General features: G+C 58.8%; 56 protein-coding genes (2 of these 56 cut by a window edge). 15 read left to right on the top strand and 41 right to left on the bottom strand.

Features of this window, described 5'->3' with window-relative positions; genetic code table 11:
• The 22 genes from ybeY to sppA all read right to left on the bottom strand — a co-directional run.
• Nucleotides 1–395, bottom strand: partial view of an rRNA maturation RNase YbeY gene (gene ybeY / locus AC1DCP_RS01410; RefSeq protein ID WP_025592266.1) — the 5' portion only. It extends 112 nt beyond the left edge of the window; 395 of the gene's 507 nt are visible here — the first part of the coding sequence; its start codon is at nt 393–395; the stop codon falls past the left edge of the window.
• Between the two features lie 9 nt (nt 396–404).
• Nucleotides 405–1460, bottom strand: coding sequence for a PhoH family protein (locus tag AC1DCP_RS01405; RefSeq protein WP_003514799.1), 1056 nt, complete (start codon nt 1458–1460; stop codon nt 405–407).
• Nucleotides 1461–1500: 40 nt separating this feature from the next.
• Nucleotides 1501–2904, bottom strand: coding sequence for a tRNA (N6-isopentenyl adenosine(37)-C2)-methylthiotransferase MiaB (gene miaB / locus AC1DCP_RS01400; protein ID WP_019564423.1), 1404 nt, complete (start codon nt 2902–2904; stop codon nt 1501–1503).
• Nucleotides 2905–2968: 64 nt separating this feature from the next.
• Entirely contained in the window at nt 2969–3763 is a 795-nt protein-coding gene (gene olsA / locus AC1DCP_RS01395) for a lyso-ornithine lipid O-acyltransferase (RefSeq protein WP_065688375.1), read from the bottom strand.
• A gap of 30 nt (nt 3764–3793) precedes the next feature.
• Nucleotides 3794–4222 (bottom strand): Fur family transcriptional regulator, encoded by a 429-nt coding sequence (locus tag AC1DCP_RS01390; protein ID WP_003514787.1) that lies wholly within the window; start codon nt 4220–4222, stop codon nt 3794–3796.
• Between the two features lie 69 nt (nt 4223–4291).
• Nucleotides 4292–4786, bottom strand: a complete 495-nt coding sequence (locus AC1DCP_RS01385; RefSeq protein WP_065659826.1) for a GNAT family N-acetyltransferase — start codon at nt 4784–4786, stop codon at nt 4292–4294.
• Nucleotides 4787–4825: 39 nt separating this feature from the next.
• Entirely contained in the window at nt 4826–5494 is a 669-nt protein-coding gene (gene tsaB / locus AC1DCP_RS01380; RefSeq protein ID WP_065688376.1) for a tRNA (adenosine(37)-N6)-threonylcarbamoyltransferase complex dimerization subunit type 1 TsaB, read from the bottom strand.
• A 21-nt stretch (nt 5495–5515) separates the two neighbouring features.
• Nucleotides 5516–6079, bottom strand: a complete 564-nt coding sequence (locus tag AC1DCP_RS01375) for a NifU family protein (RefSeq protein ID WP_111799272.1) — start codon at nt 6077–6079, stop codon at nt 5516–5518.
• Nucleotides 6080–6248: 169 nt separating this feature from the next.
• Nucleotides 6249–6740: a universal stress protein gene (locus AC1DCP_RS01370; protein ID WP_003514782.1), complete on the bottom strand. Its 492-nt coding sequence runs from the start codon at nt 6738–6740 to the stop codon at nt 6249–6251.
• A gap of 115 nt (nt 6741–6855) precedes the next feature.
• Nucleotides 6856–7920 carry a tryptophan--tRNA ligase gene (gene trpS, locus AC1DCP_RS01365; protein WP_003514781.1) on the bottom strand — a complete coding sequence of 355 codons (1065 nt, stop codon included), beginning with the start codon at nt 7918–7920 and terminating at the stop codon, nt 6856–6858.
• Nucleotides 7921–8023: 103 nt separating this feature from the next.
• Nucleotides 8024–8428, bottom strand: coding sequence for a VOC family protein (locus AC1DCP_RS01360; protein WP_065688378.1), 405 nt, complete (start codon nt 8426–8428; stop codon nt 8024–8026).
• On the bottom strand, nt 8428–10017 hold the full coding sequence (gene murJ / locus AC1DCP_RS01355; RefSeq protein ID WP_003514779.1) for a murein biosynthesis integral membrane protein MurJ: 1590 nt from the start codon (nt 10015–10017) through the stop codon (nt 8428–8430). The genes AC1DCP_RS01360 and murJ overlap by 1 nt, the downstream gene beginning before the upstream one ends.
• A gap of 7 nt (nt 10018–10024) precedes the next feature.
• Entirely contained in the window at nt 10025–12853 is a 2829-nt protein-coding gene (locus AC1DCP_RS01350; protein ID WP_003514778.1) for a [protein-PII] uridylyltransferase, read from the bottom strand.
• A gap of 95 nt (nt 12854–12948) precedes the next feature.
• The gene (mutS, locus tag AC1DCP_RS01345) at nt 12949–15600 is read right to left on the bottom strand and encodes a DNA mismatch repair protein MutS (protein WP_080799660.1); all 2652 of its coding nucleotides are present in this window, start codon (nt 15598–15600) and stop codon (nt 12949–12951) included.
• A gap of 190 nt (nt 15601–15790) precedes the next feature.
• On the bottom strand, nt 15791–16672 hold the full coding sequence (gene olsB / locus AC1DCP_RS01340) for a l-ornithine N(alpha)-acyltransferase (protein ID WP_065688379.1): 882 nt from the start codon (nt 16670–16672) through the stop codon (nt 15791–15793).
• 95 nt (nt 16673–16767) lie between these two features.
• Nucleotides 16768–18999, bottom strand: coding sequence for a hybrid sensor histidine kinase/response regulator (locus AC1DCP_RS01335; RefSeq protein ID WP_065688380.1), 2232 nt, complete (start codon nt 18997–18999; stop codon nt 16768–16770).
• 55 nt (nt 19000–19054) lie between these two features.
• Nucleotides 19055–19543: a signal peptidase II gene (gene lspA, locus AC1DCP_RS01330; protein WP_003514769.1), complete on the bottom strand. Its 489-nt coding sequence runs from the start codon at nt 19541–19543 to the stop codon at nt 19055–19057.
• Nucleotides 19543–20403 (bottom strand): TrmH family RNA methyltransferase, encoded by an 861-nt coding sequence (locus AC1DCP_RS01325; protein ID WP_003514768.1) that lies wholly within the window; start codon nt 20401–20403, stop codon nt 19543–19545. Before AC1DCP_RS01325 ends, lspA begins: the two co-directional genes overlap by 1 nt.
• Nucleotides 20400–21533 carry a class I SAM-dependent methyltransferase gene (locus AC1DCP_RS01320; protein ID WP_476774113.1) on the bottom strand — a complete coding sequence of 378 codons (1134 nt, stop codon included), beginning with the start codon at nt 21531–21533 and terminating at the stop codon, nt 20400–20402. The genes AC1DCP_RS01325 and AC1DCP_RS01320 overlap by 4 nt, the downstream gene beginning before the upstream one ends.
• A 93-nt stretch (nt 21534–21626) precedes the next feature.
• Nucleotides 21627–21968, bottom strand: coding sequence for a LapA family protein (locus AC1DCP_RS01315; protein ID WP_003514766.1), 342 nt, complete (start codon nt 21966–21968; stop codon nt 21627–21629).
• 65 nt (nt 21969–22033) lie between these two features.
• Nucleotides 22034–22360, bottom strand: coding sequence for an integration host factor subunit beta (locus AC1DCP_RS01310; protein ID WP_219256707.1), 327 nt, complete (start codon nt 22358–22360; stop codon nt 22034–22036).
• A gap of 2 nt (nt 22361–22362) precedes the next feature.
• Nucleotides 22363–23316: a signal peptide peptidase SppA gene (gene sppA, locus AC1DCP_RS01305; RefSeq protein ID WP_065688382.1), complete on the bottom strand. Its 954-nt coding sequence runs from the start codon at nt 23314–23316 to the stop codon at nt 22363–22365.
• A 249-nt stretch (nt 23317–23565) separates the two neighbouring features.
• Here sppA and lptC point away from each other — a divergent pair, with 249 nt between their 5' ends.
• From lptC to ptsN, 6 genes are all read left to right on the top strand, one after another.
• Nucleotides 23566–24231 (top strand): LPS export ABC transporter periplasmic protein LptC, encoded by a 666-nt coding sequence (lptC, locus tag AC1DCP_RS01300; RefSeq protein WP_003514764.1) that lies wholly within the window; start codon nt 23566–23568, stop codon nt 24229–24231.
• A 13-nt stretch (nt 24232–24244) separates the two neighbouring features.
• The gene (locus AC1DCP_RS01295) at nt 24245–24811 is read left to right on the top strand and encodes an LptA/OstA family protein (RefSeq protein ID WP_003514763.1); all 567 of its coding nucleotides are present in this window, start codon (nt 24245–24247) and stop codon (nt 24809–24811) included.
• A 9-nt stretch (nt 24812–24820) separates the two neighbouring features.
• Nucleotides 24821–25630 (top strand): LPS export ABC transporter ATP-binding protein, encoded by an 810-nt coding sequence (gene lptB / locus AC1DCP_RS01290; RefSeq protein ID WP_003514762.1) that lies wholly within the window; start codon nt 24821–24823, stop codon nt 25628–25630.
• 153 nt (nt 25631–25783) lie between these two features.
• The gene (rpoN, locus tag AC1DCP_RS01285; RefSeq protein WP_026330653.1) at nt 25784–27334 is read left to right on the top strand and encodes an RNA polymerase factor sigma-54; all 1551 of its coding nucleotides are present in this window, start codon (nt 25784–25786) and stop codon (nt 27332–27334) included.
• 234 nt (nt 27335–27568) lie between these two features.
• The gene (hpf, locus tag AC1DCP_RS01280) at nt 27569–28150 is read left to right on the top strand and encodes a ribosome hibernation-promoting factor, HPF/YfiA family (RefSeq protein ID WP_003514759.1); all 582 of its coding nucleotides are present in this window, start codon (nt 27569–27571) and stop codon (nt 28148–28150) included.
• An 82-nt stretch (nt 28151–28232) separates the two neighbouring features.
• Nucleotides 28233–28694, top strand: a complete 462-nt coding sequence (ptsN, locus tag AC1DCP_RS01275) for a PTS IIA-like nitrogen regulatory protein PtsN (RefSeq protein ID WP_003493488.1) — start codon at nt 28233–28235, stop codon at nt 28692–28694.
• Between the two features lie 128 nt (nt 28695–28822).
• On the opposite strand, the gene grpE is transcribed toward ptsN, so the two are convergent.
• Nucleotides 28823–29458 carry a nucleotide exchange factor GrpE gene (gene grpE, locus AC1DCP_RS01270; protein ID WP_003514756.1) on the bottom strand — a complete coding sequence of 212 codons (636 nt, stop codon included), beginning with the start codon at nt 29456–29458 and terminating at the stop codon, nt 28823–28825.
• Nucleotides 29459–29571: 113 nt separating this feature from the next.
• Complete coding sequence (hrcA, locus tag AC1DCP_RS01265) at nt 29572–30663, bottom strand: heat-inducible transcriptional repressor HrcA (protein WP_003514754.1); 1092 nt, start codon at nt 30661–30663, stop codon at nt 29572–29574.
• A gap of 136 nt (nt 30664–30799) precedes the next feature.
• Between hrcA and rph the strand changes: the two genes are divergently transcribed.
• The 3 genes from rph to hemW are packed head-to-tail and all read left to right on the top strand — an operon-like array spanning nt 30800 to nt 33383.
• Nucleotides 30800–31516, top strand: coding sequence for a ribonuclease PH (gene rph / locus AC1DCP_RS01260; RefSeq protein ID WP_003514752.1), 717 nt, complete (start codon nt 30800–30802; stop codon nt 31514–31516).
• Nucleotides 31517–31533: 17 nt separating this feature from the next.
• On the top strand, nt 31534–32178 hold the full coding sequence (gene rdgB / locus AC1DCP_RS01255) for an RdgB/HAM1 family non-canonical purine NTP pyrophosphatase (RefSeq protein ID WP_003514751.1): 645 nt from the start codon (nt 31534–31536) through the stop codon (nt 32176–32178).
• A gap of 5 nt (nt 32179–32183) precedes the next feature.
• Entirely contained in the window at nt 32184–33383 is a 1200-nt protein-coding gene (gene hemW, locus AC1DCP_RS01250; protein ID WP_003514749.1) for a radical SAM family heme chaperone HemW, read from the top strand.
• 75 nt (nt 33384–33458) lie between these two features.
• Here hemW and dnaA read toward each other — a convergent pair whose 3' ends face one another.
• From dnaA to mutM, 4 genes are all read right to left on the bottom strand, one after another.
• Complete coding sequence (dnaA, locus tag AC1DCP_RS01245) at nt 33459–34922, bottom strand: chromosomal replication initiator protein DnaA (protein ID WP_003514748.1); 1464 nt, start codon at nt 34920–34922, stop codon at nt 33459–33461.
• Between the two features lie 872 nt (nt 34923–35794).
• Entirely contained in the window at nt 35795–36061 is a 267-nt protein-coding gene (rpsT, locus tag AC1DCP_RS01240) for a 30S ribosomal protein S20 (RefSeq protein WP_003493474.1), read from the bottom strand.
• Nucleotides 36062–36255: 194 nt separating this feature from the next.
• Nucleotides 36256–37029, bottom strand: coding sequence for an enoyl-CoA hydratase (locus AC1DCP_RS01235; protein ID WP_003514743.1), 774 nt, complete (start codon nt 37027–37029; stop codon nt 36256–36258).
• A gap of 31 nt (nt 37030–37060) precedes the next feature.
• Nucleotides 37061–37963: a bifunctional DNA-formamidopyrimidine glycosylase/DNA-(apurinic or apyrimidinic site) lyase gene (gene mutM, locus AC1DCP_RS01230; protein WP_025592251.1), complete on the bottom strand. Its 903-nt coding sequence runs from the start codon at nt 37961–37963 to the stop codon at nt 37061–37063.
• Nucleotides 37964–38106: 143 nt separating this feature from the next.
• On the opposite strand from mutM, the gene ubiE reads away from it, so the two are divergent.
• From ubiE to olsE, 3 genes are all read left to right on the top strand, one after another.
• The gene (gene ubiE / locus AC1DCP_RS01225) at nt 38107–38883 is read left to right on the top strand and encodes a bifunctional demethylmenaquinone methyltransferase/2-methoxy-6-polyprenyl-1,4-benzoquinol methylase UbiE (protein ID WP_003514739.1); all 777 of its coding nucleotides are present in this window, start codon (nt 38107–38109) and stop codon (nt 38881–38883) included.
• A gap of 36 nt (nt 38884–38919) precedes the next feature.
• The gene (gene ubiB, locus AC1DCP_RS01220) at nt 38920–40494 is read left to right on the top strand and encodes a 2-polyprenylphenol 6-hydroxylase (protein ID WP_019564439.1); all 1575 of its coding nucleotides are present in this window, start codon (nt 38920–38922) and stop codon (nt 40492–40494) included.
• A 163-nt stretch (nt 40495–40657) separates the two neighbouring features.
• Nucleotides 40658–41572, top strand: a complete 915-nt coding sequence (gene olsE, locus AC1DCP_RS01215; RefSeq protein ID WP_065688467.1) for an ornithine lipid hydroxylase OlsE — start codon at nt 40658–40660, stop codon at nt 41570–41572.
• A 23-nt stretch (nt 41573–41595) separates the two neighbouring features.
• Here the strand turns inward: olsE and AC1DCP_RS01210 are convergent, their stop codons facing one another.
• The 3 genes from AC1DCP_RS01210 to AC1DCP_RS01200 form a co-directional block, all read right to left on the bottom strand.
• Nucleotides 41596–41955 (bottom strand): MmcQ/YjbR family DNA-binding protein, encoded by a 360-nt coding sequence (locus AC1DCP_RS01210; RefSeq protein WP_019564441.1) that lies wholly within the window; start codon nt 41953–41955, stop codon nt 41596–41598.
• On the bottom strand, nt 41952–43157 hold the full coding sequence (gene coaBC / locus AC1DCP_RS01205; RefSeq protein ID WP_065688383.1) for a bifunctional phosphopantothenoylcysteine decarboxylase/phosphopantothenate--cysteine ligase CoaBC: 1206 nt from the start codon (nt 43155–43157) through the stop codon (nt 41952–41954). The genes AC1DCP_RS01210 and coaBC overlap by 4 nt, the downstream gene beginning before the upstream one ends.
• Before the next feature lie 70 nt (nt 43158–43227).
• On the bottom strand, nt 43228–44811 hold the full coding sequence (locus tag AC1DCP_RS01200; RefSeq protein WP_065688384.1) for a peptide chain release factor 3: 1584 nt from the start codon (nt 44809–44811) through the stop codon (nt 43228–43230).
• A 90-nt stretch (nt 44812–44901) separates the two neighbouring features.
• On the opposite strand from AC1DCP_RS01200, the gene dut reads away from it, so the two are divergent.
• The 3 genes from dut (at nt 44902) to cysK (ending at nt 47191) form a co-directional block, all read left to right on the top strand.
• Nucleotides 44902–45372 (top strand): dUTP diphosphatase, encoded by a 471-nt coding sequence (gene dut, locus AC1DCP_RS01195; protein WP_065688385.1) that lies wholly within the window; start codon nt 44902–44904, stop codon nt 45370–45372.
• A gap of 76 nt (nt 45373–45448) precedes the next feature.
• Nucleotides 45449–46066 carry a LysE family translocator gene (locus AC1DCP_RS01190; protein WP_019564444.1) on the top strand — a complete coding sequence of 206 codons (618 nt, stop codon included), beginning with the start codon at nt 45449–45451 and terminating at the stop codon, nt 46064–46066.
• Between the two features lie 156 nt (nt 46067–46222).
• A complete protein-coding gene (gene cysK, locus AC1DCP_RS01185) occupies nt 46223–47191 on the top strand; it encodes a cysteine synthase A (protein WP_003514725.1) in 969 nt (322 codons plus the stop codon).
• Between the two features lie 116 nt (nt 47192–47307).
• Here cysK and AC1DCP_RS01180 read toward each other — a convergent pair whose 3' ends face one another.
• From AC1DCP_RS01180 to rsmI, 10 genes are all read right to left on the bottom strand, one after another.
• Nucleotides 47308–48840, bottom strand: coding sequence for a YifB family Mg chelatase-like AAA ATPase (locus AC1DCP_RS01180; protein WP_065688468.1), 1533 nt, complete (start codon nt 48838–48840; stop codon nt 47308–47310).
• 185 nt (nt 48841–49025) lie between these two features.
• Entirely contained in the window at nt 49026–49985 is a 960-nt protein-coding gene (gene gshB / locus AC1DCP_RS01175; protein WP_003514721.1) for a glutathione synthase, read from the bottom strand.
• A 244-nt stretch (nt 49986–50229) separates the two neighbouring features.
• The gene (locus tag AC1DCP_RS01170) at nt 50230–50742 is read right to left on the bottom strand and encodes a cupin domain-containing protein (RefSeq protein WP_038489622.1); all 513 of its coding nucleotides are present in this window, start codon (nt 50740–50742) and stop codon (nt 50230–50232) included.
• Nucleotides 50743–50852: 110 nt separating this feature from the next.
• Nucleotides 50853–51953 carry a sn-glycerol-3-phosphate import ATP-binding protein UgpC gene (locus AC1DCP_RS01165; protein ID WP_065688386.1) on the bottom strand — a complete coding sequence of 367 codons (1101 nt, stop codon included), beginning with the start codon at nt 51951–51953 and terminating at the stop codon, nt 50853–50855.
• Nucleotides 51954–51964: 11 nt separating this feature from the next.
• Complete coding sequence (gene ugpE, locus AC1DCP_RS01160; RefSeq protein ID WP_003514715.1) at nt 51965–52807, bottom strand: sn-glycerol-3-phosphate ABC transporter permease UgpE; 843 nt, start codon at nt 52805–52807, stop codon at nt 51965–51967.
• A gap of 11 nt (nt 52808–52818) precedes the next feature.
• The gene (locus tag AC1DCP_RS01155) at nt 52819–53793 is read right to left on the bottom strand and encodes an ABC transporter permease subunit (protein WP_173865416.1); all 975 of its coding nucleotides are present in this window, start codon (nt 53791–53793) and stop codon (nt 52819–52821) included.
• An 84-nt stretch (nt 53794–53877) separates the two neighbouring features.
• Complete coding sequence (locus AC1DCP_RS01150; protein WP_065688388.1) at nt 53878–55176, bottom strand: extracellular solute-binding protein; 1299 nt, start codon at nt 55174–55176, stop codon at nt 53878–53880.
• Between the two features lie 133 nt (nt 55177–55309).
• Nucleotides 55310–55870: a sugar O-acetyltransferase gene (locus tag AC1DCP_RS01145; RefSeq protein WP_025592229.1), complete on the bottom strand. Its 561-nt coding sequence runs from the start codon at nt 55868–55870 to the stop codon at nt 55310–55312.
• 11 nt (nt 55871–55881) lie between these two features.
• Nucleotides 55882–56250 carry a YraN family protein gene (locus AC1DCP_RS01140; RefSeq protein WP_019564450.1) on the bottom strand — a complete coding sequence of 123 codons (369 nt, stop codon included), beginning with the start codon at nt 56248–56250 and terminating at the stop codon, nt 55882–55884.
• Nucleotides 56240–57005 carry the 3' portion of a 16S rRNA (cytidine(1402)-2'-O)-methyltransferase gene (rsmI, locus tag AC1DCP_RS01135; protein WP_065688389.1) on the bottom strand. 176 nt of this gene lie beyond the right edge of the window, so 766 of the gene's 942 nt are visible here — the last part of the coding sequence; its start codon lies off the right edge, out of view — the gene reads right to left on this strand; the stop codon is at nt 56240–56242. The genes AC1DCP_RS01140 and rsmI overlap by 11 nt, the downstream gene beginning before the upstream one ends.

The raw sequence follows: 57005 nt of genomic DNA, 5'->3' as shown, positions 1-57005 counted from the left end.
AACAGGTGCAGGAACCCATGAACAAGAAGATGGGTCAGATGATCCTCGAAACTCTTCTCAAGTTCAAGAGCCTCGCGTTCAACCGTCTCGCGCGCGATGACGATATCGCCCAGCATCGGGCCAGGCATGCCGCCCGGTTCCAGCGGAAAAGCGGGGAAAGACAAGACATTGGTTGCCTTGTCCTTGTCGCGCCATTCAGCATTGATTTCCCGGATATTTTCATCGTCGGTAAAGACCAGCGACAGTTCCACCGGCATTTTCGGGAAGGGTTGGTTCTCTTCCCGCTTCAAAAAATCAACCGCTGCATCCAGCACCTTGGTGGCGAATGCAAGAAGGTCCTCTTCCGAGGACCAGCCTTCGGCCTCGACGCTGATTTGAATATCCAGAGCTGTCATTGTCTTGCGTCAGTTGCCCTTCACGAGGCTTTCATCCGGCACCGCCGTGTGGGATTCGTACGCCCGCACGATGCGCGCCACCATCGGATGGCGCACGACGTCCACATCCTTGAAGCGCACGACGGATACACCTTCCACATCGGTGAGGATTTGCAGGGCCTCGACAAGGCCCGACTTCACGCCGCGCGGAAGGTCCACCTGGCTTGGGTCGCCGGTCACGATCATGCGGCCTTTCTCACCGAGACGGGTGAGGAACATTTTCATCTGCATGGTCGTGGTGTTCTGGGCTTCGTCCAGAATGACGGCGGCGTTGGCAAGCGTGCGTCCGCGCATGAAGGCCAGTGGCGCAATTTCGATGACGCCCGCCTGAATGGCGCGCTCCACCTTGTCACCCGGCATCATGTCGTAAAGCGCGTCGTAAAGCGGGCGCAGATAAGGATCGACCTTCTCCTTCATGTCGCCCGGCAGGAAGCCAAGGCGTTCGCCCGCTTCTACTGCGGGACGCGAGAGGATGATGCGGTCGACCGCACCACGCTCCAGAAGTTGCGCTGCATGCGCCACGGCAAGATAGGTCTTGCCGGTGCCGGCGGGGCCGACGCCGAAAACCAGTTCGGATTGCTCCAGCGCCCGCATGTAGACATCCTGGGTGGGCGTTCGGGCAGCGACGGTCTTCTTGCGCGTGGAAATCTGCGCCATGGAGATCTTCGCCTTGCGCTCCATCGTCGGCAAGGTCAGCTGGTCATCTGCCGCCATGGCCATGCGGATCGCGCCTTCCACGTCGGAAACCTCGGCGGTTCCGCCCTTGAGCAGACGCTCGTAAAGGAAATCCAGCGCCCGGCGAGCCTGATTGGTGGCAACGACATCGCCGGTGATGGCAACGGAATTGCCGCGCGGGCGCGCATCGATGTTGAGGCGTTGTTCCAGCAATTTGAGGTTCTGATCGAACTGACCGAATAGCTCTCCCGCTATCCTGTTATTCTCGAACGTGAGGACGAAGTGATTGGCGTCGGTCGCGGCTTGGCGTGGCTGGCGCGATGAAGGTGATACCAATTCATGTGCGTTCAAGCGGTCAGGCTCCTGTCCCAATCAGTGTCGGCTCCTCACTCTAACTCTCTGCCACCTCGGCAAACAAGCTGTTTGGACCCGTTGCGGTGATTCGTACATTAACAATGTCACCGATTTTCAAAGTCTTTGCATCAAGATTCACAGATTGCAGCCAGGGAGAGCGACCTATCAACTGTTCAGGCATGCGGCCGGGCTTTTCCAGCAACACATCCATCGTCTTTCCGACCAGCGATTCCGCAAATTCCTTCTGCTGCCGCAAGAGCAGCGCCTGCAATCGTTCCAGCCGCTCGGCCTTCACCTCTTCCGCAACCTGATCCGTCAGATCGGCACCCGGCGTTCCTGGGCGTGTGGAATATTTGAATGAAAAGGCCTGCGCATATTTCACCTGTTCGATGATCGCCATCGTGTCTTCGAAATCACGATCCGTCTCGCCGGGGAAGCCAACAATAAAATCCCCGGACATGGCGATATCAGGGCGGGCGGCCCGGATTTTTTCAATGAGCTGGATATATTCCTCACCTGTGTGGCGACGATTCATCGCCTTCAGAATGCGATCCGACCCGGACTGAACAGGCAAATGCAGATAGGGCATCAGAATGCGCAGGTCGCGATGTGCGCCAATCAAGCGGTCATCCATGTCGCGCGGATGGCTGGTGGTATAGCGAAGGCGTGCAAGACCGGGAATTTCCGCCAGCCGGTAAAGAAGCTCGGCAAGTCCCCATTTTTCGCCCTTCGGGCCTTCGCCCTGCCAGGCATTGACGTTCTGGCCGAGAAGCGTGATTTCGCGCACACCGGCATCCACCAGTTTCATCGCCTCATCGACGATCTGGCGCACGGGACGCGAAACTTCCGAACCACGCGTATAGGGCACAACACAAAAGGTGCAGAACTTGTCGCAGCCTTCCTGCACCGTCAAAAATGCCGTGACGCCGCGCGTACGCAGTGTTGCCTTTTCGGCCACCGGCAGATGTTCGAACTTGTCCTCAACGGCATATTCGGTCTCGATGACGCGCTCGCCGCCGCGCACCCGCTTCAGGGCGTCCGGCAGGCGATGATAGGTCTGTGGGCCGATGACGACGTCGACGGCTGGCGCACGGCGAAGGATTTCCTCGCCTTCCGCCTGTGCCACACATCCGGCAACGCCGATCACGAATTCGCGGCCCTGTTCTTCGCGCGATTTTTTCATGTCGCGCAAGCGGCCGAGCGCCGAATAGACCTTTTCAGCGGCCTTTTCGCGGATGTGACAGGTGTTCAGAAGCACCAGATCCGCCTCGCCCATATCCTCCGTCTGAACGTAACCGTCCTTCGCCAGCGCATCGCTCATGCGGACGGAATCGTAGACGTTCATCTGACAGCCATAGGTCTTGATGAAGACCTTCCTGCTGTTAGAGCCCTCGCGGGCAATCATTTCGGGGGCATCGAGGCCGAGCGTTTCCTGGGTCATGGCGGTTATCTAGTGTTTTTCACGCCCGGATTAAACAGAAAAATACCGGAAAAGCTGGAATGCTCTATTTCCGCCAGCCACCACGCAGGCTGAAAGCCAACATGGAACGGATAGAAGCGGCGATATCGGTCGCCAGACGCTTGCGGTTATCCGTGCTGTGAAACGGAACGCTGTCGCCGAATGTAACGTCGACGTCGATAGCACCTGCCCTGATGATACCGAGCAGATGCGGCACCAGAATTATGCTGCCCGGCCAGGCCGCAATGACCCGGTGGTAACGTCCCATGGCCATGCCCTGCACCCGCGTATAGGCGATTGCGACCGGCTGCACATAGACGAGCTTTCCCGGAACCTGCTCGGCAGCCGTGGAGGCTGCGCCAAACAGCGAGGATTTGACGGCAAGCATGCGGTTGCCGTCAGAGGTGGTGCCTTCCGGGAACAACACGACGATCTCGCCATCGGCCATGCGGGCGGCGATCTCGCCGACCTGCGCACCGGTGCTGCGCTTCTGCTCGCGCTGGACGAAGATGCTTTTCTGCAGACGGGCGAGCCAGCCAAAGACGGGCCAGTCACGCACTTCCGTCTTGGCGATGAACACCACGTCGGCAATACTGCCGAGAACGAGAATGTCCTTCCACGAGGCATGGTTGACCGCCAGCATCAGCGGCTTTGCCCGCTCCACATCCCCATGGACATGCACGCGGATGCCGAGGACATGGCAGGCGATGCGGTGCCAGATGCGGGGAATGCGGCGACGAAGCTGCCAGTCGAAGGCAAGGCCCAACAGTTGCAGCGGCAGCAATATAAGCGTGACGATCAGGAGAACGACCGCAATATAGGCTGTCCGAAGCCACATCATGATTGAACCGTGCGCTTGCTCACCAGCGTCTCAATGTTCGCCGGGCTTCAACGGTACACCGTAGAGTTCGAGCCGGTGATCAACGAGCTTGAAGCCGTGTTCCCTGGCGATCTTTTCCTGAAGCGCCTCGATCTCGGGTGAATGAAACTCGATGACCACACTGTTCTTCAGATCGATCAGATGATCGTGATGTTCCTCAGGCACGGTCTCGTAACGCGAGCGGCCATCGCGAAAATCATGACGCTCGATGATGCCGGCGTCCTCGAACAGCTTCACCGTTCTGTAAACGGTTGAAATCGAGATGCGCGGATCCACGGCGGAGGAACGGCGGTAAAGCTCCTCGACATCCGGATGGTCTGCCGATTCCTGCAGCACACGGGCGATGACACGGCGCTGGTCCGTCATCCGCATGCCGCGTTCGGCACAAAGTTCCTCCAGCGTTTTCGAAAGGTCTATCACGTCTTCTGGCCTTTTGAGTATTCCGGTTGAATTTCGGGGCTGTCGCCGAAAAATGCCTGTCGCAGGGAACTAGCGAAGATCGCGGCGCATGACAAGCGCCGTCGACTTCGCGCCATCCTTGGCGGTGTAATAGGCCTTCCGCTCAGCGACCGTTTTGAAGCCGAGCTTTTTATAAAGTCCCAGGGCGGAGGCATTGTTGCTGTCCACTTCCAGGAACATCGTTTCGGCACCGCGCATCATCGCCTCACGGACGGCCGATTGCATCAGGCGCCAGCCGAGGCCGGTGCGCGCGAACTTTTCGGCCACCGCAACGGTCAGGATTTCCGCCTCGCCGGCCACTTCGCGCGCAAGCACGAAACCACCGAGCGGTTTGCTGAAAAATGCGTTCGTCTGCCGCGCGACGGCACCGAAAACCGAGCCTTGCGTCAACAGCCCGGAAAACTCCCCGTCATTCCAGGGGCGCGGAAAGCGCAGCGCATGCAATTCCGCCACTCCGGCGCAATCCTCATGCTGCATCGGCACGATCTCGAAATAGGGCTTCCAGCTTAGATATTCGTCAAACATAACAAGGAATCATCCGCACGCATTTACGGGTGCCACCTATCAGGCAACGCTCTGGCGTGCCAGCGCAAAACCCGTCTGCGGCCGGGCATCCGGGCCGCGAAGGTAAAGCGGTGCGGGTTTCGGCATGCCTTTCGGCTTGCGTCCACCCGCCCGCGCGACAGTGGAAATCGGAAAATGATCGGGACCCGACCCCGTGTCGAAACCCTGAAAAAGGGGTGCGGCGGAACCGATAATGGCGCCATCGAAACCGGAGAGAGCCGTTTTGGCATCCTCCAGAGACCAAAGCGCGGCCTCGAGGAGCGGCAATCCATCCTCTGCAAATGTCTGGAGGTAGGCTTCGCCCCGTTTGGCGTCGAGCCCGACAGCCACTGGCCGGCCGGGATTTTCCAGCAGATGATGCAAGGCGATCGTCTCAAGCGTGGTTACGCCGACTGCCTCTATGCCGAGCGACAGGGCAAAACCACGCGCGGCGGCAACGCCGACGCGAATGCCGGTAAAGGAACCCGGTCCGATCGTTACCGCGATGCGTCCGACTTTCTGAAGCGGCAGCTGCGCCTGCTGCAGGGCACCATCAATCACAGCCATCAGCCGCTCGGCATGACCTTTTCCGATGGTTTCGCATACCTCGCCAAGCACCGTGTCGGAGGCGCTGTCATAGACGCAGGCGGAACAGTCCACACCTGAGGTATCGAGTGCGAGAACAATCATGGCGCGGCCTGGCTTACAACGTCATACAGCTTCGACTTCGCGCACTTCCGGCACGAAATGGCGAAGCAGGTTCTGGACGCCGTGCTTCAGCGTGGCGGTGGAGGACGGGCAACCGGAGCAGGCGCCCTTCATGTTCAGGAACACGGTGCCGTCGCGGAAACCACGGAAAGTGATATCGCCACCATCCTGCGCTACGGCGGGGCGGACGCGGGTATCCAGCAGTTCCTTGATGGTGGCGACGATGGTTTCGTCACCCTCTTCAAAGAACTCGCCTTCCTCATCCGACACTTCAGCCGCAATGGCGGTGCCCATGATGGGGCGGCCAGACATGAAATGCTCCATGATCGAACCGAGAATGGCGGGCTTCAGATGCTGCCATTCGGCGTCATCCTTGGTGACGGTGATGAAATCGAAGCCGAAATAAACGCCGGTGACACCCGGAATGGTGAAGAGGCGCTCTGCCAGCGGCGAGGCCTGCGCCTGCGCAGGGTTGAGAAACTCAGCCGTGCCGCTTTCCAGCACCACCTTGCCCGGCAGGAACTTGAGGGTCGCGGGGTTCGGCGTGGCTTCCGTCTGAATGAACATTATCTGTCTCCTTCGAGGTCGCCGTTCACGCCCCGCAATTTAGAATTCTTCCAAAAAATACGCCTGGCGAAGCCTTACTTCAAGCCCTGACATGATAATTACATTCAAGAAATCGTCAGCCCCAAATTCTTGCCCGAATCCGTTCCTGCCTTTCAGGGTCGAACGAGGGTCAGCAGAGGGCGTCGATTTCCTCATCCGTCAGCGTATCCGGCAGCACGGTGACGGGGATGGGGAAGGCCGCACCGCGTCCTGAGATGGAGGAGACGAGCGGTCCCGGCCCTTCCTTCGTTGATCCTGCCGCCAAAACCAGAATGGCAATATCGCGATCTTCCTCGATGAGCCCGTGGATCTGTTCGGTTGCGCCGCCTTCACGGATCACCGCTTCCGGCTCGATGCCGATGGTCTCACGGACCTTCTGGGCGATCTTGGCAAGCGTTGCTTCCGCCTCCTCGCGCGCCTCGGCCCGCATGATCTGCTCGACGCCCAGCCACTGCTGGAAATCGCCTTCCGGTATCATGTAAAGCAGAACCAGTCCGCCATTGGAGTTCTTGGCGCGACGACCGGCATAATGCACGGCCCTTTCGCATTCCGGTGTGTCATCGATAACAGCGAGAAATTTGCGACGATGCCCTTCCAGACGCGACAGCCGTTTTGAAACCATTCCGCACTCCCTGTGTCCGCCGCGATCCGAAAAACCGCCCGACGGTTCGGGCGGAGATTATATCAAATCACGGCAGGCGCAAACCGCCCGCCGTGATCCACAAGGCGATACGTGGTCAGCGCAGGAACCCGATGATGTCGCGCACCTCGTTCATCGTGTTTTCGGCGATCGCGCGCGCGCGCTCACCACCCTGTTTGAGGATGGCATCGATGTGGGTGGGATCGTCGAGAAGGCGGCGCATCTCGTTGTTGACCGGAGCCAGCACATTGACGGCAAGCTCGACAAGAGCCGGCTTGAAGGCCGAGAACTGCTGTCCGCCGAATTCTAAAAGAACCTCCGCTTTCGTCTTGTCAGACAGTGCCGCATAGATACCAACGAGGTTTTCGGCCTCCGGGCGGCCCTTCAGGCCTTCCACTTCGCTCGGCAGTGCATCCGGGTCCGTCTTCGCCTTCTTGATCTTTCTCGAAATGGCGTCGACATCGTCCATGAGGTTGATGCGCGACAGATCCGACGGATCGGACTTCGACATCTTCTTGGTGCCGTCCTTCAACGACATCACCCGCGGTGCCGGACCGCCGATCAGCGGCTCCACCATCGGGAAATAGGCATGCACCGGCTCATTGCCCACGGTGATGTCGAGCCCGAGACCGGCGTTGCGGATATGGTCACCGAAATCGATGTTGAATTTCTGGGCGATGTCGCGGGCCAGTTCCAGATGCTGCTTCTGGTCGTCGCCGACAGGAACGTGGGTCGCGCGGTAGACGAGAATGTCCGCAGCCATCAGGCTCGGATAGGCAAGCAGCCCAAGCGACACCTGCTCGGCATTTTTGCCGGACTTGTCCTTGAACTGCGTCATGCGCTCCATCCAGCCGATGCGCGCCACGCAATTGAAGATCCAGGCGAGTTCGGCGTGCTGCGGCACAGCCGACTGGTTGAAGACGATATGCTTCACCGGATCGATGCCTGCGGCAATGAAGGCGGCAGCGATCGAGCGGGTTTGCGCCTTCAGGTCCGAATGAACGAGCTGGGCGGTGATGGCATGCATGTCGACGACGCAATAGATGCAGTCGTTATCTTCCTGCAACGCCACGAATTTGCGGATGGCCCCGAGATAATTGCCGAGATGCAGATTGCCGGTCGGCTGGACGCCCGAGAAAACCAGCGGCTTGAATGCGTTCATTGTCGTCCTCGAAAAGGCTTGTGGAGGGCCCCGCCCCGTAGTTGGAATTGCACGCGCGCTTATGCACCTACAGCCCCTCGCAATCAAGCGGTTTCAGGGCGCGTCAGCCGCGCGGCTGAAGAAGATCCCAGTGATTTCCATAAGGGTCCGCAAAGACCGCGACGGAGCCATAAACCTCATGGCGCGGTTCCTCCAGAAAGCGCACGCCGCGCGCAAGCATCGTCTCGTAGTCACGACCGAAATCGTCGGTATGCAGGAAAAACCCGACACGGCCGCCGCTCTGGTTGCCGATGGCAAGACGCTGCGCTTCGCCATCCGCCTCGGCAAGCAAGAGGGCACAGCCATCGGTCCCTTGAGGCTTCACCACCAGCCAGCGTTTGCCGTCATCAAGAGGTTGGTCGGAAAGGCAATCAAACCCCAGAACCTCGCAATAAAACGTCTTTGCCCGGTCATAATCGTCCACCAAGAGTGTGATGAGGGCGATGCGACGGTTTTCTGCAAAGGACATTAGCTTGTCTCCGTCTGGGCATTCTTGTTGCGGCGCTTTTTGATGGCTCTCTTGACCATGCCGAGATCGGCACCACCCGAAACGAAAGCCAGCACGAAATAAACGAGCATGGCGGAGAGCACGAGGCCCATGATGGTTCCGGCCCGGACGAAAATGGAGGAGGCGGAGGACAGCTCGAAGCTGAGATAGGTCAGCGCATAGTGAACGAAGCCCGCCATAAGGGCGGCGGCCAGCAGCAAGCGCGGAATGCGGGTGAGGAGCGGAATGTCCACATGCCAGTGACCCCGCCACAACAGCATGCCGAACAGCAGGGCGGCATTGACCCAGCCGGCGGTGATCTCGGCAATGGCGATGCCCGGACCTCCGAGACGCGGAAACAATGTCAGCGCCAGAGAGACGTTCACAACCACTGAAATCGCCGCGAAGATCATCGGGGTGCGGGTGTCCTCGCGGGCAAAGAAGCCGGGAATGAACGCCTTTATCAGCACGAAAGCCGGCAGGCCGAGGCCATAAATACCGAGGATCTGCGCGACGGTGACGGTGGCCGAAGGCGCGAAATTGCCGCGCTCGTACAGAAAGCGCACGATGGGTTCCGCCATGACGAGAAGGGCAGCGGCGGCGGGCAATGTCAAAAACAGCACGAATTCGACCGAGCGGTTTTGCAGGCTTCCCGCCTCGACCATATGTCCGCCACGCAAAGCCCGCGCCAGCTCCGGCAAAAGCACGGTGGCAACGGCGATGCCGACGACACCGAGCGGCAGCTGGTAAATCCGGTCGGCATAGGCAAGCGAGGAGATCACACCCTCACCGGCAGACGCGATATTGGTGTTGATCAGGAGATTGATCTGGGTGATGCCGCCGGTGATTGCGGCCGGCAAAGCAAGGACCAGCAGGCGCTGGACATTCTTCGTCAGCCGGGGTCTGCGGAAACCGATCCGCATGCCGGCATTGCGCACGGCGATCCAGACGATGCCAAGCTGCACCACACCCGCCGCCATCACACCCCAGGACAGGGCATAACCCACCTGAAGCGGGTCGTAATGCTTCCACCAGGCCAGCATCAGAACACCAATCAGAATGATGTTCAGGAAGACCGGCGCAATCGCGGCAGCGAAATAGCGGTGCAGCGAATTCAGCATGCCGCCCATCATCGCCGCCAGCGACATGCAGGCGAGATAGGGGAACATGATGGTTGCGAGACGGACGGTGTTGTCGAATTTCACCGGGTCTTCCAGAAAGCCCGGCGCAATAACGGTGCGCACGATGAACGGCATCGACAGTTCCATCAGGATCGTCAAAGCCAGAAGCACGGTGAACAGAACGCCGAAAACTTCTTCGGAAAAGCGCCTCGCGCCCTCCATGCCGTTCGCCTCGATTTCCTTGGCGAAAAGGGGCACGAAGGCCGAGTTGAACGCGCCTTCGGCAAAAAGGCGCCGGAAGGTGTTCGGGAACCGAAAGGCAGCATTGAAGGCATCAGCAACCGGTCCGGTACCGACGGCTGCGGCCATCAGCGTCTCGCGGAGGAAACCGAAGATACGGCTTCCGAGCGTGGCCGTGCCGACCGTGGCGAACTTTCCGATCAAGCTCATGGGAATTTCAAGCCTTTGCCGTGCGCGTGGCCGGCAGCGCCGCCACATCGGGATGGGCGATGATGCCGTTTGGCATGCGATCGCGCAATTCGTCTTCCTGCTCGCTCATCACGGCCTTCAAGCGCGTGGCAATGCTGGCCTGCCGGTTGTCATTGGTGACCTTCTGGCCGAAGAGATCAGTCACGTAGAATGTGTCGATGACCTTCTCGCCGAAGGTGGTGATGCGTGCGGAATGAATATCCAGCGACAGATCGGCAATGACAGCCGTCATATCCGCCAGAAGCCCCGGCCGGTCGAGGCACTCGACCTCGATAACGGTGAACTTGTTCGAAAGCCCGTTGGAAATGATGACGGAGGGCGGAATGGTGAAGGCGCTTTTCTTCCTCCGGCTCTTGGTGCGGGTGGCAATCATTTCCGGCAGGCGCTGACGACCGGACAGAACCTCTTCGATCAGCTTGCCGACATTGTTGCCGCGCCGCGTCTCGTCTTCGTCGATCGGAAATTCGCGGTTGATCAGGATCGTATCGAGCGCCCGCCCATCGGATGTGGTGAAGATTTGCGCGTCGGCAATGTTGGCGCCGGCCGCAGCGCAGGCGCCGGTAATGATCGACAGCAGGCGCGGATGGTCGGGCGCCAGCACGGTGATTTCGGTGATGGCGTGGAAGGAATGTGTGCGCACCATGGTCGACAGCGCTTTTTCCTGCTTGTCGGCCTCGCGGATAAAGCGGGTGTGACGCACCTGATCTTCCAGCGCCACCGTCAGCAGATAGGGCTCATAGTGCAGCTTGGTGTATTTGCGCCGTGCCTTCTGGCCCCAGTCTTCCAGCGCGTCGTAAAGCGCCTGACGGGCAATATGCGCCCTTTCCTTGCGTGAGACTTCCGAAAACCCACCGGAGAGAAGCAGCTCGGTCTCGTAATAAAGCGAGCGGAGCAACTGACCCTTCCAGCCGTTCCAGACACCCGGACCGACCGCGCGGATATCGCAGACCGTCAGGATAAGCAGCATCTTCAGCCGCTCCATGGATTGCACCTTGTCGGCGAAATCGGTGATGGTCTTGCGGTCGTGCAGGTCGCGCGTCTGGGCGACCATGGACATCAGAAGATGCTGCTCGATCAGCCAGACGACCATTTCGGTCTGCTTGCCGGTCAGCCGGAAACGCTGGCAAAGCTTGCGGGCCACGCGCGCGCCGGCAATCGAGTGATCCTCCTGCCGGCCCTTGGCCACATCGTGCAGCAGAACGGCCACATAAAGTGCCTCACGCTCCTCGACACCCGGCATCAGCTGGTTGGCAAGCGGATGGGCATCCACAGCCGTCCCCTTGTCCACCTCCGACAGTACGCCGACCGAGCGGATCAGATGTTCGTCCACCGTATAGTGATGATACATGTTGAACTGCATCATCGCGACGATCTTGCCGAATTCGGGAATGAACTTGCCGAGGACGCCAGCCTCGTTCATGCGCCGCAAGGTGAGCGCCGGATCACGCCTCGAGGTGAGGATCGCCAGAAACAGCCGGTTCGCCTCCTCGTTCTCGCGAAGCCCGTCATTGATCAGCGACAGCGACCGGGTAACGACACGCAGCGCATCCGGGTGAAGTTCGAGATTGTTGATATCGGCGATATGAAAGAGCCGGATCAGATTGACCGGATCGTTTTTGAACACGTCCGGCTTGGCCAGCGCGATGCGTCCGCGATCCTCGACGAATTCAACAGAACCGGGAATTTTGCGGACGCGGTGGGCAAAGCGGCTGAGAACACCCGACAGGCCCGGCACGTCCTTTGCCTGCCTGTCCTCCAGTGCGGCGCAGACGATGCGGGTCAGGTCACCCACATCCTTCGCCACCAGGAAATAATGCTTCATGAAACGTTCGACGGCGGAAAGCCCGGGGCGTGGCTGGTAGCCCAGCGCATCGGCGATCTCGCGCTGAATGTCGAAGGACAGGCGCTCTTCCGCCTTGTTGGTGATGAAATGCATCTGGCAACGGACGGCCCAGAGAAAATCATCGGCCTTTTCGAACAGCCTGAGTTCGCGCTTAGACAGGACGCCAAGCTTGACGAGATCGGCTGTATCGCGGACATGGTAATAATATTTGGCGATCCAGAACAGCGTGTGCAGGTCGCGCAGGCCGCCCTTGCCTTCCTTGACGTTCGGCTCCACCAGATAGCGCGTATCGCCCGCCTTGCGGTGACGCTGGTCACGCTCTGCCAGCTTGGCGGCGATGAATTCCGGCCCGGTGCCGGTGACAACTTCCGACTCGAAACGTTTTTCGAGATCATCGGTCAGCGATTTTTTGCCGCAGATTGCCCGCACTTCCAGAATGGCGGTGCGGATGGTCATATCGGATTTCGACAGGCGGACGCACTCATCCACCGTGCGCGTGGCGTGGCCGACCTTGAAGCCGAGATCCCAGAGCAGATAAAGCACGAACTCCACGGCCTTGTGCATATCCGGCGTGTTCTTGGCCGGCAGCAGGAACAGAAGGTCGATATCCGATCCCGGCGCCAGCGTGCCGCGACCGTACCCCCCCACCGCTGCAACGGCGATTTGCGGCGCGTCTTTCGGATAGACATATTGGCAGGCGAGATCATAGAGGATTTCGATCAGCCGGTCCTGGAGCCAGGAGATACGTCGGGCGCAATCGATGCCGCTGCCGTCGGATTTCAGCAGTTCGCGAGCCTTTTCCCGGCCTTCCGTGCTGGCCTTGCGAAAGATCGGCAGCAGGTCTGACCTGACATCGGCGATGCGCTTGCCGTCGTTCTTGAAGATGATGTCGCATTCGCGCTTCAGCGCCGAAACATCGAGAATTTCGGAAAAATCCAGGTCCTTGATGGCCATTTATGCCGTTATCCATGTCCTGTGGGAAAGCCACCGCTTGCGATGGGATTGTCCTATAGCGAGTTTCAAAGGCGATGGACAGGCAGTCTATCCTCTTAAGCCTTGCCAAGTTCTTTCTTTAACGCATAGAGCGCGTCCAATGCCTCACGCGGCGTCATTTCGTCCGGGTTGAACCCCTTCAAAGCTTCTTCCACCTTCGATGGTCCAGCCTTGCGGGTTTCCTCACGGCGAACCGCGATCTGGAATAGTGGCAGATCGTCGATCAGCTGACTGGCCGGGTTCTTTCGATCGGCATCTTCGAGCTTCGTCAGCACCTCACGGGCGCGCTCCACCACCGATGCCGGAAGTCCGGCGAGCCTTGCCACCTGAATACCGTAGGAACGATCTGCAGCACCCGGTCCGACCTCGTGCAGGAAGATGACGTCACCCTCCCATTCCTTCACCCGCATCGTGGCATTGGAAAGGCGACCAAGTTTTTCCGACAGCACCGTCAGTTCGTGGAAATGCGTGGCGAAGAGGCCACGGCAACGATTGACCTCGTGCAGATGCTCGACCGCCGCCCAGGCGATCGAAAGGCCGTCGAAGGTTGCCGTGCCACGGCCGATCTCATCCAGAATGACAAGCGAGCGATCCGTCGCCTGATTGAGGATGGCGGCCGTTTCCACCATTTCCACCATGAAGGTCGAGCGGCCACGCGCCAGATCGTCGGACGCGCCGACGCGGGAAAACAACCGGTCTACGATGCCGATATGGGCGGCTTCTGCCGGAACGAAGGAGCCGATCTGCGCGAGGATGGCGATGAGCGCATTCTGACGCAGGAAAGTCGATTTACCGCCCATGTTCGGGCCGGTGAGCAGCCAGATCGCACCATTTTTGCCGCCCTCAGCAGCCGACAGATCGCAATTATTGGCGATGAACGGCCCGGCGGACTGGCGCCGCAGCGCCTGTTCCACAACCGGGTGGCGCCCGCCTGTGATCGCAAAGGTCATGGAGGCATCGACGATCGGGCGGCAATAAGCCTGTTCGGTAGCGAGATAAGCAAGGCTTGAGGCGACATCGATCACCGCAAGCGCCAGCGCACCCGCCTTGATCGCCTCCGCCTGCCGCACCACGGCCTCGACCATGCGCTCGAAGGCTTCCAGCTCCATGGTCAGGGCTTCTGCCGCGGCATTGGCGATGCGGCTTTCGAGATCGGCAAGTTCGGTGGTGGTGAAGCGCATGGCGCCGGCCATGGTCTGGCGGTGAATGAAGCGCGCCTTCGCCTCATCCGTGGCCATCATGACATCGGCGTTGCCCGCCGTTACCTCGATGAAGTAACCAAGCACGTTGTTATGCTTGATCTTGAGCGACTTGATGCCGGTTTCCTCGGCATATTGCAGCTGCAGCCCGGCGATTACCCGGCGCGACTGGTCACGCAATGCGCGCACGTCGTCGAGTTCTGGATTGGCGCCCTCACGCAGAAAACCGCCATCACGCTTCAAAAGCGGCAGATCGTCGGCGAGCATCGAGCCAAGCATGGCTTCCAGCCCGCCCGGCAAAGCCTTCAGATCCGCAAGTGCAGCAGCAAGCTCCTGCGGCAATAGTCCCTGATCGAGAATGGCGGCAATTCTCTCGGCCGACGCCAGGCCCTGCCTGATCGCCCCGAGATCGCGCGGGCCACCGCGCTCCAGCGCAAGACGGGAGAGCGCGCGCGGCATATCGGCAACCTGTTTCAAGGCATCGCGCAGGCCATCGCAAAGGGAGACGTCATCAATAAGATAGGCGACTGCATCGAGACGGGCATTAACCCTTTCCGGGTCGGTCAAGGGAGACATCAACCGCTCGGCCAAAAGCCGCGCACCGCCGCCCGTGACCGTGCGGTTGAGGGCATGCAGGAGCGATCCGTCCCTTTCGCCTGAGAGCGTCTTCACCAACTCCAGATTGGCGCGGGTCGCGGGATCGATGAACAGCGTGGAGGCAGCGCTTTCGCGTTCCGGCGCACCAAGCGGCGGGCGCTCGGCAATCTGGGTCTTTTCAACATAGGCAACCGCGGCAGCGGCAGCGGCCATTTCCACACGCGAAAATGTGCCGAAACCATCTAGGGTCGAGACGTTGAAGTAACGCGCGATCCGCCCTTCCGCCGTAGCGCTGTCGAACAGAATGGCCGGCTGCGGCACGGCGACACGGCCAAGCATATCGAAAACCGGTCGCAGCTCTTCGTCATGGAACAGACTGTCGGCAACGATCAGCTCACGCGGATCGATGCGCCAGATATCAGCGAGGAGACGCGTCAGCGTGGTTTCCGCCAAGCGGAAGACGCCGGTGGAAATATCAATCCAGGCAAGCGCAAACTGTGCCTCCGCACTGCCGCGAATACGAGCGAGCGCCATAAGATAGTTGGATTCCGTCGGCGACAGCAGCTTTTCTTCCGTGAGCGTGCCAGGCGTGACAAGCCGCACCACATCGCGTTTTACCACGGATTTCGATCCGCGCTTCTTCGCCTCGGCCGGGTCCTCCACCTGCTCGCAGACGGCGACGCGATAACCGCGCAGGATGAGCTTCTGGAGATAATCATCGGCGGCGTGTACGGGAACGCCGCACATGGGAATATCCTGCCCCATATGCTGGCCGCGTTTCGTCAGCGTGATGCCGAGCGACCGAGAGGCTTCCACCGCATCGTCAAAGAACAATTCGTAAAAATCGCCCATGCGGTAAAACAGCAGCGAACCGGGGTTGTTCGCCTTGATCTCGATATATTGCTCCATCATGGGAGTGGCCGTGGCGCGGCTCTCTTCCGAGATCAGGGAAGCGGTGGTCAAAACGTCCGTCAATGGCTTGCCGATGTCATATCGTGTTGCGGAAAGGGAGCGCCGACACTAGCGGCAATGGCCGCACCAAGACAACACACACGGCACCGCTGCCCACAGGAACATCCCGCTTGATCCGAGTTAAAACCGGTCAGCCGTTGATGCGCTCGGTCTCGCCGCCGTAATAGCTGATGTAGCGGCCGGCGATAGAGGAAACCGGCAGGACCACGAGAACATCTGTCGTGTTGAAGGCGTGGTCCACCACGGCGCCGGAGCCGAACATGGCGCCGAGACGCATATAGCCTTTGATCAGCGGCGGCATGGCGTTCAGCGCCTTGCGGGCATTCAGCGCCTCAGCCGGTACCAGGTCCATCTCGTGATAAAGCTCGGGAAGAGCGGAAGCCGCCCACTCGCCCTTTGCAACGCAATTGTGATGCAGGAAGGACAGAGCAAGCGCGTGGGCTTCCGGCTGCACGCCGGGGAACGAAGCGCAACCGATCATGGCATCCATGCGGTGTTTCACGGCATAGGCCCAGTTGCCCTGCCACAAAAGCTCAACCGTGCGCTTGGTGCGATATTCCGGCAGCACGCAGGAGCGGCCAAGCTCCATGAAGCGCTTGCCCGGATGGCGCGCTACCAGCCCGGCGATGTCGAATTCGCTTGCGGAATAAAAACCGTTATTCGCGAGTGCAGTTTCCTGACGTAACAGACGGTAGGTACCGACGATCTGGTCTTCGCTGTCGCCTTCAATCGCCTTGTCGAGCACGAGCAGATGGTCGCAGACACTGTCCCAGGCGTCGATGTCGCGCTTGCGGCGCATGGCGTCTGCGGGAAGGCGCGCCTTCATTTCATCAACGAAAACCCGATAACGCACGGACTGCGCCGCGTCGATCTCCCGCTCGTTTCTTGCGAGCCGTGTTTCCAGCGAGCCGATACGGCCGAAAAGCCCCTCATTGTCCTGAGCGGTGTCTGGACGAGGATGAATAACAACTTTCTTTTCACTAATGTCGTGACTGTAGATTTCGGCAACCATGGGGAATCGCTCCGCCACCAAAAGATTTTTCCTGTCATAAATCACTAATTGACGACAGAATAGTGACAAAATGCAGCCATTGCGAGTCTCTCAAGTCATGATGGCAACAGGCGTTTCGCCTCCAGCAAGCGGCGGATTTCCTCGACCAGTCGTCTCGGGTCGGCAGGCTTGGTCAAAACCTTGGCCGCACCGGCATTCAGCAGGATTTCGGCGGTTTCAACGCTCGCATCGCCGCTGAGCACGATGAGCGGAATATTTCTTCCGCCCTTCAGCGTGCCGAGAAGCTCCGGCAGCACCTCAAGCCCCTCGCCGCCCGGCATATTGAGATCGGATATGATGAGGTGCGGCAGGCGGGTTGTGCCCGGCGCCACGGCTTGCTGCAGGGCCTGAAAATCGTCGACACCGCGCACGATGTAACCGCTTTTTTCCAGAACGGCCCGGATGATGCGCGCATTGACGGCGTCGTCCTCGGCCACGAGGATATCGATACCGCTTACCCCCTCCGTCACCCGTGACGAAAACCCCACATCCGGATGGTTGTCGTTGATGGCATCGCGCCGTTCTATGCCGCGCAGACGACCGCAGAGGACGTCAATCAGGGACTTTTCGCGCAGCGGCCGGATCAACCAGGCGTCGAAGGACGCATGCATGGTCGACGCCCGCTCTTCGGGACTGACCAGCAACGTGCGGCGGACATTCTGTTGCGGCCAATCCCTTAGCGCGTCTCTGAACAGAGGCGAAATACGCCTGTCGACAATGATATCGGTGAGATCGGCAGCTGTACCGTGCAGCCTTTCCAAGTCCTCCGGTTCGTGGATAAGAGCGCATTTACCGCCGAAAGCCTTGATCGCCTCCATCGTCACCGTCGCTGCCACGCCCCTCGGCGCGATCAGCAGGACATTGGTATGCTGCAGGCAATGGTGCCGGTCCGGGTCCGGCGTGCCGGTGGACGAACTGCCCGGACGGAATGCCAACTTGAAGGTGCTGCCCTCACCCTTGCGGCTGAAGACCGTGAGGCTGCCGCCGAATTCCCGGACGATGCGGGCGGAAATCGCGAGCCCAAGCCCTGTTCCCCCACTTTGCTGCGACATCGGGCCTGCCTGTTCGAATTCGCCAAAGATACGGGCTTGGTCCGCTTGGCTCATGCCGGGGCCGGTGTCCTCGACGGTGATATGCAATTCGCCTTCAACCATGCGCGCCCGGATGATGACCCCGCCCACCTGCGTGAATTTGACGGCATTGCCGAGGAGGTTGAACAGAACCTGACGCAGCCTTGCCGGATCGAAATCCAGATAATCAGGCACATCCGGCGTGACGAAGGAGGTGATTTCGATGCCCTTTTCGTGGGCGCGATGCGCCAGCATCTCGACAATGCTCTCGATCAGCCGACGCAGGTTTTCCGCACGCGGATTGAGTTTGAAACGGCCCGCCTCCATGGTCGAATAATCCAGCAGGTCCTCGACCAACTGTACCAGCGACTGACCGGACTGCTTCATGCCGTCGAGATAATTACGTTGCTCTTCATTGAGCTTCGTCTGCGACAGAAGATGGTTCATGCCGAGCATGCCGGAAAGCGGCAGACGGATCTCGTGGCTAACAGTTGCCAGCAGCCTTGCCTTTTCGGCATCGGCCTTTTCCGCGCGTAACCGGGCGTTTTCCCGCTCACCGAGTGCCAGCCGCTCCTCGGTGACATCTCTCGCGATGCTGCTGATGAGAAGACGACTGCTTGCCAGATCGCGGGTGACGACATCGTGCCAGGAGAAAATGCGCTGACCGAACGGGGTCGCGATTTCCACATCATAAGCGTGGGCCTTGTCGCCTGGCCGGAAAGCGATGCCGATTTCCTCACAGCTCAGCCCTTCGGGTGCCGAGCAGCCCGTTACTTCACGAAAAACCGCATTCGCCTCGACGATGCGCCGATCCATATTGCGGATGACGATGATATCGCCCATGGCCTCCTGAATCTCGGCAATCAGCGATCGGTTTTGAGTTTGGCGTAGCCGTACATCCAAATCATCTGCAGGTAGTTTGCCGGGATACTGGAAGGATTGGCCGAACATGGCGTAGTACAGGAGACCGACCAGCACCGCACCGAAGAAGGATGCCAAGGCGACGGTGACCGCATAAGGCACCGCAAGCGCGATCAAGGCCGCGGAGAAGGCACCCACCGACAATGACGCGGCAACGTATAGCGTGATCGATCTGGCATCTATCCCGCGCCCCGCACCGCCATGGTGAGATGTCGTGTCGACGCGATCCGCCGGCTGCGCCGGGGTGGCGGCGAGGCCATCTGAAACTTTTTCCCGCAGTCGTGCCAGTTCGCTCATGCACAACCGCTACCACGGCAGCGGTTTTGATATGTTTGGCTCAAACGCTAAAATTTTACTTTTTAGCCGCCCGGGCGTGCAGAAACTCATCGAGAATGACGCAACCGGCACCGATTGTTATGAAAGTGTCGGCCAGATTGAAGACCGCGAACGACCATGTATCGGTGTGAAACAGGATGTAGTCGATGACGTGACCGTAGAAAAAGCGGTCGAGAAGATTGCCGGCCGCTCCAGCAATGATGAAGGCGAAGCCAAGATGGGCAAAAGTCCGATCCGCCGCCGTCTTGCGCCAGAGCCACAGAACGAAGACCACGATGACGAGCCGCATGCTGACGATGAACCAGCCGTGCATGTCCGCCAGCATCGAAAACGCCACACCGAGATTATAGGTGCGGTAAAGCGCCAGGAACGGAATGACCGGCACCATCTCCTGCAACGGCAGATAGGTCTCGACCAGTTGCTTGACGACCTGGTCCAACACAAGGGCAGCAACGATAAGCGCGAAAGCCGGGCCAAATTTCGAAAACAACGCCGCTTTGGCCATTACTTCACCGGTGCCAGTTCGAGGAGATGTCGCCGCGCCTCGAAAAGCATGACAGCGGTTGCGATGGCGAGATTGAGACTATCGGCACGGCCCTGTTGGGGAATGCGCGCCAGTTGGTCTGCCTTGCCGGCCAGTTCAGGCGGCAGGCCGGATTGTTCGTTACCCATCAAAAGCACAACGGGCTTTCCGGCGTAATCGATTTTTCGATAGTCCACCGACCCGGCAAGATGGGTGGCAACGACACTGACATTGGCTGATTTTTTCCATGAGAGGAATTCCTCAACCGAGGCGCGGGCAACGGGCGTAGCGAAGACCGAACCCATGGTCGCACGCACGGTTTCCAGCGAAAACGGATCGGTGCAATCGCCGACCAGAATGACACCTGAGGCACCCGCCGCATCCGCCGTGCGGATGATGGTGCCGAGATTGCCGGGATCACGCACCCGATCGAGCGCGATATAGGTCTCGCCTTTTTCCGGACGGATATCCTTCAATGGCTTCCATCTCTGGTCAAAGATGCCAACGACCATTTGCGGATTGTCGCGGCGGGTGATCGAGGCGATGACTTTTTCGCTGACTTCGAGCACCAGCCCGCCGGAAGCGACCGTCTTTACGGCCGCCTGCTCCACCAGCGGCTTGCCCTTGGCCGCCTTGGCGTAAACCAGGGTACGGATGGTCCAGCCCAGTTCGAGCGCGTCGATAACCAGCTTCAGGCCTTCCGCCATGAAGGTGCCGGTCTCTTCCCTGCCCTTTTTCTGGGTAAGCGCCTTGATATCCTTGATGATGGGATTGGCAAGGCTGGTGACTTCCTTGACCTGGCCAACCCGGCGCGTCGTGTTTTCGCGCATGTCGTTCGTCATTTCGGCTCCCAGCGGCTGAACAGCGATGTGGAAAGCACCCGGCCCGGCGTCTTGCCATCAAGCCCGGCCTCGCGAATGACGAGCTCGCCGGATCCAACGACGCCACCGGCGCCGCGCATGATTTCGCGCATCAATTCATGCATCGAATAGAAGCTGGCCCTGATAGAATAGGCCGTCAGCACCAGACCGAGCGCTTTGGGCGACAGGATTTCCCGGCAGATATCCAGCATCAACGGAAGATGGTCGAACAATTGCCAGATTTCACCGTGGGTGCCGCGGCCGAATTTCGGCGGGTCGGTGAGAATGATGTCGTAGGTGCTGCCGCGACGCTCCTCGCGCTGGATGAACTTCATCGCGTCTTCGCAAATCCAGCGGATCGGCGCCTGTTCGAGCCCGGCAAGCGCCTGGTTCTCCTTTGCCCAGCCGATCGCTTTCTTGGAGGCGTCGACATGGGTCACTTCAGCGCCTGCAGCAGCGGCGACCAAAGAAGCGACGCCGGTGTAACCAAACAGGTTCAGGACTTTCAGCGGCCGGTCAGCCGTTTCAACGGCATTTTTCAGCCATTCCCAGTGGACGATCTGCTCCGGGAAGACGCCGACATGCCGGAAGGCCGTGAAACGGCCGAGAAACTCGACGCCGAGCAGCGACAGTGGCCAGGTTTCGCCAAGTGCTGCCTTTGGAAAACGCCAACGGCCCATGCCGTCTTCATCCGTGTCGCCGGTAAAAATGGCGTCGGCATTCTGCCATACGCGGTCGGGAACCGACGGTTGCCAGAGAGCCTGCGCCTCGGGACGGACGACGCGATATTCGCCGTATTGTTCAAGCTTCAGGCCATTGCCGCTGTCGATGAGATGAAAATCACCCGCGCCACTCGATTCCAGAATTACCGGAACCTGTTCTGCGGGACGTTCGCCGGTGCGATGCTTGAGGGGCCGCGCAGGCACCTGCTCAACGGCCGCTACTGGGGCTATCTTTTCCCTCGGCGCAGATTTGGGCGCGCTGCGCACCTCGTCCGGCTCGCGCTTTTTCGGTGCCGCGTCCATTCGCCGTGCCGGCTTTGCGGCATGAACCTGTTTTTTCTCGCTCCCGGCACGCACGCGATTGCCCGGCCGGCTGTCTTTTTTCTTCAATGGAAATCTTTCCGCTTCTGCCCGCGTTTTATCGCGCCAGCAAATAGCATTCCAAGCGTCGCTCGACTAGAGCCGCAACGAATGTCGGCACCATCACTTTGCCGGGAGTTGGCCCGCATTCGGAAGCTGCGCGGCTGTTGCCGCTTTGTGCCGGTTCGCCTCGTCGTGCCAGCGAACGGCTTCCTTCGCCTCGATCCGGGCGCGCTTGCGATGCTTGCCCTGCGCAAACCAGGTGGCGGAAGATCCCAGAAGCACACCGAAAATGACGGCCAGAAACAGGAACACGAAAAACGGCGCGGTGAAGGAAAGTACACCATCCTCCGGCCGGAACGGATTGAGCGCGAGCGTCACGGACTGACGATTGGCCACGCACAGGATGACGAGGATAATCGCCAGCGGAAGCAGGATGATGAGGTTGATGATTTTTTTCGACATCCGACATTACTCCATCGCGGCGTGCATTCCCTCGGCTCCGTTTCCGGGGCGGCGGGTGAGAACGATCAATCGTCCTCTTCGTCACCCATACCGGGGTTCAGGCGCTCACGCAGTTCCTTGCCCGTCTTGAAGAAAGGCACCCATTTTTCCTCGACGAAAACCGATTCACCCGTGCGCGGGTTCCGACCGGAACGCGAAGGACGGTTCTTCACCGAAAATGCGCCGAAACCACGAAGCTCAACACGATTTCCCGCTGCCAAGGCATCGGTGATTTCATCCAGCACCGCATTGACGATATTTTCCACGTCACGGTGATAAAGGTGCGGGTTACGCGCAGCAACGATCTGCACCAGTTCAGACTTGATCACGGTTGCCCCCTGAAAGAATTGGATTTTTAATGCGGCTCAACCTGCCAAACGGAAACAAGACCGTCAAGAAACAACTTGTCCGCACCGAGCTGACCGGAGCCCGCAAACGGTATTAAATCGTCATATCCCAGAAGCTTCGCTATTTGCGCAACACTGAAAAGCGAAAAAGGCGAACTGGAAGACGGTGCGCGCCATTCCACGATCGGCAGATCCTTGGCAACACCGCGCGTTTCGAAATAGCCGCGAATTTCCTTTTCGCCGCCAAGCGTGTCGACCAGCTTGTTGGCGAGCGCCTGTCTGCCCGTGAAAATCGATCCGTCCGCCAGTTTCAACACATCCTCGCGCGGCAATTTGCGGCGATCGGCCACAAGATCGACGAACCAGCCGTAGCTGTCCATCACCATGGAACGGATCATCGTCTTCGCCTCTTCGGGCGCCTCGTGGAACGGCGAAGGCTCCGCCTTCATCGGAGAGGACTTTATTTCCTGCAGCGAGACGCCGAGCTTATCCATCAGCTGGCCGATCTGGGGATATTGAAAGATCACGCCGATCGAGCCGGTGATCGAGGTTTCGCCAGCGACGATGACTTCGCCTGCAGATGCGATCATATATCCAGCGGAGGCGGCAAGCGTGCGGACATCGGAGACCACCGGCTTCTTTTCCGCAACGCCGCGAATGGCCTTGAAGATGCGCTCGCCGCCATAGGTGGTGCCACCGGGCGATGAAATCGAAACGATCAGCCCTTTGACATTGTCGCTCTTGGCAATCTTGTCCAGCCGCTCCAGAAGTTCGGTATTGTCCTGGATCAGCCCGGAGATCTGGACACGGGCAATATGGGGTCTCTCGCTTTGCTGCGGGGTGGCCCATAAAAACCGGTAGAGGCCGAAAATGCCGGCGACAAACAGAAAAACAGCGGCAATCCGCCAGAAAGTCAGCTTGCGGCGCAATCGTCTGCGATCCGCTATCGCCATATTATCCATCGAAAACCCCTGCCTTCCGGCATTTGAAGCGTAATGTAAGCGTCATGGCCATATGGTTCTTCTAGCGCGAAGCCGCAAGGAAACAATAAGGAAACCAGAATTACGATTAAATTCGCATTTCCCTTGCACCTTTCCAGACAAAAACCATATTGGCAGGACACAGCACTCATGCCAAAGACATCAAGATAAACATATAAGCTTCAGTTGCGCGCCAAAGTGGCGCCCAGGAAGTTTTCCGGACCCACTCTTATGCTCGAAAGACTCCGCCAACCCGCGCCAGCGTTTCCGCTGCCCAATGACCAGAACGGCGCTTACGAGCGCGCGCTGAGGCATTCCGCGCGCGTGAAGCGGCTGAAAATCATTCTGCCGCTCGGTGCGGCGATCATCTCGTTTGCCTTCGTCGCCGTTTCGCTCATTCGCACCTGGGCGCCCGAAGAGGTTTCGCTTGAAAGCGCAAGGATCGAAGACGGCAAGATCGTGATGGAAAAGCCGGCCGTTGCGGGCCGCAACGAGAAGGGGATCGACTACTCCATGAACGCAGACCGTGCGTTGCAGGATATCGCCAACCCCAACCTCATGACGCTCGAAAGGGTTCTGGCTGCGGTACCTGTGAACGACAGCGTCGCCCAGGTGATAGCCAAGGAAGGCATTTTCGACCGGGCCACCAACACGCTGAAGATGACCGCCCCTTTTGACATCAATCTCAGCAATGGCATACAAGCGAAGTTCCAATCTGCGGATGTCGATCTGAAGGCTGGAAAAATGAGCAGTAAAGAGCCGGTTTCGATCAAAACAAACGACGGCGCCATTGTTGCGCAATCGATTGATATCGCGGATAATGGCAAGACTATTACATTTTCGGGGCAGGTACGCGCACGTATCGCTGCATCCAATATCAAGAATGAAGGCAAGTGAGAGCCCGGTCCAGATGATGCAAATTTCCCGTCCCGTTTCCCTTGGCAAATCCGCAGGCGTTACAGCCGCAGCTTTTGCTTTTTCCTGTCTTGCAACCGTGGCTTTCGCTCAGAACACCACCAGCAACATGACAGGCGTCAAGCTCTCCGGCGACCAGCCGATCGCTATCGAAAGCGATCAGCTCGAGATTCGGGACCAGGAGCGCAAGGCCTATTTCACCGGTAACGTGAAAGTTGTGCAGGGCACCACCACCCTTCAGGCCGGCAAGATGACGGTCAATTACAAGGGTGAAGGTTCCTCGCTCACCAGCGGTGACGCCAACATCGAAAAAATCTTCGTCGACAATAACGTCTACCTGACGTCCGAGACGCAGAAGGCCACGGCCGATCACGGCGAATTCGACATGGCGGCGCAGACCTTCATTCTGACCGGCAAGCAGGTTGTGCTGTCCGAGGGCGCGAATGTCTTCACCGGCTGCAAGCTCACTGTTCTGATGAATTCGGGGCAGGCAAAGCTCGAAAGCTGCGGCGGTCCTGTCCGGATCATGCTCGATCCGAAATCGCAGCAGAAGAAACAGTAGTCTCACCTCGTGAAGATAGCCTCGATCTCAAAAATATTTGGCGGTGGGCGCGACCGACCTGTGGACGCTGCGTCGCAGGCCGACAAGGCTCGCTATGACGGTACCCTGATCGCGCATGGTCTGACGAAGACCTATAATACACGGCGCGTCGTCAACGGCGTCTCGCTGGTCGTGCGCCGTGGTGAAGCCGTGGGGCTGCTTGGCCCGAACGGCGCGGGCAAAACCACCTGTTTCTACATGATCACGGGCCTCGTACCTGTCGATAGCGGCAAGATCGCCATCAACGGCAACGACGTCACTACCATGCCGATGTACAGGCGTGCCCGCCTCGGTGTCGGCTACCTGCCGCAGGAAGCCTCCATCTTCCGTGGACTGACAGTCGAGGAAAATATCCGCGCCGTGCTGGAAGTGCACGAACCTGACAGCGCCAAGCGCAGCCGCAAGCTCGATGAGTTGCTGGAAGAGTTCCACATTGCGCAGCTGCGCAAATCGCCCGCTGTCGCCCTGTCGGGCGGCGAACGTCGCCGTCTGGAAATCGCCCGTGCTCTGGCGACCGACCCGACCTTCATGCTTCTGGACGAACCTTTTGCCGGCGTCGATCCGATCTCCGTCAGCGACATTCAGAACCTTGTCAGACATTTGACCGCGCGCGGGATCGGCGTTCTCATCACCGACCACAATGTCCGCGAAACGCTCGGCCTCATTGACCGCGCCTATATCATCCATGCCGGTGAGGTTCTGACCCATGGCCGTGCAGACGATATCGTCAACAATCCGGATGTGCGCCGGCTCTATCTCGGCAATAATTTTAGCCTTTAAGCTCCCGGGCGCGAAAGATTCTTCATCGCGCCCCGCAGTGACGCTTGACCAAACATAATAAAAAAGCAATTTTTGGGCCAAGTTTCGTTGCCTGCGCAAAATTTATGAAATTTGTGGCGACGAAGAAGCTGTAAGGGGAGTTTCGCGTCCGCCATGGCATTATCTGCCAGCCTTTTGCTGCGTCAAAACCAGTCTCTCGTGATGACACCGCAACTGATGCAGTCCATCCAGCTGCTTCAGATGACGCATTTCGAACTGACGCAGTTCATCGCGCAGGAGGTGGAGCGCAATCCTTTGCTTGAAATTGCGGCAAACGACGGCGATTTGAGCAGCGATAGCCCTGTTGATGCGGAGAATTTCGGCGATGCCGACAGCGAAGGGTCCGACAAGTCCGCGCCGGTAACGGCCGACAGCGACGACTGGTACGGCGATCGCGCGGCAAATCTCGGCGAACAGCTCGACACCAGCTTCGAAAATGTCTTTCCTGACGATACCGAACCCAGAAAGCCCGACGCACCCGAACTTGCGGGGCAGTGGAAATCCATGCCCGGGCAGGAGTCAGGCGAGAGTTACGATCTCGACGACTTCGTTGCCGCGAAACAGACCCTCAGCGACCATCTCAATCAGCAATTGCCTCTCGCCATATCCTCTGTGGAAGACAGGATGATCGCCGATGCGCTGATCGGCCAGCTCGACGAGACCGGATATATCGCCGTAGATGCCGTCGAAGACGTCGCTGAACGGCTGGGGGCGGCGCCTTCGGCAGTGGAGCGAATTCTGGAGACGCTTCAGGGCTTTGATCCTCCCGGCGTGTTTTCCCGCTCGCTGAGCGAATGTCTGGCGATCCAGCTTGCCCAGAAGGACAGGCTTGATCCGGCAATGCGGGCTTTTATCGACAATCTGGAGCTTCTGGCGAAACGGGATTTCGCTTCTCTAAAAAAACTCTGCGGCGTGGATGAGGAAGACCTTCTCGACATGCTGGCGGAAATCCGCACGCTCAATCCGCGTCCGGGCGCTGGTTACGATTCGACCGTTTCCGAGACAATCGTTCCTGATATCATCATTCGCCCCTCCTCTGCCGGCGGCTGGCTTGTGGAAATCAACCCCGAGACCCTGCCGCGCGTGCTCATCAACCAGACCTATTTCGCAGAGGTTTCAAGGCACAAGTCGCGCGAGGGAGAGGATCAGGATTTCCTTTCCGAATGCATGCAGACGGCCCATTGGCTGACCCGCAGCCTCGACCAGCGCGCCAGAACGATCATGAAGGTGGCGACCGAAATCGTGCGCCAGCAGGACGCCTTTCTCGTCAATGGCGTGGACCACCTGCGCCCGCTGAACCTCAAGACGGTGGCCGACGCCATCAAGATGCACGAATCCACCGTCAGCCGGGTGACGTCGAAAAAATACATGCTGACGCCGCGCGGCCTGTTCGAGCTGAAGTATTTCTTCAGTGTTTCCATCAGCTCGGTGGAAGGCGGTGACAGCCATTCTGCAGAAGCGGTGCGTCACCGCATCAAGGCGATGATCGCGCAGGAGGCCGCCGACGCAGTGCTTTCCGATGACGATATCGTCGATAATCTGAAAAAGAGTGGTATCGATCTTGCTCGCCGCACCGTGGCCAAATATCGCGAGGCGATGAACATCCCATCCTCCGTTCAGAGACGGCGCGAGAAGAAGGCCCTGGCCAGACTGTCGGCGTTCTGAGCGGTGGCGCTGGTCACGTTTTCAGGGCTTTCCAGCCGCACCATTGACTCTTGCTACGGCAAGGGCTAGAAGCCCGCCGCACACGTAAGCAAGGTCATTTGTAACGGATTCATCTCCACCGTCCATGGGCGTAAAATTCGAATGGGGGCTTTTAAAGGCCTTCGAAACGCTTGGATGCGCGCGCGGCTTGACGTAAGCTGGTACTCGCAAATCACTACAAAAAGGAAATTTTCCATGAGTGTGCGTGTATCTGGTAAACATATGGAGATCGGCGAATCTTTCCGGCAGCGGATTGAGGACAATATAGGTCTGGCAGTTACCAAATACTTCGATGGGGGGTATTCAGGCCAAGTGACCGTAGAGAAGTCCGGATCGCGTTTTGCAGCCGATTGCAAACTGCATCTCGATACGGGCGTTGTATTGCATGCGGCGGGTCAGGCAAATGATCCGCAAGCGAGTTTCGATGCCGCCGCCGAGCGTATCGAGAAGCGCCTGCGTCGCTACAAACGGAAGCTGAAGGACCATCACCACAATGGTTCCGCGGCGAACGGCGCGATGTCGGAAATCGCCTATACGGTAATGGATGCTGTCCCCGATGAGGACCACGAGGTTCCGGAAGACTACGCACCCACGATCGTTGCGGAAAGTTCGAAACAGATAAAGACGATGTCCGTCGCCAGCGCCGTGATGGCGCTCGACATGACGGACGAACCGGTTCTGCTGTTCCGCAGCCCCGGCAAGGAATATCTCAACATCGTCTACCGACGACATGACGGCAATATTGGCTGGATCGACGCGGAAACGATCAAGAGCTGAACAGTCTGACAAGACATGGGAGGCAGAGCGCGAAAGCGTATCTGCCTCCTGCATCGTCTCGATGGCATGAAGGAAAAAGAGAATGGCGTTGGCAGATTTGCTGCAACAAGATGCGATTATTCCCGCCCTCAAGGTGAATTCCAAAAAGCAATTGCTTCAGGAGCTGGCCGCAAAGGCAGCCAGAATTACCGGAGTCTCGGAACGGGAAGTTTTCGACGTCATCCTCCAGCGTGAGAAACTCGGCTCCACCGGTGTGGGGCACGGCATTGCCATTCCGCATGGCAAGCTGAGCAGCATCCATCAGATCACCGGCGTCTTCGCACGTCTTGAAACGCCTGTTGATTTCGAGGCGCTAGATGACCAGCCGGTCGATCTGGTTTTCCTGCTGCTTGCACCCGAAGGCGCCGGCGCGGATCATCTGAAGGCGCTGTCGAGAATTGCCCGTGCTTTACGCGACCCCGAGCTGGTGGCCAAGCTGCGCGCCACCGATTCCGACACGGCAATTTACGCCTTCCTCAATCAGGAGCAGGCGACCGCTGCCTGATCAAAGGCTGCCGACGGTCCTTTCCATGGACAAAAAACGCGCCCTTGAGGCGCGTTTTTTATTGGAGCATTTCAAACAAAAGCGCGTCCCGGTTTTATATCCGGACGCGCTTTAGATGAGGGAATGCCTCACGCATCCTTCTCGTTGACGGAGGCGGTGCCCGGCTCGGGCGCTGCGGCGGTCTCCACCTTCGGGCCACCCTTTGAGACGCCAACCATGGCGGGGCGCAGCACCCGGTCACCGATGGTGAAACCGGCCTGAACCACCTGCAGTACCGTGTTGTTCGGAACTGCTGTGTTCGGAATTTCGAACATCGCCTGGTGGAAATTCGGATCAAATTTCTGGCCTTCCGCATCGATCTTTTTGACGCCGTGGCGCTCCAGCGTCGAGAGCATCGAGCGCTCCGTCATCTCGACACCTTCGATCAGGCCGTTGAGACCGGCTTCGCCATTGGTCTTGAGTTCGTCCGGAATGGCTTCAAGAGCGCGGCGAAGATTGTCGGAAACGGCAAGCATGTCGCGCGCGAAAGCGGCGAGAGAATAGGCCTTCGCATCCTTGACTTCGCGCTCGGTGCGGCGACGAAGATTGTCCATTTCTGCTGCAAGACGCAGGAACTTGTCGCGCAGATCGGCATTTTCGGCCCTGAGCAGTTCGATCGGATCGGGCTCGGCAGCTTCCGCCGTCTCTTCCCCTGTAAATGCGGGTTCGACAAACTCTTCGGCGACGTCCGCGTCAGGTCCGGGCTTTTTCGTATCGTCGGTCATGACGTTCTCCAGATTTGAATATTGTTGGTTGCGCCCGATATCGAGGTTTGAAGGGCAAAAATCAAGGCTTGCGGCGAAAAGCTTGCCGCATTCTCTAACCTTGCGGGCTTGTCCTATCTCTGCTTTCGGGAAAGGCGGGCCATAATTTGTGCTGTGTAGTCCACCATAGGCACGATACGGGCGTAATTGAGCCTCGTGGGACCGATGACGCCGACGGCGCCCACAACGCGATTTTCCTCATCCCGATAAGGTGCCACGATCAGTGACGAGCCTGACAGCGAGAAGAGCTTGTTTTCCGAGCCGATGAAAATCCTGACGCCTGAGCCACTTTCCGCAAGGTTGAGTATCTCGATGAGATTTTCCTTACGTTCCAGATCGTCGAACAGCAGGCGCACACGATCGATATCTTCCTCACCGGCCAGACCTTCCAGCAGGTTGGAGCGTCCGCGGACGATGAGGCGGCCGAGCTTGCCCTCTTCATTGTCGCCCGCCCATATGGCGAGACCACGTTCGATGAGGTCCTGCGCGAGCGTGCCAAGTTCCGACTGCAATTCGGCACGCTGCGTCTGAAACTGGCCCCGCAGTTCCTGCAGCGTCTGCCCGGAAAGATGGGCATTGATGAAATTTGCCGCCTCTGTCAATTGCGATGACGAAATGCCGACCGGCAATTCGATGATACGGTTTTCGACCTGATTGTGGTCCCCTACCAGCACGGCAAGCGCCTTGGTGGGCTCCAGCCGGATGAATTCAACGTGCTTGAGAATGACGTCGCTCTTGGCCGTCAGCACCAGGCCCGCACCGCGCGACATGCCTGAAAGCATGCGGCTTGCCTCCGTCAGCAACCCTTCCAGCGATTGCTCGTGGCCGGCGACCGGACCGATCTGGCGGTCGATACTGGCTCTCTCATCGGCGGGCAGATCGCCCACCTGCATGAATGCGTCCACGAAGAAGCGCAGCCCCGTCTGGGTGGGCAGGCGACCGGCGCTGATATGCGGCGAATAGATGAGACCCAGTTCCTCGAGGTCGCTCATGACGTTGCGAACGGAGGCCGGTGAAAGCGACATCGGCAACAGCCGCGACAGGCTGCGCGACCCCAAGGGTTCGCCGGTGTCGAGATAGCCTTCGACGATGCGCCGGAAAATCTCCCGCGACCGTTCATCCAGCAACGATGCCTGATCTTTTGAAAGCGGTGCGGAAAAGCCCATATCATCCGTTCTTTATCGTCAAAACTCTGTCCGTACCAATATAATGCGTTGCACCGCTGCGGCAAAATGGAAATTGGCTTTGCAAAACCCCGGGGCGCGCCTTAGAAGGCAGGAACCAACATGGAGAGTGGATCATATGCGGCCTTCAGGCAGAAAAACCGATCAGATGCGCAAGGTTTCCTTCGAGCGCAATTTCTCGAAACATGCCGAAGGTTCCTGTCTGGTCAAATTTGGTGATACGCATGTGCTCGTCACCGCAAGCCTTGAGGAAAAGACGCCGCCGTGGCTGCGCAACAGCGGCAAGGGCTGGGTCACCGCCGAATACGGCATGCTGCCGCGTTCCACTCATGAGCGGATGAAACGCGAGGCCTCGGCCGGCAAGCAGGGCGGACGCACGCAGGAAATCCAGCGCCTCATCGGCCGCTCGCTGCGTGCAGTGGTCGACCTGCAGGCGCTTGGCGAGCGCCAGATCAGCATCGACTGCGACGTCATTCAGGCCGATGGCGGCACGCGCACGGCTTCCATCACCGGCGCATGGATCGCCCTACATGATTGCCTGAAGTGGATGGAAACCCGCAACATGATCAAGGTCGAGAAGGTCCTGAAGGACCATATCGCCGCGATCTCCTGCGGCATCTTTGCAAAACAGCCGGTCATCGATCTCGATTATCTCGAGGATTCCTCCGCCGAGACCGATGCGAATTTCGTCATCACCGGCTCCGGCGGCATCGTCGAGGTGCAGGGAACCGCGGAAGGCGCCCCCTTCTCCGAAGAGGAATTCCTGACGCTGCTCGGTCTTGCAAAGGCCGGATGCAGCGAACTGGTGGCCCTTCAGAAACAGGCAATCGCCTGAGCCGACAGGAAAACGTCATGCGCAAGCTCGATACCAGAACGATCGTCGTCGCCAGCCACAACAAGGGCAAGATCGCCGAAATCGCCGACCTGATCGGGCCTTTCGGCTTTTCAGCCAAATCGGCTGCGGAGCTGAACTTCGTGGAGCCGGACGAGACAGGCACCACCTTTGAGGAAAATGCTGCCATCAAGGCGCTTGCGTCTGCGAAGGCGTCCGGCCTGCCGGCTCTGTCTGACGATTCCGGTCTGGTGATCGATGCGCTGGATGGCGCGCCGGGCGTTTACACTGCCAATTGGGCGGAAACGGCTGACGGTACGCGCGACTTCGCCATGGCCATGCAGAAGGTCGAGGATGCGCTTGCCGAACGCGGTGCAACGAAGCCGGAAGACCGCACGGGCCGCTTCGTCAGCGTGCTGTGCCTTGCCTGGCCGGACGGGCATGTCGAATATTTTCGCGGCGAGGTGGAAGGCACGGTGGCGTGGCCACCGCGCGGAACAAGCGGTTTCGGCTATGACCCGATCTTCAAACCGGAAGGTTACGACACCACATTCGGTGAAATGACCGCAGACGAAAAACACGGCTGGAAGCACGGCGATGCGTTTGCGCTCTCCCACCGTGCCCGCGCGTTCAAAAAATTCGTCGAAACCTGTCTGGAGGCATGAACCCGATGACCGGGGAGCACCAACTTTCTGCCCCCGGCGCGTCGCTTCTGCCGGATACGGGCGATCCCGGTTTCGGGATCTATCTGCACTGGCCCTTCTGTGCGGCCAAATGCCCCTACTGCGATTTCAACAGCCATGTCCGCCACCGCCCGGTGGATCAGGAACGGTTCACTGCGGCGTTCCTCAGCGAAATGGCAAAGATGCGGGCGCTCAGCGGTCCGCGTGTCGTTACCAGCATTTTCATGGGCGGCGGCACACCTTCGCTGATGGACCCGCAGACCGTAGGCGCGCTTCTTGATGGCGTTTCGCGCTTCTGGCATGTGCCTGATGGTATCGAGATCACCATGGAGGCCAATCCTTCAAGCGTCGAGGCGGAGCGGTTTCGCGGTTACCGGGCAGCCGGCGTCAATCGCGTCTCGCTCGGCGTCCAGGCGCTGAACGACCGGGACCTGAAGTTCCTTGGCCGTCTGCATGATGTTGCCGATGCGCTTAAAGCCATCCGTCTGGCGCGGGAAATTTTTCCGCGCATGTCCTTCGATCTGATTTACGCCCGCCCGAACCAGACGGTGGCCGAATGGGACGCTGAGCTAAAGGAAGCCGTCTCCTACGCCGTCGACCATCTGTCGCTCTATCAGCTCACTATCGAGGAAGGCACGCCGTTCTACGGGCTGCACAAGGCTGGCAAGCTGATCGTACCGGATGGCGAGCATTCGGCGGTGCTTTATGAAGCGACGCAGGAAATCACCGAGCGTTACGGCATGCCGGCGTACGAGGTTTCCAATCACGCCCGCCCCGGTGCGGAAAGCCGCCATAACCTGACCTATTGGCGTTATGGCGATTATGCCGGTATTGGACCCGGTGCGCATGGACGCCTGACCAATGGTGCCTCCAAGCTCGCCACCGTCACCGAGCGCCATCCCGAAACCTGGCTCGAGACCGTAGAGCGTGAAGGCCACGGCATGGTCGATCAGGAGCTTCTCGGCGTCGACGAACAGGCAGACGAATTGCTGCTGATGGGCCTTCGCCTGCGCGAAGGCATTGATCTTGCTCGCTGGAGCGATCTCTCCGGCCGCGAGCTCGACCCGGAGAAAGAGGAATTCCTGCTGCAACACGGCTTCGTGGAACGGATCGGCAATTCCCGCCTGCGCTGCACCCCTTCCGGCATGCTTATTCTGGATGCCGTGGTCGCCGATCTCGCCTGCTGACCGGCAGCCTGCCTGGTCCTGAGCCAATCAACAACCGAGAAACCAATAAAAAAAGCGGCCCGAAGGCCGCTTTTTTCATGCGTTGTTTTCGTTGATCAAGCGCTTCAGCAGCTCAACCTCGTGGCCGAGCTTGGTGTCACCGGAAATCAGATCCTCGATCTTGCGCACCGCGTGAAGAACCGTGGTGTGGTCGCGACCGCCGAAACGGCGACCGATCTCGGGAAATGAGCGCGGTGTCAGCATCTTGGCCAGATACATGGCGATCTGGCGCGGCTTGACGATGACGCGGGTGCGACGGTTGGAAACCAGCTCCTGCCGCGACACATTATAATGCCTGGCGACGATGCGCTGAATATCCTCGATACGGACGCGCTTGGCCTCCCCACTGCCGACGAGGTGCGACAGCAGCTCATCGACACGGTCAACCGAGAGGTTCGGCTCGAAAGAGCGTCGGAACATCAGCTGGTTGAAGGCGCCTTCAAGCTCGCGTCCGCTCGCTGTCACGCTTTTGGCCACATGGGTCAGTATTTCGTCCGAAATCTCGAAAGACGGATCGTCCTGACGCGCAGAACCCATGCGACGGTTGAGCATTTCGTAGCGCATGTCGTAATCGGGGCCTTCGATCTCGATGGCCATGCCACCCTGAAGGCGCGAACGGACACGCGGATCAAGCGATTCCAGCTCCCACGGCGCGCGGTCAGCGGCCACGACAACCTGCTTGGCGCTGTCGAGCAGCATGTTCAACAGGTGGCAGAATTCGTGCTGGATCATCTTGCCCTGCAGGAACTGCATGTCGTCGATGACGAGAAGGTCGATATTGCGCAGGGTGTCTTTCAGCGTCAGCGCATCATTGTCGCGGATCGCGGTCGCAAAACGCCACATGAAATATTCGGCCGTCAGATAGACCACACGCGGGTTGCGCGGGCTGTCGATGGCGGCATTGGCAATCGCCTGCAGAAGGTGTGTCTTGCCAAGCCCGACACCCGCATGAATGAACAGCGGATTGAAGCGCACAGCACCGGCACCCGCTTCAGCGATCGTCTTTGCCGCCGCAAGCGCGACGCGGTTGGACGAGCCCTCGACAAAAGTGTCAAAGGTGAAACGTGTATCGAGCGGCGAACCGAACAGCGGCCCGGAGCTACCCTGCCGCAGCGTCGCCTGCGCCGCCGCGGGCTGTGCAGAAGGTGCTGTCGCGGGCTGCGACGGAATGAAGGACTTGTTGCGCGCAACCGCGCCCATGTCCTGAACGGGCTGCACCCGTTCCTCGACCTGCGCGGGGCGGGCCGGGCGGCTGGCGGAGCGGACAAGAATTTCCACCTTCAGCACGTCCGGATCCTCGCTTTGGACGAGACTGGTGATCAGATCCATATAACGGTTGTTGATCCAGGACTTCAGAAAGGTCGTCGGAACGGTAAAACGGACGACGCTTTTCGAAACGGTGTGGAGTTTGAGCCGTGCAAACCAGCTTGCATAGACCTCGGGACCAACCTGTGCCTTCAGCCGCGCGCTAAAACGTTCAAACAGCGCATCGTGCTTCATTGCCGATTTATCCCCTGCCGCTTCTGAGCAAGCTGCATCACGAGCCTGTGGTGCGCGGTCCCCATCGGCCACCGCACCCATCGCCAAATTCAATTGCATATTGCCGCCTTTCAAATTGCCAATCATAGCCTGACGATCAAAAAAACGATCGCCAGAGATCCCCCTCGTATTATTTCCCGCCTCCAGCACTCCCCTCGAAAGAGCGTCAAAGACTACTACTTGTTTGCGAGCCGGTTATCCCATTTCCCTCCCCTTCATGGAGAGGCCTGCGACACGCTAAAAACGCTCCTTTCGCTACAACTGTAAGGCGCATTCTTAAGGACAAAAAGCTCCAGCCCGTTCCGAGACCGAAACGGCACAAAAAGCTCAATGACCTGAGAAAACGGACCTCGAAAGGCCCGCCAGCAAGAAGGTGAATATCGTCGATACGATCATCGAGATAATCTGTGGACTGAGATCCGCACCCCTTGTTGAAATGCATTTAGGCAGGATCGTGGGGAGAGATCAATGGCGTTTTTTCTGCAAAAACTCAGATCGACCATTGACTCGCAATGGTCGTTTTGCATCACCGGCAAGGTCCGAAGCAGAATCGCTTATGAATCAATGAGATTCAATTTTGGCATTTTTCGATAGCCCGTTTTGGCAAAAAAATAAAAATCTTCTTGACTCAAAACTGGCTGCGACTTCCGTAGAGAAAGCTTCCCATTTTTCGGGAGACCTCCGGCAATCCATTGTTTTTATTAAGTTTTTCTTGTCGCTCATCTGACACGCGTTTGTCACGTTACGGCAGGAATGATTAACGTAGGGTTAGAATCACAAAAAGCCCGGTCAAAAGACCAGGCTTTTTGAATAGTTAATTGTGATTAGCCGGATTAGGCGGAAAGAGCCTTAACGCGCTGGGCAAGACGCGACACCTTACGGGATGCCGTGTTGCCATGCAGAACGCCACGCGTCGCTGCGCGCTGGATCTCAGGCTGAGCTGCCTTCAGAGCTTCGGTGGCTACTGCCAGATCGCCCGAAGCGATAGCTTCCTCGACCTTGCGGATGAAGCCGCGAACGCGCGAACGGCGAGCCTTGTTGACTGCGGTACGGCGAGCGATCTTGCGGGTCGCCTTTTTCGCCGAAGTTGTATTGGCCATGTATGCCTCTCTTCGAATTCAAACCAAATTCCGCAACCAGAGGATCGGGTCGTTCGAAGACCTCACTTAACCCAAGAATGCGGGAGTAATTTCGGACAAGCCGGATGGCTTTCCTTAACCGTGGGCGGGCATATACCGCTAAAGCGTACGCCCGTCAACGCGCAAATGGCGGAAAACGCCGATATTCCGAATCCTTAGCGATTCCGGAAAGCGGGTTTGCGCTTTTCAACGAAGGCCGCCATGCCCTCCTTCTGATCCGCTGTTGCAAAGAGCGACTGAAAGGATCGCCTTTCATATCTCAGCCCTTCCGAAAGAGGAACCTCGAAGGAGCGATTGACGCTTTCCTTGGCCATGAGAACGGAAGCGCGAGACAGCGAGGCGATGCGCGTGGCGGCATCCACCGCCTCATCCATGAGATTCGCCGCTGGGACGATCCGCGAAACGAGGCCGGCGCGCTCTGCCTCGGCTGCATCCATCATGCGGCCGGTCAGAACCAGATCCATGGCCTTCGCCTTGCCCACCGCCCGCGTCAGCCGCTGCGAGCCGCCCATGCCGGGAATGACGCCAAGCGTGATTTCCGGCTGACCGAATTTCGCCGTGTCCGAAGCGATGATGAAATCGCACATCATTGCCAGCTCACACCCGCCGCCCAGCGCAAAGCCGGAGACTGCGGCAATGACCGGCTTGCGGGTCGATGCGACCTCGTCCCAGCCGCCGAGAAAGTCGCCGACATAGGCATCGACAAAATCCAGCCCCTGCATTTCCTTGATGTCCGCGCCAGCGGCAAATGCCTTTTCCGACCCCGTTATAATGATCGCGCCGATGGAATCGTCAGCAGAGAACGAGGAGAGAATGTGCCGCAGCTCCTTCAGAAGCACCGAATTGAGGGCGTTGAGCGCCTTGGGCCGGTTGAGCGTGATGACGCCCACCTCGTCGCGCTTCTCGACCAGTATCGTTTCATAATCCACGGCAGTCTCCCTCGCCATTATTCCGCCTCAGCTACTTCTGGCAGGCCGCGCAATAAAAGGTCGAACGACCGGCCTGCACTATCCTTTCAACCGTACCCCCGCAGCCGGGTGTACGGCAAGGCTGGCCTTCCTGATCGTAGACTGAAAAGGAATGCTGGAAATAACCGAGCGTTCCGTCCGTCTGTATATGGTCGCGCAGGGAAGAGCCGCCGGCGGCGATTGCGTCCGCGATCACGTCCCGGATCTTCTCCGTGAGATTGATGAGCTCCGGCTTCGGCTCTCCGGTTTTGGTCACCAGCGTTCCCGCCGCCCGCAAAGGCGAGAGATGGGCACGCCACAGCGCCTCACAGACATAGATATTGCCAAGGCCCGCAATGACCTTCTGGTCCAGCAGCGTGCTTTTTAACGGCTGGCTTTTACCCTGGAACCGGCTCGCGAGATAATCCGCGCTCAGCGCGTTGCCGGTCGGTTCCGGTCCCAGCCCCGCAAAAGCGGGGTACAGGTCGAGCTTGTTGCGCTCCACCAGATGCATGAAGCCGAAGCGGCGCGGGTCATTATAGATGACGCAGATGCGCTCTTCGCCCTTATCCAGATGAAAGACGACATGATCGTGCTTGCCGTCCTTCGAGCGGGCATAATGAAACGCGCCGGGCGCGTTCCTATTTCCCGCCTCATCCGCCGCCGCCTCGATACGGAACGAGCCGGACATTCCAAGATGGGCAACGATCGTCAGCCCGTCTTCCAGCTCTATCAAGAGATACTTCGCCCTGCGCCCGAGCGATATGATCGTCCTGCCCTCGATCAGGCCCGCGAAGTCCTCCGGGAACGGAAAGCGCAGATCGGGACGGCCAAGGTGGAGCTTGCGGATTCTTGCCCCTTCCATGGTGGGCGCGAGGCCGCGTCTAACGGTTTCGACTTCTGGCAATTCTGGCATCTGGCTTATCCGGCAGTTTATCGTTAGGACCATGTGGTCTATACAATGCACGCGAAATGTCGCGCCCAGGCGATGCGGCAACAGATAGCGTCGCCATGGCGTTTCCGCTATGGTCCGCCACGCAATTAATATGGAGACAGACGATGACCGACGCCCGTACCACTGCCCAAGGCGGCATGGAAACGTCCTATGGCTTCCACAAAGTGGACGAAGGCAAAAAGCAGGGGCTGGTCAACGATGTCTTCCACAAGGTGGCCAAGCGCTACGACATTATGAACGACGTGATGTCGGCCGGCCTGCACCGGCTGTGGAAGGACGCCATGGTGTCCTCGCTTTCACCGCGCAAGGACGCCTCTTACAAGGTGCTTGACGTAGCTGGTGGCACCGGCGATATCGCTTTCCGCATCGTGGAAGCCTCCAACCGTCTGGCGCATGCCACCGTTCTCGATATCAACGGCTCGATGCTTGCCGTTGGCGAGGAGCGCGCGGCAAAACGAAAGCTCTCCGACAATCTGACCTTCGTTGAAGCAAATGCCGAGGAGCTGCCCTTCGAGGCGAATACCTTCGACGCCTATACGGTCGCCTTCGGCATTCGCAACGTACCGCGCATCGACGTTGCGCTGAAAGAAGCCTACCGCGTGCTGAAACGTGGCGGGCGACTGCTGGTGCTGGAATTTTCCGAAGTGGAAATGCCGCTACTCGACCGCGTCTATGATGCATGGTCGTTCAACGCCATTCCGCAATTCGGCAAGATGATCACCGGTGATGCCGAGCCCTATCAATATCTGGTCGAGTCGATCCGCAAATTCCCCAATCAGGAGGATTTCGCGACGATGATCCGCTCCGCCGGCTTTTCGCGCGTGACCTATACCAATTACACCGGCGGTATCGCCGCCCTGCATTCCGGCTGGAAGCTTTAAGACCATGCCCGGCAAAAGCAGGAGACAAGCATAAGCATGAGCACTTTGGGCGCATATTTCCGCCTCGCAAGGGTTGGCTGGGTTCTCGTGCGCGAAGGCGTCGTGCTGGCCTTGCCATCCGATGACCTTCCTGCCTCCGCGCAAGTGATGAAGGCATTGCTGAAGCCATTCGCCCGCAGCAAGGCCAAGCGGGCGCAGCGTAGCGACCGGCTGGCGGTAGCTGTCGAGCGGCTTGGCCCGTCCTATGTGAAGATGGGACAGTTTCTGGCCACAAGGCCGGATGTGGTCGGCGCCGACTTCGCCGACGATCTTGCGAGCCTGCAGGACCGCATGGCATTTTTCCCCGCAGCCGCGGCCAAGGCTAACATCGAAGGTTCGCTCGGGCGGTCTGTTTCGGAACTCTACAGGGAGTTTGGCGATCCGATCGCCGCCGCTTCCATCGCCCAGGTTCACCCGGCGATAGTGGATACGCCGAAAGGGCCGCGCAAGGTCGCCGTCAAGGTCATTCGCCCCGGCGTTCGCCAGCGCTTCCAGAACGATCTGGAGGCGATGTATCTGATCGCCGACCTGCAACAGCGTTTCGTCCGCTCTGCCCGCCGCCTGCGGCCGGTGGAAGTCACTCGCACGCTGGAACAGACAACCAAGATCGAGATGGATCTGCGGCTTGAGGCCGCCGCCCTTTCCGAACTTGCCGAAAATACCAAAGAAGACCCCGGATTCCGCGTTCCGGAGGTAGATTGGGAACGCACCGGCCGCGACGTCGTCACCATGGAATGGATCGACGGCGTCAAGATGTCGGATATTGAGGGACTGAAGGCTGCCGGCCACGATCTGAACAAGCTGGCTGATACCCTCATCCAGTCCTTCCTGCGGCACACGTTGCGCGACGGCTTTTTCCATGCCGACATGCACCCCGGCAATCTCTTTGTCGATCCGCAGGGCATGATCGTAGCCGTGGATATGGGCATTGCCGGGCGGCTGGGCAAAAAAGAACGCAGGTTCCTTGCCGAAATCCTCTACGGCTTCATCACCCGCGATTACATGCGCGTCGCGGAAGTGCATTTCGAGGCCGGTTATGTGCCGGGCCATCACGACAAAGCCAGCTTTGCGCAGGCGATCCGCGCCATCGGCGAACCGATCCACGGCCAGCCGGCCGAGACGATCTCCATGGGCAAATTGCTGACGCTGCTGTTCGAGGTTACCGAGCTCTTCGACATGGAAACGCGCCCGGAACTGGTGATGCTGCAAAAGACCATGGTGGTGGTGGAAGGCGTATCCCGCATGCTCAATCCGCGTTTCAACATGTGGAAAGCGGCCGATCCGGTCGTCAGCGGCTGGATAAGGGACAATCTTGGCCCGAAACGCATTGTCACCGATCTGAAGGACGGCGTGAAGGCGGCTCTCAAGCTTGCGGAAGCGGCACCCGAGATCGCTGCCAAGACGGAGAAGCTGCATTCCGACCTGGTGTATATGAGCGAGAACGGCCTGCGTTTCGACGCCCAGACCGCGGAAGCGATCGGCAAGGCGGAAGCGCGCCACACCAAATGGGGCCGGGCGGCGCTCTGGGTGATTGCGCTCACGCTTCTCTATATCGCGATCAGGATCAGCTAAACGATATTCAAACTCGGCGCTCACGCCGGTGCGGCACACTTTCGAACTGAAAATCGCCGGTCTTCCAGTTTGATAGATGCGTACCGTGCTGCTGCAACATATCGAGGATAATGACCTGATCTTGGTTGAAAGTTAAATGATTGCCGGACGGGAATTGAGATTGATGGCAAAAAATGAAGCCGTAAAACGGGTCCTTACCTATTGCTCGTGGCCCATGGTGTTTTTTCTCGGTCTTACCGGGGCTTATTTCGCTTTTTCGAGTGAGCATCCGATCACCACATTCCTCGCCGTCTACGCGGGCGCGGTGGCCAGCCTGTTTCTTCTTGAGCGTTACATTCCCTATGAGACGGAATGGCTTCAGTCTGATGGTGAAACCGTCAACAATATCGCCCACACGCTCTTGACCAAGGGGCTTGTTCAGCTTGCTGCCACGGCAGCGGTGCTTTTTCCAATGCTGACCGCCATTTTTCTGCAACCTTTGGCGGCCATGAAATTCGACCTGTGGCCTTCTCAGTTGCCGATGGTTGTTCAGGTCACGCTCGCCCTGATGATCGCTGAATTTGGTCTCTACTGGGCGCACCGTATCGCTCATGAAACGGTGTTCTTCTGGCGTTTCCACGCGCTTCATCACAGCGTTGTCCGTCTTTGGGTCGTCAATACGGGCCGTTTTCATGTGGCCGACTCGCTGTTCAAGATCGCGCTCAGCCAGATTCCGCTTTATCTCATGGGCGCGCCGTTGCAGGTGTTTTGGTGGCTCGCGGCTGTGACCGCCTTCATCGGCATTCTGACTCATTGCAATGTGGATATGAAAACCGGGCCTCTGGACTACGTGTTCAGCACGCCCCGGCTGCACCGTTGGCACCACTCCAAAGAGCTGCCTGAGGGAAATACAAATTATGGCGAGAACCTTGTGATTTTCGACCAGTTGTTCGGCAGCTATTTCAATCCCGATCGCCCTTCCTCGACCAACATCGGCATCAAGGGAGAAATTGCAAAGGGCTTTCTGCCACAGCTTTTTCAACCTTTTAAAAAAGAAGGGGTTCGCCAGATCATCGGGCGAAACACGAAAGAAAATTGAAGGGATTGGCGGTAATGCCGCCTTCAGGCCCGGAGAATTCCCAGTTCGACCCGCAGCTTCTTCGTCAGCCCTGCGGCAACGAGTTCATAGGAGCGGCGGACATAGTGTTCCAGCTCCTCTTGCTCCAGCGGCGAATGATCGGAGATCGATATCCATTTGCGCTTGGCGAAATAAGGTGCCTGGTGGATGCCTTCCAGCGAGGTGAGGATTTCGAAGCTCTCCTCCGAACATTTCACCACAAGCCGCCAGTCGTCACGCTCACCCAAAACGGAAAAGACCTTGTCTCCGACCTTGGCAACGTGGGAATCCCACTGATCGACGAAACGGACGCCCGGCCATTCTCCGAGAACCCTGTCGAATGTCTTGCGATCGAAAAGGCTCATGCGAGTTTCTCCGCAATGAGGGCCGCCAGACGTTTGGCGACTTCGGCCTTGTCCATATCAGGCCAGGCCTCGATACCCTCATTCGAAATGATCTTCACGCTGTTGCGGTCTCCGCCCATGATGCCGGTTTCCGCCGAAACATCATTTGCAACGATATAATCGGCGCCCTTGCGCTCCAGTTTGGCTCGGCCGTTTTTCTCGACATCCTGCGTCTCGGCGGCGAAACCCACCACCAGCTTCGGGCGCTTTTCGTGGTGGCCGACGGTTTTGAGAATATCGGGGTTTTCCATAAGTTGCAGCGCAGGCGGGGCATCGCCCGGCTGCTTTTTGATCTTCTGCTCCGAAGAACCCGCCACCCGCCAGTCGGCGACAGCGGCAACCATGACGGCGATATCCACCGGCAGCCTTGAAATCACCGCATCGCGCATCTCCTCGGCACGCTCGACATGGACCGTTGCAACGCCCGCCGGATCGGCAATCGTGACGGGACCCGAGACCAGCGTTACCTCCGCACCCAATTCCGCAAGCGCAGCTGCGATGGCATGGCCCTGCTTGCCAGAGGAGCGGTTGGCGATGTAACGCACCGGATCGATCGGCTCATGGGTTGGGCCGGAGGTAACGATCGCCGTTCTGCCTTTTAAAGGCTTCGGACCGCCATCCAGCAAAGCCTCGACGCCTTGGACGATCTGCAAAGGCTCCGCCATACGACCAAGACCAGCCTCGCCCTTTTCCGCCATTTCGCCTGCCATAGGGCCGATGAAAAACACGCCGTCTTTTTTCAGCGTTTCGACATTGCGCACCGTTGGCTTTGCCGACCACATTTTCGGGTTCATGGCAGGTGCGACCAGCACCTTCCGATCGGTCGCCAGAAGGATCGTGGAGGCAAGATCATCAGCCAGACCATTCGCCATCTTCGCCATCAGATCAGCGGTGGCGGGCGCGGCCAGCACGAGGTCGCATTCGCGTGCGAGCCGGATATGCCCGACATCCTGCTCGTCCTGCCTCGAAAAAAGCTCGGTGAAGACGTGGGTGGCGGACAGTGCGCCAACAGCAAGCGGAGTGACGAATTCCTGTGCGCCCTTCGTCATGACTGGCGTCACCTTCGCGCCGCGCTCTTTCAGACGGCGGATGAGGTCGAGGCTCTTATAGGCCGCGATGCCGCCGGAGATGATGAGGAGAATATGTTTGCCTGAAAGCGTCATGGTGCCGGACCAGTTTCCCGTTTAACCGGGAAACTAAGCCCTTGGCATTCAAAGTGCAATCCGGCTGATATCACGCCGCCTTGGCGACGTGATATTCCTTGATCGCGACCATCTTGATCGCCGGAAACCGCTCGGATTCATACCGCAGCGAGAAGGAATCCTGCGCCAGAAACACCGGATCGCCATCCAGATCGCGAGCGATATCGCCGCGCTTGACGTTGAGGAACTTGTCCATTTCCGCCGGCTGATCGGACGAGATCCAGCGGCAGACGGAAAAGCGAGACATTTCAAACGAGACCGGCAGGCCATATTCGCCCATCAGCCGTTCCTTCAACACATCGAGCTGCAGCGCGCCGACAACGCCGACGATGGCGGGCGAGCCGTCTTCTGGCGAAAAGAGCTGCACGACACCTTCTTCCGCCATCTGCTGCAAAGCTTCCTTCAGCTTCTTCGCCTTCATCGCGTCTTCCAAGCGCACGCGGCGCAGGATTTCCGGCGAGAAGTTCGGCACGCCCTGGAATACGAGGTTTTCACCTTCGGTCAGCGTATCACCGATGCGCAGCGTGCCGTGGTTGGGAATGCCGACCACATCGCCCGCAAAGGCGGTATCGGCCAGCTGGCGCTGTGACGCGAAGAAGAATTGCGGTGCGGTCAGCCCCATGAGCTTGCCGGTGCGCGACAGCCGCGCCTTCATGCCGCGCTCCAGCTTGCCGGAGCAGATGCGGGCAAAGGCGATGCGGTCGCGATGGTTGGGATCCATATTGGCCTGAATCTTGAACACGAAGGCCGTCATCTTGTCTTCCGCCGCATGCACGGTGCGGGTATCCGCCACCTGATCGCGCGGCGGCGGGGCGAAATCACCCAGCGCATTGATGAGGTCGCGCACACCGAAATTGCGCAGCGCCGAACCGAAGAATACCGGCGTCATGTGACCTTCCAGGAACGCCTGACGGTCAAAGGGGCGGCAGGCTTCCAGAGCCAGTTCCGTTTCCTCGATAAAGACCTTGCGCTCATTTTCCGGCAGACGATCGGCGACAGCCTGAGGGCCGTTGACCGAAAGGCCATCCACCTGCGTGTCGTTGCCACGAAAGGTGTTTTCAGCAAGATTGTAAGCGCCACAGAAGCTCTTCGCCCGGCCGACCGGCCAGGTGATCGGCGCGGTATCGAGCGCCAGCTTTTCCTCGACCTCATCCAGAATCTCGAAGGGATCGCGGCTTTCGCGGTCCATCTTGTTGATGAAGGTGATGATCGGAATATCGCGCATGCGGCAAACTTCGAAAAGCTTCAGCGTGCGCGGCTCGATACCCTTGGCGGCATCGATAACCATGATCGCCGCATCCACCGCCGTCAGCGTGCGGTAGGTGTCATCGGCAAAGTCTTCGTGGCCGGGCGTATCGAGGATGTTGAAGACGCGGTCGTTATATTCGAAGGTCATGACCGAAGTGACGACCGAAATGCCGCGCTCGCGCTCGATCTTCATCCAGTCCGAACGGGTCTGGATGCGATCCTTCTTCGCCTTCACCTCGCCGGCAAGCTGGATCGCTCCGCCGAACAGCAGCAGTTTTTCCGTAAGCGTGGTCTTACCCGCGTCCGGGTGCGCAATAATAGCAAAGGTGCGGCGGCGGGAGACCGCCTCGGCAAGTGTTTCGGCCATCTGACAAATCCTGTGGAATTGCGGGGTATCTAGCGTTTCAGGCCCGCATTTGCAATTGACCTTGCCGCGATCTCGGCAAACTAATGCTGCATGACCGTTCAAAATGATAATCGCCCCCTCCTCCGGCTTGTGCGTCTCGCCAATGGCGCAGACCTCGAATTGCCTTCCTATGAAACCCGTGGCGCCGCCGGAATGGACCTGCGCGCCGCAGTGCCGGCCGATGAACCGCTGACTTTGCAGCCGGGCGAACGGGCGCTGGTGCCGACCGGTTTCGTCTTCGAGGTTCCGCAAGGCTATGAGGCGCAAATCCGTCCGCGCTCCGGCCTCGCCATCAAGAACGGCATCACCTGCCTCAATTCCCCCGGCACGGTGGACAGCGACTATCGCGGCGAAGTGAAGGTCATTCTCGCCAATCTGGGGCAGGCCGATTTTGTCATCGAGCGCGGCATGCGCATCGCACAGATGGTGATTGCACCAGTTACGCAGGTGGCAGTCAGCGAAGTGACCGAAACATCCGAGACGGCACGCGGTGCCGGTGGTTTCGGCTCCACGGGGCTTTGACCAGCCCCCTTTATGGGCGATTGTTTTCACCCCTGATTTTCGCTATTGATCTGGCGGATTTTCGGGGAAAATGACCATGACGCTGACGACCCTTCTTGCCTATGCCACTGCACTCTTCATCGCCGCTGCCATTCCCGGCCCCGGCATGACGGCGATCGTGGCGCGGGCGCTTGGATCGGGGTTTCGGGAAACCTTCTTCATGGGCCTCGGGCTGGTGCTGGGCGACATGATCTACCTGACCGGCGTGATCCTCGGCCTCGCCTTCGTGGCGCAGACTTTTCAGGAGGCCTTCATGGTCCTGAAGTTTGCCGGCGCAGCCTATCTTCTCTATATCGCATGGAAGCTCTGGACCGCCGGCCTCTTGCCACAGGACCTGAAGGCAAAAAAAAGCACCAGCATTCCCATGTCGTTTCTGTCCGGCCTGCTGATCACGCTGGGTAATCCAAAAACCATGCTGTTTTATGTGGCGCTGGTGCCGACGCTGATCGACATCCGCATGATCGGCCCATCGGAATATGCGACACTTCTGGCGCTGACCTTCGTCGTGTTGATGGCCGTTCTCCTGCCTTACATCCTGCTTGCTGCCAAGGCGCGCAACCTCCTGAAACGGCCAAGTGCGTTGACGATCCTCAACCGCACCGCGGCGGGAATTCTGGCGGGAACGGCGACCATGATCGCGATCCGCAGCACCTGAAACGATTTCGTGCATTTGCCTGATTTATCGTGAATTTTTTCCGGTAATCAGACGATATTAGGACGAGCGTTCGCTGGCCTGACAAGGCTATTGCTCCTATTCTGCCGCTGAAATCTTGCGGCCACACATCGTGTGGCCTTCATACAGGAGAGCATCATGCCCGAAGCCAGAAAGCCCGGACGCGGACGCGTCTATTCCTCCATCACCGAAACAATCGGCGATACGCCGATCGTGCGGCTGGACAAGCTGGCGAGGGAAAAGGGCGTGAAGGCCAATCTTCTCGCCAAGCTGGAGTTCTTCAACCCCATCGCCTCCGTGAAAGACCGCATTGGCGTTGCCATGATCGAAGCGCTGGAAGCCCAGGGCAAGATCACCCCCGGCAAAACGACGCTGGTTGAGCCGACCTCCGGTAACACGGGCATTGCGCTAGCCTTTGCCGCCGCCGCCAAGGGTTACAAGCTGATCTTGACCATGCCGGAAACGATGTCGGTCGAACGCCGGAAAATGCTCGCCTTGCTGGGCGCGGAACTGGTGTTGACCGAAGGCCCGAAGGGCATGAAGGGCGCCATCGCCAAGGCACAGGAACTGGCCGAAACCCTGCCAGACGCGATTATTCCCCAGCAGTTCGAAAACCCCGCAAACCCGGATATTCACCGCAAGACGACGGCGGAAGAAATCTGGAACGATACCGAGGGTGCTGTCGATATTTTTGTTTCGGGCATCGGCACGGGTGGCACTATCACCGGTACGGGCCAGGTGCTGAAATCCCGCAAGCCGGAGGTGAAGGTCATTGCCGTCGAGCCAGCCGACAGCCCGGTTCTTTCCGGTGGCAACCCCGGTCCGCACAAGATCCAGGGCATCGGCGCCGGTTTTGCACCAGCGATCCTCGACACTGGAATCTATGACGAAATCGTCACCGTGACCAATGACGACGCTTTTGAAATCGCCCGTCTGGTGGCGAAGCTGGAAGGCGTACCCGTCGGCATCTCCTCGGGCGCGGCACTCGCAGCGGCAATCAAGGTCGGCGCACGTGAGGAAAATGCCGGCAAGAATATCGTCGTCATCATCCCCTCCTTCGCGGAACGTTACCTTTCGACCGCCCTTTTCGAAGGGCTTGGGCTTTAAGCCGTTCCTCTTCGGTCAGGCCGCAAACGCGCGCCTGACCGCAATGACCGATTGTGCCACCGGCCATCCGCCAGCGGCACAATTGTTTTAGCCGGTAAAGGGCGAAGGAAGGCCTCTTATGCCGCCGCCGTCAGTCTTTCACCGGCAATGCGGTATGAAATGGCTTCCGCCACATGGATACGCCCGACAGTTTGTTTGCCGTCCAAATCAGCCAATGTGCGGGCGACCTTGAGAATGCGATGATAACCGCGTGCGGAGAACTTCAATTGTTCGGCAGCATCGCGCAGCAATTGCAGCCCGGAAGCATCGGGCTTCGCATATTTTTCGATCAGCGTTGTCGTGCAGCGAGCGTTGGTGCGAATGCCTGAAGAGCCCGCCGCCGCATAACGCTCCTGCTGCGCAAGGCGGGCGCGAGCGACACGGGCGGCCACCACCGAACTCGGTTCGGCAGTCATGGGACGGATGAGGTCAGTGGCGGAGACGGCGGGAACGTCGATGCGGATATCGATGCGATCCATCAGCGGGCCGGAAATGCGGGCCTGATAATCTGTCATGCAACGTGGCCCTCTGGCGCAAGTGAAACCCGGCTCCCCCGCTCTGCCGCACCGGCAGGGGTTCATCGCAGCGACAAGCTGGATTTCCGCCGGATAGGTGACGCGGTGATTGGCACGGGCAACGATGCATTCGCCCGTTTCCAGCGGCTGGCGCAGCGCATCCAGCACCTGTGGCGCAAACTCCGGGAACTCATCGAGGAAAAGAACGCCGTGGTGGGCAAGTGAAGCCTCACCCGGCTTGGCACGCAGCCCTCCGCCGATCAGCGCGGCCATGGTGGCGGAATGGTGTGGCGTGCGAAACGGTCTGCGGTCCGACAGCTTGCCGCCGGACAATTGGCCGGCGATGGAATGGACCATGGACACTTCCAGCAATTCCGCAGCCTCGAGAGGCGGCAGAATTGAGGGCAAGCGCGCAGCGAGCATGGATTTACCGGAGCCGGGCGGGCCAACCATCAGCAGATTATGGCCACCGGCAGCTGCCACCTCCAACGCGCGCCGGGCCGTCTCCTGCCCCTTGATATCGGCCAGATCCGGCAAATTGACCGGATTAGCACGGATGGCGGGCATCGGGCGGGAGAGAAGCTGGGTGCCGCGAAAATGGTTGGCAAGCGCAATAAGGCTGCGTGGGGCGAGAATATCGATGCCAGCCCCGGCCCAGGCTGCTTCCGGCCCGCTATCAGCCGGGCAAATCAAACCCTTCCCGAGCGCATTGGCACCGATGGCCGCGGGCAGAGCGCCCGAAACCGTGCCGATGGTGCCATCGAGATTGAGTTCGCCGAGAACCACATATTGCCCGAGCGCTTCCGCCGGTATCGCTCCCAACGCGGCCATGAGACCCAAAGCGATCGGAAGATCGAAATGCGATCCTTCCTTGGGCAAATCCGCAGGCGCCAGATTGACCGTGACTTTTTTTGCCGGCAGCGCCAGACCGGAGGCGTGGAGCGCGGCCTGCACCCGCTCCCGGCTTTCCGCCACCGCCTTGTCCGGCAGGCCGACGATCTGGATGCCGACTTTTCCGGGTGCGACCATCACCTGCACCTCGACCGGCACACCCTCTATTCCCTGAAATGCAACCGTATTGACCCGTGCCACCATGGCCTGCCCCCGCAAACCGGCCACAACATCAAAGCATTATGCCCCGATGGCGGCCACTCTCAAGTAACCTGCCACAGAGCAAAGAATAAAACAAGAACATTAAGCGAACAATTTCGCGCGCACGGTGTATTTCAGTTGTATAGAGTTGTGCACGCGGAACAAACGCAGGTGGCGAGGAAATTGCCTCAGAAATCCTGTGCTTCGCGCTTTTTCTCGATCGCATCCCACAACAGGCTTGCCACATCGGCACCGCCGAATTTCTGCACTTCACGAATGCCTGTCGGTGAGGTGACGTTGATTTCCGTGAGGTAATCGCCGATCACATCGATGCCAACGAACAGGAAACCGCGCTCGCGCAGGGCGGGGCCGATGCGGCGGCAGATTTCCTTCTCACGCGCGGTGAGTTCCGTTGGCTCCGGGCGGCCGCCGGCATGCATGTTGGAGCGGGCATCATTTTCCGCCGGCACGCGATTGATCGCGCCCACGGGCTCGCCATCCACCAGAAGGATACGCTTGTCGCCCTTGCGAACATCCGGCAAGTATTCCTGGGCGATATAGGGTTCGCGGAACATCTGGCCGAACATTTCCAGCAGCGATGAGAAATTGCGGTCGTCCCGCGCGGAATGGAAGACGCCTGCACCACCATTGCCATAAAGCGGCTTGAGGATGATATCGCCCATTTCATTGCGGAAGCGGGCGATTTCAGAGACATCCTTGGTGATCAGCGTCTTCGGCATCAGATCGGCGAATTCGGTGACGAAAATCTTTTCCGGCGAGTTGCGGACCCAGGCGGGATCGTTGACAACAAGCGTTTTGGGATGAATGCGCTCGAGTAAATGGGTCGATGTGATGTAGGCCATGTCGAATGGCGGATCCTGTCGCAGATGAATAACATCCATGGTCGAGAGATCGACCCGCTCCGGCTCCGAGAGCGAAAAATGGTCGCCCTTGATATCGCGCAGTTCCATCTGTTCGACGGTCGCGTAGATCTTGCCATCCCGCATGGAGAGGCGTTCGGGGGTATAGTGAAACAGCCGGTATCCACGTGCCTGCGCCTCAAGGCTCATGGCGAAGGTGGAGTCGCCGGCGATATTGATGCCGGAGACATGATCCATCTGGATCGCGACGTTCTTGATCTTCGCCATGCGCATCTTCCTCTTGCAGCATGCGGACGCTTCGCGGTTCCGCCGTGCCCATTGCCTCGTCTGTTCGCGATTCCCCGCAGGACCGGAAGAGACCCGGAAATGCTTCAGAAAACCCTGAAGATGTAGGGCAGCGACCATTCAAACGCAACTGCTGCGAGGGGTGCTTTTTGTGAGTTTTATTGAACCTTCACAATTCCGCAGGTGGCGCTGCGCAGAGCCCCACCTGACGGAGTGTTTTACTAGTTCAGGCCGCCAGCTTGTAGGAACGACCGGCAAACAGCTTGTTCTTGACCCGGTAGGCCAGAGCCAGCGCCGTGGGGAAAGGGCGGCGCATGAAGGCAACCTTGCGGACATACTCATCCACCCGCCAGGTGGCCCATGTTCCCGCGCGGAAATAAGCGACGTCACCCACCCGCAGGATACTGACTGTGCCGTCTTCCGCCGTCACATGCACCTCACCCTCAAGGATATAGACCGTCTCGTCCCAACCGAAGAACCAGCGGAACTCGCCCGCCGTACAATCCCACATGGCTGTGCTGGAGGCGCGGTCTCCGCTTCTGGAATGATCCGCCGCACGCGCCTGAGGATCACCGGAAATTATCCAGTCGGGGTTGATGGGGGCCGGCTGCAGTCGCAAATCGGTGCAGGACGCGCTAACCACGCTCTCGTCTTTTGACCGGCGCAAAGAGGCCGGCAATATCGGCACCGTGCGGATGGCCATGGTCGCAGCCGCCGCGAACATCATCTTTAAAGGCATATTAGAAAACCCCCGTGAAATATTGGAGATCTTCTATCATCGGGATCGTAACGAAGCGGTTTTGACAATCGGCGCAATTTTAGTCATCGCGCCGATTTCTTATCGTCCACTCAGGCCGTTGCCAGCTGCACGCGCTGCGCCACAGCCTGTTCCGCCTTGCCCGCTATGCGCTTGCCGGTCTCGCTGGAGAAGAAGTGCAGCTTGTCCGGAGATATGGCGACCGACAAGGTAGCCGGAAACTCGACCTCCGGCGAAAACGCCACGGTCAGGTTCTGGTCGCCGATCATACCGTGGATAAGACGCTGCGAGCCGAGTTCCTCGATATACTCGACGCGTAGCGAAAAACCGGGCTCACCTGCCGCCGCCAGGCGGAAATCTTCCGCCCGCATGCCCACAGTAACCGGGCCGGAGGTGGGGGCGAAACCGTTGAGCGCGATCAGCGACGGCCCGACGGCAAGGCTATCCCCATGCAACTCGCCGCTCAGCAGGTTCATGGCGGGAGAACCGATGAAGCTCGCGACAAAGGTGGAAGCGGGGGTGTGATAGACCTCAAGCGGTGCGCCGATCTGTTCGATGCGGCCGCCGTTCAGCACCACCAGACGATCTGCCAGCGTCATGGCTTCCAGCTGATCGTGCGTGACGTAGATCGAAGTGGTGCCGAGGCGCTTTTGCAGGCGCTTGATCTCGCCGCGCATGGAAACGCGCAGTTTGGCATCAAGGTTGGACAGGGGCTCATCAAACAGGAAGGCGGCCGGTTTGCGCACGATGGCGCGGCCCATGGCGACTCGCTGACGCTGGCCGCCGGAAAGGGCGCGCGGCTTGCGCTCCAGATAGGGTTCGAGCTGGAGCATGCGGGCGGCCTCGGCCACGCGCGCATCAATCTCCGCCTTCGGCGTCTTGCGGTTCTTCAACCCGTATTCCAGGTTCTGGCGCACCGACATATGCGGATAGAGCGCATAGTTCTGGAACACCATGGCGATATCCCGGTCAGCCGGATCTACCTGGTTGACCACCCGGCCACCGATCTTCACCGTGCCTTCGGAAATATCCTCAAGTCCGGCGACCATACGCAGGAGCGTGGACTTGCCGCAGCCGGAGGGACCGACGAGAACAATGAACTCGCCGTCCCTGATGTCGATATCGACGTGATGCACGGCACGCACGCCGCCATGATAATCCTTGCAGACCTGACTGATTTCTATCGCGGCCATTTTCGGTTTCCTTATTTGTCGCTTTCGGTCAGGCCCTTGATGAACCAGCGCTGGAAGATCACGACGATCATCACAGGCGGCAGCATGGCCAGAACGGCAAGCGCGAAAGCTTCGTTGTAATCGGGGATTTGCGAACCGACCCAGACTTGCAGGATCGACTTGATGCCGCGCATCAGGGTGAAGAAACTCTCGTCCGTGGTCATCAGCATGGGCCAGAGGTACTGGTTCCAGCCGTAAACGAACATGATGATGAAGATCGCCGCCATCATGGTACGGGAAAGCGGGATGATCACATCAATGAAGAACTTGACCGGGCCCGCACCGTCTATGCGAGCAGCTTCCAGCAATTCTTCAGGAATGGATTTGAAGAACTGCCGGAAATAGAAGGTACCCGTCGCAGACGCCAGAAGCGGCACGATCAGACCGGTGTAGGAGTTCAAGAGGCCGAGTTTGCTCATCACCTCATAGGACGGCATGATGCGTACTTCGAGCGGCAGAAGCAGGGTGGTGAAGATGATCCAGAAGGCAAGCGTTGCAAACCGGAACCGGAAATAGACGATCGCATAGGCTGCCATCATCGACAGGACGATCTTGCCGACGGCAAAACCGATGCCGAGGATCAGCGAGTTGAGCACCATGTTGAGACCGGTGATCTGCCCGGTAAAGCCGCCCTTCTGCGTCAGGACCTTTTCATAGGTTCCGACGAAATTGTCGCCCGGAACGAGTGTCAGGCCGCTGCGGTGGATTTCCGCCGCCGTATGGGTGGACGTCATGAATGCCACGACGACAGGCAATATCAGGAATAGTGCGCCGATGATCAGCACCAGATGGTCGAGGGGTTTTGTCTTGTACATTGTCTTTTCCCTCAATTGTAATGGATGCGTTTTTCGATGAAGCGGAACTGGATGATGGTCAGAACGAAGACGACCAGCATCAGGATGACGGACTGGGCAGAGGAACCGCCGATGTCATTGCCGCGGAAACCGTCGAGAAAGACCTTGTAGACCAGCGTAATCGGATTGTTGGCGGCCTTGTCCTTCACCATCACGTCGATAATGCCGAACGTATCGAACAGCGAATAGGTGATGTTGATGATCAGCAGGAAGAAGGCAGTCGGTGCCAGAAGCGGCATGATGACCGTCCAGAACCGGCGCACGCCCGATCGGCAATCGATGGCGGCAGCCTCGCGCACGGCAACGGATACGCCCTGCAATCCGGACAGGAAGAAAATGAAATTATAAGGGATCTGCTTCCAGACCGCGACGGCAATCATGGCGAAGGCGGTATCGAAGTAGTTGAGGCCAACCTTCATATCCCAGCCCAAAAACGCGGCCATCTTGACGAAAGGCCCGATATGCTGGTCGAAAAACATCATGCCGATGAGACCCGCAACCGGCGGCGCGATGGCGTAAACGGAGATCAGCAACGTCTTGTAGGCGGAACTGCCGCGAATGACCGCATCGGCCTTGACCGCAAGCAAAAGACCGAGCGCCAGCGAAAAGAAAGTGACCAGCACGGTGAAGACAACCGTGAATTTTGCGATGTTTAGATATTCCGGATTGAAGATGGCATCGGAATAATTGGCGAAGCCCACGAACGTTGCACCGAACCCGAAAGGGTCTTCGATAAAGAACGACGATTGCACGGCCTGGACGGAGGGCCAGTAGAAGAAGATGAAAATCACCGCCAGTTGCGGCGCCAGAAACAGATAGGGCACGTAGGACGAGGAGAACTGCACGCGCTTCATGCTGGCTTCTGCGGCCTTCGCCGTTTTTCCGGTTTTTGCAGACCGGCCGGATAGAAACCGGGCCAGACGCGGTTGAGACGATGTATAGGCCACGCTTGCGCCTCCTTAATCCAAGAGCGAGCCTCCTTTCCGGCGGAAAGGAGGCTCGACAACTATCGTTGGTTTCAAAAAGGGAGATCAGCCAGCCGTTTTAGCGAAACGGGCGAGAAGATCGTTGCCTTCCTTTTCGATGATGTCGAAGGCGTCCTTCGGCGTTACTTCGCCGGAGAAGATGCGGTTGTATTCGCGTTCCATGATGGAGCGGATCTGCGGGTAGAAACCGAGGCGGTAGCCCTTGGACCATTCGCCTGAAGGCAGCGACAGCTGCTGGATACCGACTTCGGCGGCAGGCTTTTCCTTGTAGAAGCCTTCAGCCTTGGCCTTTTCGTAAGCAGCCGTGGTGATAGCGACGTAACCGGTTGCCTTGTGGTAGAAGACCTGGATTTCCGGCGAAGTCAGGAACTGGAAGAAGTCAGCCACGCACTTGTTTTCGGCTTCAGACTTGCCCGACATTGCAAAGAGGGCCGCGCCGCCGATGAAGGAGTTGGTGCCAGCGCCCTTGATGGAGCCCCAGTAGGGAAGGAAGGTTGCCGAGAACGGCATGGACGCCGTCTTCTGCAGGCCACCGAACGAACCCGAGGAACCGATCCAGAGGGCAACCTTGCCTTCTTCGAAGGGCTTCTGGTTGTCGTTCCAGCCGGCGCCGTAGTAGGCGAACAGACCCTTGTCTTTCCAGTCCTTCAGCTTGTCGAACATCATGACGAGGTTCGGATCGGTGACCTTCAGCTTGGTGTCGGTGACGCTGTCGTAACCGTTGTTGTTGGTTGCGAACTGGATGTTGTTGCGGGAGAAGAAGTTCTCCGTGAACTGCCAGGTGAGCTGCGACTGGACGAGCGGGATGTAACCGGCTTCCTTCAGCTTCGGTGCGACCTTTTCAAAATCTTCCCAGGTCTTCGGAGCTTCGACGCCAGCCTTCTTCAGGGCTTCGTCGTTGACATACATGATCGGCGCGGAAGTGTTGAAAGGCATGCCGACGAACTTGCCGTCAGCGGCAGCGTAGAAATAGCGGACGCCATTGATGAAGGCTTCGCGGTCGAACTTGTAACCGGCCTTGTTGATAAGGTCTTCCGCAGGAATGACAGCGCCCTTGGCGTTGATGATGGTGGCAGCGCCAGCATCGAAAACCTGGAGAATGTTCGGCTGTTCGCCCGAACGGAAAGCAGCGATGCCGCTTGCAAGCGCTTCTTCGTATGAGCCCTTGGAAACCGGCGTCAGAGCGCATTCCTTCTGGGCTTCGTTGAACTTCTGCGAAACTTCGTTGATGACTTCGCCGTTACGGCCGCCCATGCCGTGCCACCAGGTGATGTTGGTCGCAGCCATGGAAGACGTTGCCGAAACGCTGACCGCCACTGCGGCCATGGAAATCTTCTTCAACATTACTAAATCCTCTCCACCATTTATTGGGATGAGGATGCGAATAGAGACGTTCCATGACGCCTCTTTAACGGTTTTATGTCAGATTTATTACAGTCCCTGCGATAGGGACTCCATTCTTCCAGAAACGGATGTCTCAAGCGTCCTTGCGCTTTATCGGGCGAGCCGGATTTCCGACCACCGTCGTCCCGGCCAAGACATCCCGCGTCACCACCGAACCGGCCCCGACGATCGCGCCATCGCCAATCGTGATGCCGGCCAGAAGGATCGCCCCGCCGCCGATCCAGACATCGCGACCGATCGTGACCGGCTTTGCGATTTCAATGCCTTGCGAACGCGGAACCGGGTCCAGGTGATGTTCGGCGCAATAGATCTGCACGGCCGGCCCCAACATCGCGCCATCGCCAATCCGCACGGGCGCAGAATCAAGAATGACGCAGCCGGTATTGAGATAGACGTTCGCACCCAACGTAATGTTGAAGCCGTAAGCGCAATGAAACGGTGCTTCGATAAAGGCCCCTTCGGCAACGGAGGCAAAGAGCGCCCGCAGCAAAGGCGACATGGCCTTGCGCTCATCCGGCGGCGCGGTGTTGTGCTGGTGAACGGCACGGCGGGCGCGGGCGCGCAGCACATCCAGTTCGGCATCCATGCAACAATACCATTCGCCCGCAGCCATTTTTTCCCGCTCAGTGGACATTGTCTCCCCCCTCAAAAAGCGTCGATGAAATGCTGCGGCAGGCGTCGTGGCAGGACTGCGACGATATCGAAACGCAACGAAAACCGCTCGGCATCCTTGCGGCGGGAGAGCCAAATATCGGCAGCCGCCCGAATGCGCTGTTGCGAACGGAAGCCGACCGCATCGACAGCCCCGGCACCGGAAGGCCGCGCCTTGACCTCGACGATGGCGACAACATCCTTTTTGCGGGCAATGAGATCGATTTCTCCCAGCCGGGTTCGATAACGAATGGCGAGGATGCGGTATCCCCGAAACAGCAGATAGAGTGCTGCCCAGTATTCCGCAGCGTGACCGCGTCGCTCGGCCTTTCGTCTCTTGTTCGTTTGCCCGTCAGCGGCCATCCGCATCCTTCATATCCAGCAGCCGTTGATAAAGTTCCTTGCGCGGCAGGCCCGTCAGCTTTGCCGCCTCGGCTGCGGCCCTTGCGGCAGGCATGGTTGTGACAAGATCCTTCAGAAGTCTCTCGACATCCTCGATATCGGGAATTTCGTCATAGGAGGGCGGCTCTATCAGGAGCACGATCTCGCCCTTCACCACACGGTCCTCGTCGTAATATTCCGCAAGCTCGCCCAGCGTGCCACGCCGGAACTCCTCGAAAGTCTTGGTCAGCTCACGGCACACCACGGCGCGGCGATCGCGGCCAAGGACTTCCGATGCCACCTTTACGGAGGTGCCAATGCGGCGTGGCGATTCAAAAAACATGAGGGTGGCCGGAATTTTCGCAAGTTCGGCAAAACGGTCGCGCTTTCCGCGATCCTTTACCGGCAGAAAGCCCGCGAACAGAAAGGCGTCACTCGGCATGCCAGAACCGACAAGGGCAGCAAGCGGCGCAGATGCTCCCGGCACCGGCACGACGCGATGACCGGCCTCCAGCGTGAGCTGACCAAGGCGATAACCGGGATCGGAGACGAGTGGCGTTCCGGCATCCGACACCAGCGCCACGGATTTTCCGGCCTCCAAAGCGGCGATGAGTTTTGGCCCCGCTTCCTGCGCATTATGCTCGTGATAGGAGAGCGGACGTGTGCGGATACCGTAACGCTCGAGCAAAATGCGGGTGACGCGGGTATCCTCGCAGGCAAGGACGTCGGCCGAAGCC

Source organism: Agrobacterium sp. 10T429 (assembly GCF_056393925.1).
The sequence above is the reverse complement of the archived record's forward strand: the minus strand, read 5'-3'. Positions and strand labels throughout refer to the sequence as shown.

Excerpts from the sequence above, each read along its gene's own strand:
- AC1DCP_RS01325 (WP_003514768.1), bottom strand. The coding sequence starts at position 20,403 with ATGACGAACGACATGCGCGAAAACACGACGCGCCGGGTTGGCCAGGTC.
- ptsN (WP_003493488.1), top strand. The coding sequence starts at position 28,233 with ATGGCGTTGGCAGATTTGCTGCAACAAGATGCGATTATTCCCGCCCTC.
- hrcA (WP_003514754.1), bottom strand. The coding sequence starts at position 30,663 with ATGGGCTTTTCCGCACCGCTTTCAAAAGATCAGGCATCGTTGCTGGAT.
- AC1DCP_RS01295 (WP_003514763.1), top strand. The coding sequence starts at position 24,245 with ATGATGCAAATTTCCCGTCCCGTTTCCCTTGGCAAATCCGCAGGCGTT.
- dnaA (WP_003514748.1), bottom strand. The coding sequence starts at position 34,922 with ATGAAGCACGATGCGCTGTTTGAACGTTTTAGCGCGCGGCTGAAGGCA.
- grpE (WP_003514756.1), bottom strand. The coding sequence starts at position 29,458 with ATGACCGACGATACGAAAAAGCCCGGACCTGACGCGGACGTCGCCGAA.
- cysK (WP_003514725.1), top strand. The coding sequence starts at position 46,223 with ATGCCCGAAGCCAGAAAGCCCGGACGCGGACGCGTCTATTCCTCCATC.
- AC1DCP_RS01190 (WP_019564444.1), top strand. The coding sequence starts at position 45,449 with ATGACGCTGACGACCCTTCTTGCCTATGCCACTGCACTCTTCATCGCC.
- rdgB (WP_003514751.1), top strand. The coding sequence starts at position 31,534 with ATGCGCAAGCTCGATACCAGAACGATCGTCGTCGCCAGCCACAACAAG.
- rph (WP_003514752.1), top strand. The coding sequence starts at position 30,800 with ATGCGGCCTTCAGGCAGAAAAACCGATCAGATGCGCAAGGTTTCCTTC.
- gshB (WP_003514721.1), bottom strand. The coding sequence starts at position 49,985 with ATGGCGAAGATCAAGAACGTCGCGATCCAGATGGATCATGTCTCCGGC.
- olsB (WP_065688379.1), bottom strand. The coding sequence starts at position 16,672 with ATGGTTGCCGAAATCTACAGTCACGACATTAGTGAAAAGAAAGTTGTT.
- AC1DCP_RS01385 (WP_065659826.1), bottom strand. The coding sequence starts at position 4,786 with ATGTTTGACGAATATCTAAGCTGGAAGCCCTATTTCGAGATCGTGCCG.
- ubiB (WP_019564439.1), top strand. The coding sequence starts at position 38,920 with ATGAGCACTTTGGGCGCATATTTCCGCCTCGCAAGGGTTGGCTGGGTT.
- AC1DCP_RS01335 (WP_065688380.1), bottom strand. The coding sequence starts at position 18,999 with ATGAGCGAACTGGCACGACTGCGGGAAAAAGTTTCAGATGGCCTCGCC.
- mutM (WP_025592251.1), bottom strand. The coding sequence starts at position 37,963 with ATGCCAGAATTGCCAGAAGTCGAAACCGTTAGACGCGGCCTCGCGCCC.
- AC1DCP_RS01165 (WP_065688386.1), bottom strand. The coding sequence starts at position 51,953 with ATGGCCGCGATAGAAATCAGTCAGGTCTGCAAGGATTATCATGGCGGC.
- AC1DCP_RS01315 (WP_003514766.1), bottom strand. The coding sequence starts at position 21,968 with ATGTCGAAAAAAATCATCAACCTCATCATCCTGCTTCCGCTGGCGATT.
- murJ (WP_003514779.1), bottom strand. The coding sequence starts at position 10,017 with ATGAGCTTGATCGGAAAGTTCGCCACGGTCGGCACGGCCACGCTCGGA.
- AC1DCP_RS01140 (WP_019564450.1), bottom strand. The coding sequence starts at position 56,250 with ATGGCCGCTGACGGGCAAACGAACAAGAGACGAAAGGCCGAGCGACGC.
- AC1DCP_RS01180 (WP_065688468.1), bottom strand. The coding sequence starts at position 48,840 with ATGGTGGCACGGGTCAATACGGTTGCATTTCAGGGAATAGAGGGTGTG.
- olsE (WP_065688467.1), top strand. The coding sequence starts at position 40,658 with ATGGCAAAAAATGAAGCCGTAAAACGGGTCCTTACCTATTGCTCGTGG.
- coaBC (WP_065688383.1), bottom strand. The coding sequence starts at position 43,157 with ATGACGCTTTCAGGCAAACATATTCTCCTCATCATCTCCGGCGGCATC.
- olsA (WP_065688375.1), bottom strand. The coding sequence starts at position 3,763 with ATGATGTGGCTTCGGACAGCCTATATTGCGGTCGTTCTCCTGATCGTC.
- AC1DCP_RS01150 (WP_065688388.1), bottom strand. The coding sequence starts at position 55,176 with ATGTTGAAGAAGATTTCCATGGCCGCAGTGGCGGTCAGCGTTTCGGCA.
- sppA (WP_065688382.1), bottom strand. The coding sequence starts at position 23,316 with ATGGATAATATGGCGATAGCGGATCGCAGACGATTGCGCCGCAAGCTG.
- dut (WP_065688385.1), top strand. The coding sequence starts at position 44,902 with ATGACCGTTCAAAATGATAATCGCCCCCTCCTCCGGCTTGTGCGTCTC.
- ugpE (WP_003514715.1), bottom strand. The coding sequence starts at position 52,807 with ATGTACAAGACAAAACCCCTCGACCATCTGGTGCTGATCATCGGCGCA.
- mutS (WP_080799660.1), bottom strand. The coding sequence starts at position 15,600 with ATGATGGAGCAATATATCGAGATCAAGGCGAACAACCCCGGTTCGCTG.
- AC1DCP_RS01360 (WP_065688378.1), bottom strand. The coding sequence starts at position 8,428 with ATGTCCTTTGCAGAAAACCGTCGCATCGCCCTCATCACACTCTTGGTG.
- hpf (WP_003514759.1), top strand. The coding sequence starts at position 27,569 with ATGAGTGTGCGTGTATCTGGTAAACATATGGAGATCGGCGAATCTTTC.
- tsaB (WP_065688376.1), bottom strand. The coding sequence starts at position 5,494 with ATGATTGTTCTCGCACTCGATACCTCAGGTGTGGACTGTTCCGCCTGC.
- AC1DCP_RS01145 (WP_025592229.1), bottom strand. The coding sequence starts at position 55,870 with ATGTCCACTGAGCGGGAAAAAATGGCTGCGGGCGAATGGTATTGTTGC.
- hemW (WP_003514749.1), top strand. The coding sequence starts at position 32,184 with ATGACCGGGGAGCACCAACTTTCTGCCCCCGGCGCGTCGCTTCTGCCG.
- lptC (WP_003514764.1), top strand. The coding sequence starts at position 23,566 with ATGCTCGAAAGACTCCGCCAACCCGCGCCAGCGTTTCCGCTGCCCAAT.
- AC1DCP_RS01210 (WP_019564441.1), bottom strand. The coding sequence starts at position 41,955 with ATGAGCCTTTTCGATCGCAAGACATTCGACAGGGTTCTCGGAGAATGG.
- AC1DCP_RS01200 (WP_065688384.1), bottom strand. The coding sequence starts at position 44,811 with ATGGCCGAAACACTTGCCGAGGCGGTCTCCCGCCGCCGCACCTTTGCT.
- rpoN (WP_026330653.1), top strand. The coding sequence starts at position 25,784 with ATGGCATTATCTGCCAGCCTTTTGCTGCGTCAAAACCAGTCTCTCGTG.
- AC1DCP_RS01370 (WP_003514782.1), bottom strand. The coding sequence starts at position 6,740 with ATGGTTTCAAAACGGCTGTCGCGTCTGGAAGGGCATCGTCGCAAATTT.
- AC1DCP_RS01170 (WP_038489622.1), bottom strand. The coding sequence starts at position 50,742 with ATGCCTTTAAAGATGATGTTCGCGGCGGCTGCGACCATGGCCATCCGC.
- AC1DCP_RS01375 (WP_111799272.1), bottom strand. The coding sequence starts at position 6,079 with ATGTTCATTCAGACGGAAGCCACGCCGAACCCCGCGACCCTCAAGTTC.
- trpS (WP_003514781.1), bottom strand. The coding sequence starts at position 7,920 with ATGAACGCATTCAAGCCGCTGGTTTTCTCGGGCGTCCAGCCGACCGGC.
- lspA (WP_003514769.1), bottom strand. The coding sequence starts at position 19,543 with ATGGCCAAAGCGGCGTTGTTTTCGAAATTTGGCCCGGCTTTCGCGCTT.
- ubiE (WP_003514739.1), top strand. The coding sequence starts at position 38,107 with ATGACCGACGCCCGTACCACTGCCCAAGGCGGCATGGAAACGTCCTAT.
- rpsT (WP_003493474.1), bottom strand. The coding sequence starts at position 36,061 with ATGGCCAATACAACTTCGGCGAAAAAGGCGACCCGCAAGATCGCTCGC.
- AC1DCP_RS01350 (WP_003514778.1), bottom strand. The coding sequence starts at position 12,853 with ATGGCCATCAAGGACCTGGATTTTTCCGAAATTCTCGATGTTTCGGCG.
- miaB (WP_019564423.1), bottom strand. The coding sequence starts at position 2,904 with ATGACCCAGGAAACGCTCGGCCTCGATGCCCCCGAAATGATTGCCCGC.